Genomic DNA, 57,671 nt, shown 5'->3' on the forward strand with positions numbered 1-57,671 from the left:
ATACAAGGTATTTCCTATCGCTATTGCAGATTAATTACACACTCGGATGGTTATTCCTACAGTTGGAAAAGCTGTCCAATTCCTCCTCGGGTTGAAACCCGAGGTATCCTTGGAGAAGTTAGATGAAAATTCTTAATCCTACTCATTACTGTTCGTGGCATATGTTCCAAGGACCAGTGATGGAGTGCTCTGACCTCCTTATCCATGGGCATCCGTTTTACCGCTTAAAGATTCAAATCACAGACGGTGATGAAGACCTTGATTTATTTGCCTATGCAAGCCACAAGGAATGTGGTGACTACGTTCCACAAGTCGGCGATGACATCTGCGGAGAATTGTGGCTAATCGGGTATAAGGAGATCCCGGATTATTTGAGACTAAAACCATAACTTATTCTCAATGTCTTAAGTTCGTCTAGGCCTCTATTGAGGTCTAGTCGTTTTCTCATCGCAATTTCCTAAAGCATCGACACGTCTTCACTCTCTTAGAATAGCCAAAAAGTTTGTTCAGAAATAGTAAAAAAAGAGGCAGAAGACTCAATCCTCTACCTCATTAATCAGACGTTACTTCCTTCGGCGAAGTTCTCTTACAGTTACTCCTCCAATGCCATAACTATCCATAACGCAGAGGTTGTGGTTGTTTTTGTGTAGAACCTCACCAATTACGTTAGTTATTTTGGAGATTAGCTGTTTTTTTGATTCAGCACTTGGAGATTCTTCATCTCCGGTAATTTTTATAGTGACGATAGGCATGCACTAACCTTTGTTCTTGCCAAAGTACAAGTGCTTATTACGAGATTTTCCGGAAATCTTTGTCGGAGTAACCTCCCAAACAGCAATGCCCTTTCCGCCCTTATCGAAATATGCTTCAGCAGCCTTTGCACCGGCCTCCGGAGCATGGATCTTACAAATTTCCAATTGAATTTTTCTGAGTTCTTGTGGATCAGTGATCTCCTTGGCCGTGCCGGCAACAACCACAGAAGCGAAATCAACGGCGAATTCCTTTTGATCGATATCATCTTTACCGATGAAGCACAAAGAAACTTTTTCATTTTGTCGCAGGTTGTCAACCTTTCTTCCGCCCGCTTTAGAGCAATGGAAATAGAGTTTGCCATTCAAAAGGATGGGTGTGACAGGAACGCCGTATGGAGTTCCTGAGTTGTCTGTTGTGGAAAGCACGGCATGAGAGGTGTGACGGATAAGATAAAAGCATTCTTCTTCCGTTAATTGCCGATCCTTGCGACGCATGTCTCTTTCCGTACTTGCGCCAGAGGCAAATGCGAAAGGTGCAACAGTAGCAGCAAAGCTAGATACGAGGATTGAACGACGTGAGAGGTTCATTTTTTCTCCTTTAGAGTTAAGCCATCAAAACCAAGCCTTTCGTTTTCAGCTTGTGAGCTCACTCTATTGGAATTTAGAAACATCAGCCTTCTGAGGTTGATATTTCCGGCACTGCATTTAGCACATCAGGAAGTCTTTTTGCTTTCCACTCTGTGGCACTCACACCAAAATGACTTTTGAAAGAACGACAAAAATTTTCAAAACTTCCAAATCCGCACAGCTCTGAAATCTCCCGGACTGAACGTTTTTGGTAGCGGTGTTCGCGGAGTTTTTTTGCCGCCTCAGAAAGCCTTAGCTCCTTCAAACGAGCCATTACTGTAGTTCCGCTCGGACTATAAATATTGTTTAATTGTCGGCTAGAAATGGAAAAGACTGAGGCGACCTCCGTGGCCGTCAGTTCCTTATTATTAAGATTTTCTTTGAGATAGCTCTCAACCTTTTGCCTCAATATTTCTCGTTTTGTCAGCGTTCCGTCTAATCCTTTGGCTTGACGACGGAATTGAGCAATAAGCGGCATAAATATGTAGAGAAAGCCGATACACATACTTTCGAGCTCAAGGGGATGCGCCTTCTTTAACATCCGGCGAACGGCCCTCAGTGTATCTAAGCTTGTTTTTCCTAGGTTGTTTTGGAGAGAAATACGGACTCCTAACAGTTGGGACGGCCGATATACCATGTGGCTCGACCACACAGACGATGAGATCAGCAAAAGACAAAAATTACTGTCTTCCACAAAATTGAGACAAAAGTCTTCACTAGGATCTACAAAAAACACCGACTGGCTGGGAACCTCTCTTTGATTACCTTTCTGCTCGATAAAAAAATGTCCCTGCTGCAAAAAGATAAGTGCCAACTGGTAGCTGTCATCCTTTTGAAAAACGCAAGAACCCTTTACATCCTGGGTATAAAACAGAAGAAAATTGTCGGACTGCGACATTTCTGACTGAGGTAAGTTAAGCAAACCCATTGAACTATCCGAAGCATCCCTTACTTCATCGGGAAATTTCTCATTCATGTCCCCTTCCCTATGCATATCATTGAATTGATTATTTCAGAGATCTATTTGATAAAAAAGGAATATTGGTACAAACGACAATTAGACATCTGAAACCTCAGCCGTAGAAGTAGGCGCAAGAAAAATTCCGACTTTAGATCATACTTTCTTCCTCGGGCTTTTCACTTCTTCATCCAACAGAACACTTCTCTATCTACTTCCTTTGACTTCTCAACTTCATACTTCCTAAGAATTCTTTTTCTTATCCTAAGCACGACTCTTGCGTGATGGAATCGCCAGAATCTGCTAAGGCAATCCATCGAGCCTTCTGTTGTGCTTGCAATCTTTCACCAATAGCTTTTCTCGGAAAAATGTGTAAAACTTTTTCAAATGAACACGGCATTTCTCAAACAGAAGTTACTTCTTCTTTGCTTTCTACTCCTTGCTTCTATCACACAAGCAAAAGAAGAAATCACTATTGGCCTCATTGATACCTTTGATCCCGATTTTTATCTCGAGACTTTTGTACCTACTGTCGAGCATTTGCAAAAAGAGCTGCCTAACTACAAACTAAAAATCATTGAGATATCGCCGAAAAACATCATTGAAGAGACTGAGAAACTTAAACCTCAATTCCTTATAGCGTCAGCGGGCGACTTCTCTACCTTAATGAGCTTAAAAGGCGCCCAGCAGATAGCAACAGTAAAACGTCCTCAAGCCATCAACGCTGAAAAAGCCGTTTTTGCAGCTTTTGTCGTCAAAAATGATCGGAAAGACCTTCAAACTCTCCGAGATCTAGAAAATAAAACCGCAGCTGCGGCCACCGAAACTGACTTTGAAGGTTGGCTCGTTCCTCTCGGCGAAATTGCCGATGCCGGGTTCAATCCCGAAAAATTCTTCAAAAATGTTAAGTTCACGGAACATCAGTTCCCGGATGTTCTAACTCATCTAAAAGTCGGAAATGTCGACGTAGGAATTTTTGGACCATGCCAACTAGAACGGCTGGTAGAAAACGGAGAAATTAATAAATCAGATTTTCGAGTGATAGGACTTAAAGATCCGAAAGAGTTATGTGCACGGTCCACGAAGATGTATCCGGACGTCGTGTTTTGTTCGATGGACGGCGCACCCTCTCAAGCAGTGAAAGCCATTACGCTTTCCCTGCTCTCTTTTCCTCCTCAGCAAAATAATTTTGAGTGGATTCCAGCAAGCAGTTTTTATCAAGTTTTTGAATTACTGAAATCTTTAAAGCTCGGCCCGTACCGGCATTTAAGAGAAACTACCGTTAAAGACTTTCTTGCTGCTCACAAACTGGAAATCGGGCTCTTTTTTGCGCTGGTAATTGCCGTGCTGATTCACATCGTCCGCGTCAATATGCTGGTTCGCCTTCGGACGGAAGAACTTAAAGCTTCTATTGCCGAACAGCATTTAATCGAGTCACGAGCATTGGAAAATCGCGAACGGCTCGAGATGTTGGAAAAAAGCCGCGTAATCTCTCAGCTAAGCTCCATGTTTGCTCATGAAGTCAAACAGCCAATTACCAATATCCTTTATTACACCAGCGGCTTGAAAGTTCTTCTTGAAAAACTAAAAATAAAAGATGATCAAATAGAAATGGTGTTGGATAAGCTCAGAGAACAAGCTCTGCGAACGGCCGATATTGTTGACCACGTAAGAAGCTACGCCAAACACAGACCGTCTAAAGAAGTTGAGTTCGATTTAATCCCAACCGTCCTGCGTGCTTTGAAAAGTATTAAAGAGCAAGAAAGAAAAGGCGTAGAAGTAAGAACCGTTTTTCCTAGCGAAAGCATTTCAGCTAAAGGAGACCCTTTTGAGATTGAATTGGTAGTCCTTAACCTTCTCAAGAATGCCCTTAGTGCTGTCAAGGACGTTCCATCCCCTGAAGTCACTATAACTATTGCAGAAAACGAAGATAAGATCCGCGTTCATATTGCCGACAACGGCCCTGCTCTTTCAGAGGAACAGTTTGAAAAACTAGGAAAACCCGTCCAAAGTAAGAAATCCGACGGGTTAGGTATCGGCCTCTCAATTGCTCTTAGCATTATCGAAAGCCACGGAGGTCACTTGACCTTTTCCAGAAACCAACCTAACGGCTTGATCGTAAGCTTCTCTGTAGAATACGCTGCGAATAAGGAGAACCACAATGGCTAACCTAACACCTCTCGTCCGTATCGTTGATGATGATCCCACTATTTGTGACTCTCAGTCTTTCTTCTTGCAGTTAGCCGGCTGGCAAACCGTAACTTATCAGGATCCCGTAACTTTTTTGGAAAGAGACGATTGGGATCGGCCGGGATGCATTATCTTGGATGTGAGAATGCCCTCTCTCTCCGGATTGGAAGTGCAGCAGGAATTGAATAAACGCGGCGTTGACCTACCAATCATTTTCCTCTCGGCCCACGGTGACATTGAGATGGCGATGAATTGCGTGGAACAAGGAGCTTTCAATTTTCTAGTTAAACCCCCTATCCCGGAGAAACTTAAGGATTTAGTTGAGAAAGCCATCAAGCTGAACAAGTCTCAAAGAAAAATAAAAAAAGAAACCGAAGAGCTGCAGAAGCTATTCAATCAGCTTACTTCTACCGAACAAATGGTCGCGCGCCAGGTAGCCAAAGGCTTAACCAACAAGATGATCGGCGAAGTATTGGATATGTCGGAAAGGACCGTTCAATCACATCGAAGCAAAGTTTTTGCAAAGCTGGACGTGGGAAATGCGGTAGAGCTTTTCCAATTCCTAACCGATATGGAGAATTCCTCGAGCCTTTAACCGAGATAACGATGAAACGCCGTGCACTAAACTCTTTACTTGCCTTCTTCAGCTTAGGTATCGGTTTTGTCCCTTCCATAGCCAAAGCCGCTGTTACTTCCTGCGATGTGCTTGTAGTTGGCTCAGGCGCTGCCGGTCTTTCGGCTGCTTTGGAAGCCGCTGACGCCGGATGCAAAGTTATCCTTTTAGAAAAAGAAGCTTTCGTCGGCGGAGATACGCTGCGTTCAGGCGGGTTTTACAATGCTCCCGATCCAAAAATCCAAGAACTCATTCATGTGACCGACAGTCCGGAATTCTTCTACCAACAACTTGAAGAATCAGCCAATGGAAAGGGCGATCCTGCCTTACGCAAAATACTTGCCTATAACTCAGTTGATACCTTAGAGTGGCTGAAGAAACAAGGTGTGGTCTTTGAAGAAAGAGTATTTCAAATTTACGGTTCCAAACACCCGAGAAGCCACAAACCAAGCCTCATCAGCGGCACTTCATATATCCAAAAATTGTCTGAAGCCTGCCTCCAGCGCGGGGTTAAGATAATGACCGGGTCCTATTTCTCAGACTTTATTGTCGAAGGTTCAAATGTTATCGGTGCTTTTGTGGAACACAAAGGTATGCGTCAGCAGATTTACGCCAAAACTATTGTGTTGGCAGCGGGCGGATTCGGGAATAATCCGGAAATGGTCAAACGGTATGTTCCAAGCCTTAAATTCGTATTTTCTGATTCCCGCGGGCACGGGAGCGTCCTGCAGAAAGCCATTGATCTCGGCTTAAAGGCAGAAAATATGGATATCGTGGAGTGCGTCCCGGAAGGATCATTTCTCGACCAGTTCTCGGCCCGTATTTATGTTTTTGTGAAAAACACGCTTTTCGTTAACGAAAACGGCGAGAGATTCGTCGATGAAGCCGCTCAGCGCAACGTCATCAGCAAAGCGCTTATCGCACAAGGCAACAAAAGATGCTACACAATCGTAGGATCGGAAAACATTTCGAAGATGGGTAAAGACTTGAGAAAAAATCTTTACCGAGCCTATTTCGCCGGACAAGTTTGGAAGGCCAACACGCTGGAAGAATTATGCGAAATCATTGAAATTCCGTTTGCACCAATCAAAGCCTATGTTGAACAGGGAGACAGCTCAAAAACTCCATCAGAGGCTCCTTTCTGGGCTGTGCGTATGTATCCCTGGATTCACTATACTTTAGGCGGCCTCTCTATCAATACGGACGCCAACTGTCTTACAACATCCGGTCAACCGGTTCCCAATTTATTTGCTGCCGGTCAGATAACCGGGAACGTTCACGGAGAAAATAGGCTTGGCGGATGCGGACTGACCGATGCTTTTGTTTTTGGAAGAATCGCAGGACAAAACGCTGCTAAATTTGCAAAATCTCTAGCACACTAAAAATAAAAAATCAATAGATCTTCAACGGACGACTTGGGAAACGTAAAAAATTAACATTTCTCCATACTTTCGATAAGTAGATTGAAACAAGGAGAAAAAATGAACACTTCCAGACGTTCTCTTTTGAAAGGCGGAATCATTGCCTCAATGGCAACCGGCTTTGCAGCCATGCCGGCTATGGCTTCTGCTGCAGAAGAAACAAAGTTTCCTCAACATACTTATGATCTCGTTATCGCCGGTTTAGGCATCGGCGGTATCGTCACAGCTATCCGTGCCGCAGAAAACGGTTTGAAGCCAGTTGTTTTGGAAAAGATGGGTTCTGCTGCCGGCAATACTGTTTACTCCGCAGGTTTCATGCTTGGCGTCAACACAAAGATGCAGCAAGAAAAAGGTTTGAAGACCGGCGACACCACTGAAAAATTCTACGAAGACATGATGAAGGTCTCTCAAGGCAGAGGCGATCCAGCTCTTACCCGTCTTGTCGCAGAAAATGCAGATGACACATTGAACTGGCTTCACGACTACGTCGGCGTTAAATACGGTGTTGGTGCCAAATTGGTTTGGCCGATGCTGCAGAGAGCTCACTTGACAATCGGCGAAGAAAAGCCGGGCGGAAAACAGTTGATGAGCTATCTCTTGAAAAAAGCAAAAGAGCTGAATATTCCTATCATCTACAACGCCAAAGTTGTTGAGCTCCTGGACAATCCAAAGAACGGTGCCGTTACCGGCGTCAAGGTTAAGACTGCCAAAGGTTTTGAAGAATACATCGGCAAACTCGGTGTTGTCATGGCAACCGGCGGTTATTCTGCCAACAAGATGATGCTGACAATGATGGCAGGTGTTCCGGCAGCCAACATGCCGGTCCGCGGTTCCAACACCGTTACCGGCGAAAGCATTTTGCTGACAGCTCCTTACTTCCCGCGCGTTGTCAACGTTGATCAATACCACTGCGGTCCTATCCACGGCCCAACAGGTGCAAATCCGCTGAACATCGTCAATACCGGTATTGCGGTTTCTAAGGAAACCAAGAGATATACCAACGAAGGCCACACCTACGTTGAAATGTCCCGCGACACAGCTGCTAAGACAAAAGACAACTGGGGCTTCATGATTGTCGACGAAGATACTCACAATCTTCCGATGCTCAAGAACGACTGGTTCTCTTATGCATCTAAGAAAGCTCCTGTTTATAAGGCTGACACTATCGAAGGTCTTGCAAAAGAAGCCGGCTTAAATCCTGAAGAATTAAAGAAGATTGTTGATGAATACAACACAGCTTTGAAGGAAGGCAAGCTTGATCAGCTCACTCCTCCGAACACACACAAGAATCCGCGTCCAATTCTTAAGGCACCTTTCTATGCCGTTCCGTTCCAAGGCGGTATGACAGCTACATTCGGCGGTCCGCTTATTAATACTAAGGGGCAAGTCCTGGATACAGAAGGCAAACCGATCAAAGGTTTGTATGCAGTCGGCAACGCCGCAGGCGGTCTTTTCTACGACAACTATGTCGGCGGTGCTCAGCTGACTTCTGCTTCCGTTATCGGCAGAGCTATTGCTGATCACATGAAAGCCTTAATGCAATAGGAGTTCATTGAATGAATGTCAGAATTTTTCAGGCTCTGTGCGTATCCGGCTTGCTGATGTTTTCCTGGAGTGCATCAGCGCAGGTACAGCTCCATGGCAAACATGCACAGATGAATATGCAGTGTGACACTTGTCACGGTCAAACCAGACCTAGAGAAGTTCCCGATGAATCTGTTTGTCTTACATGTCATGTCAGCAGGGATGCCGTCAAGCAAAAGACTTCCGCACTCAAGCCTAATCCGCACTACGGCCACAGCGAGTCTCAGCCCTGCGGCGACTGCCACAAACAGCATGAACCATCGGTTTTGACATGCGATCAATGCCACAAGTTCGGTTATAAGACTCCTTAGTATCTTTTAGGAGGGGGCCGACGCTTTCGCCGGCCTTCTCCCCTCAGCGAGATCCTCCTTGCCGCCATAATGGCGGTTCTTTTTTTCTTTGTTGTTTTAAGCTTTTAATTAAGCTTTTTCTCCTGCATTAAGCTCTATCTTCACCATAAGATTCTTCAACAAAATATCCGTACATTTACTATCTACGATGAAAATAGTACCTTTCTTTTTGTTTTAATTAAGATTTCGAGGCTAATCTTAGAGTCTTCAAATTTTTTCAACAGGTAATCAAACCGATAGGCAACTATTGTCCGCTTACGAAACTATTTGTCCTTACCGGGACCTCGAGGCTTGCCTCTGAATTTGGAATTTTGACAATGATTGAACTACAGCACATAACACAAGAATATGACACTGCTGACGGAAAGGATAAATTTTTCGCCTGCAAAGATGTCAACGTCAGCATCAAGCCCGGAGAAATCTTCGGGATTATCGGCCGAAGCGGTGCTGGAAAAAGCACTTTGGTCAGGTGCATCAACCTTCTGAACAGACCTACTTCCGGGACAGTCATTGTTGACGGAAAAGATCTGACAAAAATGTCTGATGAAGAACTGCGCAAAGAAAGAAGACAGATTGGAATGATTTTCCAACACTTCAACCTTCTCTCTTCCCGTACGGTTTTCGACAACGTTGCGTTGCCTTTGGAGCTTGCCGGCGTCAGTAAAGCAGATATCCGCAAGAAAGTTGAACCTTTGCTGGAGCTTGTCGGTTTAACCGAACATGCGAACAAATATCCTTCGCAGCTCTCCGGCGGTCAGAAACAAAGAGTCGGTATTGCCCGTGCCCTTTCCTCTGACCCGAAGATTCTTCTTAGCGACGAAGCGACCTCCGCGCTCGACCCGGAGACCACTCAGGCTACTTTGCAGCTTCTCAAAAAGATTAATCAAGAACTCGGCCTAACCATCGTCATGATTACTCATGAAATGGATGTCGTAAAGCAAATTTGCCATCGAGTCGTTGTGATGAATAAAGGTCAAGTAGTTGAGGAAGGAAGCGTTCTGGACGTTTTCCGCGATCCTCAGCATGAAGTTACGCAAGCTATGCTCGGTACCGCCTTAGCAGCACGAACCATCCCTGCTTCTATGAAAGAAAAGATTCAGAAGCTCATGCGAGGTACAGACTCTAAAGGCAGACCGATGCACCTGCTGCGCTTAACCTTTGTCGGTTCCAATACGACGGAACCGGTTCTTTCCGCGGCTTGCCACAAATACGATCTTGACTTCAACATTCTTCTCGGCCAAGTCGACGAAGTCCAAGGCGAAAGCTACGGTACGCTCACTCTGGTAATGATGGGAGAAAAAGCCGATTACCAAGCCGCCGTTGAATTCATCAAAGCCAATAACGTCAAAGTCGAGGAGTTAAGCGATGTCATCTAATATTATTCAACTGCTGTGGGACTCCTTTCTTGAGACCATATTGATGGTCGGTATTTCCGGAGGTCTCGGAGCCGCCATCGGCATTCCTTTGGGTGTATTTCTTTTCATCACCTCTCCTAAAGGAATCATGCCGAAACCTTTAGCCAACAGAATTATCGGCACTCTTGTGAACGCCGTTCGTTCCACCCCGTTCATCATTCTCTTGGTTGCCATCATTCCGTTTACCCGTTTGATTGTGGGCTCTTCCATCGGTACCGTTGCCGCTATCGTTCCTTTAACTATCGCAGCGGCCCCTTTGATTGCTCGTTTAGTTGAAACCAGTCTTCGCGAAGTGGACAAAGGTCTCATTGAGGCGGCACAATCCATGGGTGCCTCAAATCAGCAGATCATCATGAAAGTTTTGCTTCCGGAAGCTATGCCGGGCATTCTTGCAGGATTAACCATTGCTTTCGTGGCTCTTGTCGGCAGTTCTGCCATGGCCGGTGCCGTTGGCGGCGGCGGTCTGGGCGATATGGGCATCCGTTACGGTTATCAACGCTTCATGCCTGATGTCATGGCAGCTGTTGTGGTTATCCTTATCATTTTCGTTCAAAGCCTTCAAAGCTTTGGAGATTGGGCCGTTCGGCGGGTTTCCCACAAATAAAAAATATGGAAGAAGAATTCGAATTTGATGTAGAATTCTTTCTTCCGCGGGTGTAGCTCAATGGTAGAGCAGAAGCTTCCCAAGCTTACGACGAGGGTTCGATTCCCTTCACCCGCTCCACTTCTTCTCTCCAGCGCTCAGGTTCCTTTCGAACAACGATACAAAATCCTTCCGGTTCATTGCCGTTAAATAATTTAGAATTTCTGCAAATTATTTACTTGCATTGAAAAATGTCACAAGAACTGACTCCGGAAAAACTTGAAGAACTCAAACATAGCCATATACGCAGTTTTAGTACTCGTAAAGGCAGAATCAGCCATGCTCAAGAAAGAGCTTTAACCGAGCTTTTCCCAAAATACGAACTCAAATACGACAAAGAGAACAAAGTTAACGCCAAAGAAATCTTCGGCAACGATAATCCTGTTGTTCTTGAAATCGGCTGCGGTATGGGAGAAACCACCGCTGCAATTGCAGAGGCCCATCCCGAGGTTAATTTCATCGGCTGTGAAATCTTCCCTTCCGGAGTGGGTGCGCTGTCTCTTCTCTTAGAAGAAAAGCAGTTAAAAAACGTTCGTCTCTTTAAACACGATGCTGTTGAAGTCGTTAGAGACATGATTGCCGACGGTTCTTTAGACGGAGTGCACATTTACTTCCCCGATCCGTGGAGAAAAGCAAGACATCACAAGAGACGCCTAATCTCTCCCTTCTTTGTTGAGCTCCTCTCTCCCAAACTCAAAACCGGTGCTTATCTGCACTGCGCAACAGACTGGGAAAACTATGCGGAACAAATGATGGAAGTTCTTTCTGCCGCACCATTGCTAAAAAATAAGTACGAAGGATTCTCTCCGGTTGCAGAAAATCCAATCACTAAACGTCCGGTCACTAAATTCAATGAAAGAGGAAATCGTCTCGGACATGGATGCTGGGATTTGGTTTTCTTGAAGAAGTAACAGTTAAGTTTTTTGAATACGCCTCGGGCTCCCAATTAGGAGCCCGAATTATTGGAATATTTAATCCTTTAACGCGTCGCTTACCACTTCACAAGTCCCGTCATCCAGGTGACTAAAATAACACCGCCAAAGAAAATTCGATACCAGCCGAAAGCTGAGAAATCGTGTCTGGCAACGTAATGTAAGAGCCAGCGTACAACGACCAAAGCAGAAAAGAAAGAAACAACAAAACCGATGCTGATAACCGGAAGGCTATCGGCCGACAAGATGTCCCTAGACTGCCAAAGTTCATAAACCGTTGCGCCGAAAATGGTTGGAATAGCTAGGAAGAAAGAAAACTCGGTTGCTGCCGTTCTTGATAAACCGATAACGAGACCGCCGATGATAGTTGCTCCGGAACGGCTGGTTCCGGGAATCATCGCAAGACATTGAAGGAAACCAACCTTCAACGCATCTTTCCAAGACATATCGTCCATAGTGGCGACTCTCGGTGTATAGCTCTTCTTGTCTTGATATCTTTCGACGATGAGAATGATAATACCGCCGATAACCAAAGCCGCAGCCACAGATACCGGATTAAACAGCCACTCTTTAATATACTTGGCAACCAGCACACCAATAACCGCGGCCGGAAGAAAGGCAATAATCGTATTCCAAGCGAGTTTCTGCTGAGTCGGTTCAGTAAAGAGTCCTTTGCAAATTTTGAGAATACGCTCGCGGTAATACCAGCAGACCGCGACAATTGCACCGGCCTGAATAGCGATGTAAAACGTGTCAGCTTCTTGGCCCGTGTAGTCCAACAAGCTTCCGAAAACAATTAAATGGCCGGTAGAAGAAACCGGTAAAAATTCCGTCAGTCCTTCGACAATTCCTAAAATTACGGCTTTTAAATAAAGAATCCAATCCATGTCTGTTTTTATTCCGGCATAAAGAATTTTTTAAATACTGGCACCAAAGCTTTCTGCTGATCAGAAGTGAGCTGTTTAAAAACCTCATCTGTCTTAGCATTGCAATAAGATTTTTCGCGGTTAGAGAGAATACCGCATCGGTAGAACTCAAAAAGCAATTCAGAATTAATAAGTTTGTGAGCTTCGCCAAGTTCTTTCTGTACGCTTTGATTAAAGGCCACAAAAGTCTGTTTATCTTTTTCAATGGCCGCGGCCTCTTTTTCTGCGTCAGCCTGAAATTTGATAAAAGATCCGGCGGCAACCACAACAACAAATGCCGCGACCACCCAAGGCCCGCGGTTTCTGGAAAAAATAAGCATCTAAGTTCTACCTAAAAATCTTGCAGGATTTACCGCATCCAGCAGATCTTTTTCTATCGGATAGGGCTCACCTGTTACTTGGGCCGCAATTATACGTGCTCCCAAATCGCTGAAAATTAGGCCCCGAGATCCCATACCCGTATTTAGGAATAAAGTGTCATTGACGGAGTCTTTTTCTGATACAAAGCCTTCCGTTAAAAATCCGGAAGGAACATTTCCAATCAGAGGAAGCCTATCAGAGGGAGCAGAGCGAATACCTTCGTAAAAGCCTATAGCAGTGCCGAATCCTACATTGGGAAGCATCTTATAAAGCTTTTCGGCATTTTGCTTATGAGCCTCTCTTTCGTCCATGGGTGAGCCCTCTCGCTCGTAAGTTGCACCTACGCCAACCCAATTGTCCCCATCATTGATGATATAACCCGGACCGGTCACAGCTCCTTTTAATTTCGGCAGCTCTTCTCCGCTTAAAAGGCTTAATCTTCCATGCCAGTTAGTAACCGGGATATTGTCCGAGGCTATTTTCAAGAGAGAGCTTCCGGGGCACAGAATGCAAACGGATGCTCTGGCAAGCTCCTCCCCGGCAGCCCCATGAGCGACCCACTTTCCTTCTTCTCGTTTTAAACCGGAAACTCGAGAATTGAATAAGCACGATGCTCCGGAGGCAAAAAGTCTATCTCTTACAAAACGACCGGCTTCAACTAACCCAGCCGTAGGATGAAGCAAAGCGCCATTCGAGGCCTCATAGCCGATTAAGGCTGAGACTTCTTCCCTGCTTAACAATCTCAAAAAATTGTCCGGGAACCGGAAGGGCTTGTTATTTTGAAACCACTTCTCCCACTTCCTATATTCCGTCTCATCTCTGGCGATCTGCGGCAATCCATTAAGGTGAAAATATTCCGGAAAGTCACGGCTGATTTCTCTGAGCACGTCAAAACCGACTCGAGAAAGTCTAAAAAGGAAATTTTCGTCGCCGGCCGGTTGGAAATGTGCGATGGCGTAACGAATGGCTGATGCTGCAGATGCGGCTACCCTTCCTTCGTCAATAACCGTTACTTTCCAGCCTCTTCGTGCGAATTCACAAGCACAGGCCGTCCCGGCCATTCCGGCACCAATGACTAGAAGCGTGGAATCTGGAAACTTTTCGGTATAAGGAACTTTTTGAGAGCGTCTGTGAGAAAACTTCGGACGATAGACGCCCACTGTCATCTGCGATTTCTTGCCAAAGCCTTGAACTTTTTGAACTTCAAAACCCGCGTTATGGAGATCCTCACGAACGTGCGAAGATACGCACCAAGTTGCTACGGTAGCTTCAGGTTTTGCGAACTTCGATAGAGATGTCAGTACACTGCGTTTCCACATTGCATCGTTCTTCGCAGGAGAAAAGCCGTCAAGATATAGAGCATCGTATCTCAAAGCCAGCTTTTTCGATGCATAGGCGGCATCCATAAAATATAAAGTTAAAACGACACGGCCGTCATTGAAATAAAGGCGATGCGCCCCGGGAACACAGTCAGGCCATTGTTCAGCCAGTTCGGCGGCTTCCTCTGCAACCTCCGGATCGGCAAAGCGGAGCAAATCTTCTTTGGATGCAGGAAACTTTTCAATAGAAACGAAATGGAGAGAATCCGAGCGATTCGGATCTTCTCTCCATGTTTTTAAAGTCGTTAGAAAATTCGTCGCGAGCCCGAAACCATTTTCCAGAATGACAAAACTCGGACGGCCCTCCCAGGCCTGAGGCAGATTGTTCCCCTTAATAAAAACGTGCAAAGCTTGGCCGACTGCTCCTTGACGGGAGGCATAAATATCTCCGAACTCTGCACTGTAAGGGTGCCCGTCCTGATCAGTGATTTGAGCAGGACGAATTTCCTCCTTCTCTGACATTAATCTTTGAGAGGTTTGAATCTAAGGCGATGCGGTGTGGCACCTTCACCAAGACGACGCTTCTTATCTGCTTCATACTCGGTGTAGTTGCCTGCAAAGAATTCAACCTTGGAGTCGCCTTCAAAAGAAAGGATATGGGTTGCGATTCTGTCCAAGAACCAACGATCATGGGAAATAACCATGGCGCAGCCGGCAAACTCCAACAGGGCTTCTTCCAAAGCACGAAGAGTTTCAACGTCCAAGTCATTGGAAGGTTCGTCAAGAAGAAGAACATTGCCGCCGTTCAAGAGGGTCTTAGCCATATGAAGACGTCCGCGTTCACCGCCGGACAAATTACCGACGATCTTCTGCTGATCGCCGCCTTTGAAGTTGAATCTGCCGATATACGCACGGCTCGGCATTTCGAACTTGCCGACCTTGAGAATATCAAGACCGTTGGAAACAGCTTCCCAAACAGTCTTATCGTTCGGAAGAGACTCTCTTGTCTGAGTAACAGAACTAATCTTAACTGTAGAACCAATGTCAATTTCGCCGGAATCAGGCTTCTGGTCACCGGTAATCAACTTGAATAATGTGGACTTACCTGCACCGTTCGGGCCGATAACACCGACGATTGCTCCGGGTGGAATCGTAAAGCTCAGGTTATCGAACAAAAGCTTATCGCCGAAGGCCTTAGAGACATTCTTGAACTCAATGACTTTATCACCGAGACGGTCAGCGACAGGAATAAAGATTTCGTTGGTTTCGTTACGTTTCTGGTATTCGTAAGAACTCATCTCTTCGAAACGCTGCAAACGTGCCTTGCTCTTAGCTTGTCTGCCTTTTGCATTCTGGCGAACCCATTCAAGTTCGTGCTTCATGGCCTTGATTCGAGCGTCTTCTTTCTTCTGTTCCATCAACAGACGCTGTTCTTTTTGATCGAGCCAGGAAGAATAGTTTCCTTTCCAAGGAATACCGTGACCGCGGTCCAATTCCAGAATCCACTCAGCAGCATTGTCCAAGAAGTATCTGTCGTGAGTTACGGCAACAACGGTTCCCGGGAATCTCTGGAGGAATTGTTCGAGCCAGTCAACGCTTTCCGCATCCAAGTGGTTGGTCGGTTCGTCAAGAAGGAGCATATCCGGTCTTGAAAGCAACAGACGGCAAAGTGCCACACGGCGTTTTTCTCCTCCGGAAAGATTACCGATACGTGCATCCCATGGAGGCAGGCGCAATGCGTCAGCAGCAATTTCCATTTGAGTCTCGGCATTGGTACCGCTAGTCGCGATAATGGCCTCCAATCTAGCTTGCTCAGCAGCCAATGCATCAAAATCAGCGTCCGGATCAGCGTAGGCTTCGTAAATTTTGTTCAGCTTATCCTGGGCGGAAAAAACTTCACCTAACCCTTCAGCGACTGTTTCTTTAACTGTTTTTTCAGGATCAAGGACAGGCTCCTGCGGCAAATAACCGATGTTTAAGCCGGGCATTGGAATGGCTTCGCCTTCAATCTCTTTATCGATGCCTGCCATGATTTTCAGGAGTGTGGATTTACCTGCACCATTCAAACCCAAAACACCAATTTTTGCGCCGGGGAAGAAAGACAAAGAAATGTCTTTCAGAATTTGTCTCTTTGGTGGAACGATTTTTCCAACTCGGTTCATCGTATAAACGAATTGAGCCATACCATATCCTTTAAAAAAATGCCCGCAATTTCTATGCGGGAGTAATGTAATTGAATTTTATTGGTTCGGTGTTCGAATTGTTATTTCTTCTTTGGATGGAATAACCAAATTTTACGTATTTTTTCAAAGCGTTCCGCTGCTTTTTTCCTCTTTTCTCCCATTTCATTGGGATGGAAGGCAATCCATTTTTTATATACGCCTCGCAGATCCATCGCCTTTAAGAAAGCGACTAGCCTAGAAGGCAGGCCCTTTGTTTTCATCGCTGTCTGGAAATCAATCAGTGCCGGTCTATTATCGGGCTTAACAATCCAATTTCCCATCGCACCGGTATCTAGATGAACCAATCCTTTCTTGTGAATATCTCGCAGAATTCTCTCACACTCAGTTAAGAACTCCGGGGTAATTTTGTCCGCAGGATAGTCCCTCAAAGAGTCCCCTTCAACGTATTCAAATGCCAAGCAGCAAGAGTCAACAAAGAAAGGATTCTGCGGGACGCCCTCAATACCGTCAAGCATTGAAATTGCGTTAAGTTCACGCTTGAGGAGCATCTTGGCATAAGAATTTCTGACGAACCAATTACAATCGGAATAGTCTTTTACGGTCCACTTCTTGTTGCCAAAAGTGAGAGTTCCAACTTCCGGATGCCACTGCGACGATCTTCTGAGACGAGCATAATCGTGCTGGTGACTCAGAAGATAAATTCGATCAAAAGGTTTTTGAAATTCCAATGTTATTCTTCCTCATCTTCATCCAAATTTTTAGCCGTTCCGAAAATGGAACAAAGCCAAATTCCAACTTGGTAGAGAATTACCAAAGGCAAAGCCAGGAGAAGTTGAGAGAGGACGTCAGGGGGAGTAAAGATCGCAGCAATCACGAAGGCGCCTACGACCATGTAAGGGCGTGCTTTTTTTAGTTTTTCTACGGTTGTGATGCCGAGTCTGTTGAGAACTACCACAACGATAGGAACTTCGAACGTCACACCGAACGCAATAAAGAGGGCCAAGACGAAGCCGAAATAGGAATCGATATCCGGTGCAAAGTTAACGGAATCCGGTGAGAATCCTGCAATGAACTGGAAGACCATCCTAAATACGATGAAATAGCAATAAGCCATTCCAAGGAAAAACATAACCAAAGACGAAATGATAATTGGTAATGCGAGTCTCTTCTCTTTTCTATATAAACCGGGGGCAATAAATCCCCACATCTGCCAAAGTACGTATGGCAGAGCAATAATAAAGGCCACGAAAAGCGTTACCTTCAAAGGCACCATGAATGGTGCGATAACGCCTGTTGCCAGCAGCTTTGCGCCTTGAGGCAGAGCGACCATCAACGGTTGGCTGAGGTAGTCGAAGATCTGCTTCATAAACGGGGAAAGGCAGGCGAATACCAACAAAATCGCCGCAGCCATGCGAACGATTCTGGAGCGAAGCTCAACTAGGTGAGCGACAAGGGTCTGTTCCTTGTCATCTTCCGGCCCTTCTAACTCTAAGTCTTTATCGCTCATGAGATTATGAATATCTACTTCTAGTCTTGTGAATTCTATTGAGTTTAGCTGCAACAGCCAACTTATTTACGTGACCGCGCTTAGCAAAACGAGTCTGTTTTTTAGAGCCCAAAGTATTGGACTGAATCATCGCCTTCAGCTCTTCAACTTCTTTACTCAATGCAGCAATTTTTTCCGATTCCGTAATTGAATTAAAGTCCACTCCGCTGGAAGTACCGATTAAGGAATCTTCTTCGGTCAATGCCGGAGGAACAGGAACCGGAATAGAGGTCTGACCGGACTCTGTATCGTTCCAAGCAAATGCCCCCTCTAAGTTAGAGGTATCGACTTTATCCGGAGTGATTTCCCAAGCAGTTTGCTTCTCAGCAGCGGGAGCCTCCACCATGTTTTCGATAGAAGCTTCGGATTGTGCTGCAGCCTTAGGAGCCGTATCAGAAAGCCATTGATTCTTGACTTCGTTTTTTACTTCGTTGATTTGAGCCGCAGTGTCCTTGGCTTGGTCTTCCATACTTTTGCCAATGGAATTGACTGCGGAATTCAGATCGGATACTTCTTTCTCAATCTGATTTTGTGTGTTGCGCAAGTTATCCTGAAGATCGCTAGCCATTTTCTTAGCGTCTTCTTGAATCTTCTTCAGTTCGGATAACTGAATTTCTTTGTCAATATCAGTCTTGACCTGAGTAACAAAACGCTGCGCTTTCCCCATTAAGGAACCCGCAGTCTTAGCAACCTGAGGGAGTTTGTCAGGCCCTAGCACCACAAGAGCAACTGCAGCGATAAGGCCGATCTCTCCCATGCTGAAATCTAGCATAGGACAATACTTCTAAATTAAGCTTCTTTCTTTTCAGTTGCTTTAACGTCAACAACGTCTTCAGCTTTCTTTTCAGCAACCTGAGGGGCAGGCTTTGTTTCAGCTTTAGCTTCGGCCTCAGCTTCTTTCATGCCTTCTTTGAAGCCTTTAACGGCGCCGCCGAGATCTTTACCCATGTTCTTGAGTTTGCTGGTACCGAAAATCAAGACAACGATAACAAGTACGACAAGCCAATGCCAAATAGAAAATGAACCCATTATTTACTCCTAGAGTTTTGTCCAAGGACGGGGACCGCCTAAGACATGAATATGAATATGATTAACTTCTTGGCCGCCGTCGTGACCGGTGTTGATGACCACACGGAAACCATTATTTGCACCTGCTTCTTTGGCAAGGACAGGAGCTAAAGCCAGCATTTTACCTAAAAGCGGCTCTTCGTTCTTTCCCATTACAGCCAGGGAATCGTAGTGCTGTTTTGGAATAATCAACAAATGGACGGGTGCTGCAGGATTGATATCTTTGAAAGCAATAACTTCTTCGTCCTCGTAGACTTTCTTAGAAGGAATCTCTCCTTTCGCAATCTTACAGAACAGGCAATCGTCCTTTTGCATAATCTTCTCCAATCTAACATTTAATATTTTTCAATAAATGCTCTCAGTACTCAATATGAATTACCCTAAGATTTACATTTATTGAAGTTTTTATTTATTTCTAATCCTTGCGGGAGGCTTTCTCTACCAGGCCTGAAGTCCCTTCTCTTCTCTGCAGTTCCATTAGGACTTGTTCGGGTCTCAGACCGGCCTGTGATAATACCACCATTGAATGAAACCAAAGGTCGGCAACTTCATAGATGAGGTGATCAGGGTCGTTATCCTTTCCGGCCATGACAACTTCGGTTGCCTCTTCGCCGACTTTCTTTAATGCAGCATCCGGTCCTTTTGAGAACAGTTTTGCTACATAAGAAGTGTGAGGATCAGCTCCTTTGCGGCTATCGATAACATCGGCGATCTCACTGATTACAGGAATTCTTTCCATTTGTTCCTCTTATTTATGGTTTGCGTACATTACGTCCGGAGACTTAAGTACATCTGAATTCTCTTTCCAAGCATTGCCTTTCAAGGTTTTATAGAAACAGCTTCTATGCCCGGTATGACATGCAATACCTCCGATTTGCTCAACCTTATAAATGACAGCATCGCCGTCGCAATCGAGAAGAATTTCGGAGACTTTTTGAATATTGCCGCTCTCTTCGCCCTTTCTCCACAACTTCGAACGAGAACGGGAAAAGTATGTTCCGCGACCGGTTTTAACCGTTTCTTCGAGTGCTTCCTTATTGGCCCAAGCCAACATCAAAATCGTGCCGTCCTTGGCGTCTTGCGCTATCACCGGGACGAGACCTTTAGAGTCAAAGTGAATTTCGTCAATAAACATCTTAGTCCAACCTCACCGGAATACCGTGATCCCGCATGTATTGCTTAGCTTGCCCGACGGTATATTCTCCGAAGTGGAAGATAGAAGCCGCAAGCACAGCGTCAGCCTGCCCGATCTTAATGCCGTCGACCAAATGCTGAAGGTTACCGACGCCGCCGGAAGCAATAATCGGAATATCCACGGCGTTGCTGACGGCGGCCGTCAGTTCAAGGTCAAATCCTTTTTTAGTCCCGTCGCCGTCCATACTGGTAAGCAAAATCTCGCCGGCCCCGAGAGACTGAACTTTCTTGGCCCATTCCACGGCATCAATGCCGGTATTGACACGTCCGCCGTGAGTATAGACTTCCCACTTATTTTCGCCTGCTCTCTTAGCATCGATAGCCACGACGATGCACTGAGAACCGTAGATAGCTGCGGAATTTCCAATGAGATCCGGATTTTTAACGCCGGCAGAGTTGATGGAAACCTTATCGGCTCCGGAATTCAACAGACGGCGAATATCTCCGACTTCTCTGACACCGCCTCCGACAGTGAGCGGAATAAATACCTGTGCGGCTACATCTTCAATTACCTTAAGAATTAAGCCTCTATTGTCAGACGTGGCGGTAATATCCAAGAACGTAATTTCGTCGGCACCTTGTTCATCGTAACGGCGAGCAACTTCAACGGGATCACCGGCTTCACGGAGTTCTACGAAGTTAACGCCTTTAACGACTTTACCGTCAGTGACGTCTAAGCAAGGAATAATTCTTTTGGCGAGCATTAGAAACTCCAGTTGGGTTTGTGATTTTTAACTAATTCCAAAGCTTCTTTGAAGTCCAAGGTGTGCTCATACAAAGAACGTCCGAGGACAGCCATGGTGACGCCGTCGTATTCGACATCGAGAAGCTTGCGGATATCGTCTAAGTCGCGGATACCACCGGAAGCAATGACCGGAATATCGATGGCTCTGGCTAAGTCAGCAGTAGCTTCAACATTGCAACCGGTAAGCATGCCGTCACGGGAAATGTCGGTATAAAGAATGGCGTCAACACCGTAATCTTGGAATTTCTTAGCTAAATCGATTGCGGTACGGCCGGAAGACTTAGTCCAACCGTCCGTCATGACGATACCGTCTTTGGCGTCCAAGCCAACAATCACGCTGCCGCCGTACTGGCTGCAGACATCATGCAGAAAACCGGGGGCTTTGACGGCAGCAGTACCGATCACCACGAAATCAACACCGGCATCCAGAGTTTTTTCGACTCTTTCAAGAGTTCTCATGCCGCCGCCGACTTCGATTTCGACGTCTTCACCGAACTCTTCGGAAATTTTACGAATGATTGGAAGGTTTACCGGCTTGCCGGTTCTGGCACCGTCCAAATCAACAATATGAATTCTTTCTGCTCCCATCTCAACCCATTGTCTGGCCTGTGCTACAGGATCTTCGTTAAAAACGGAGATATTGGATGTCAAATCACCTTGGCGCAGACGGACACACTTGCCGTCCTTAATGTCAATAGCGGGAATTAAAAGCATGGTAGTACTTCTTTTTATAAAAACTTAAGATTAAGGTTTCCAAGTTAGGAAATTGCTGTAGAGCTTCAAGCCCATATCAGCACTTTTTTCAGGATGGAATTGGGTGGCAAAAATGTAGTCTTTGGCCACTGCCACGGTAACTTTTCTACCGTAGTCAGTTGTTCCTGCAATCAAATTCAAATCAGCAGGCACAACGTAGTAACTATGGACAAAATAGAACCAAGAATTATCCGGAATTCCTTCCCAGATGTAATGGTCCATCGCTTTACGCACCCTGTTCCAACCCATTTGCGGAACTTTCAAACGAGAGCCATCCTCACCGTACTGGTTGGCCGGAAAGCGGACGACTCGTCCCGGAAATATACCGAGGGCAGGCACATCGCCTTCTTCGCTGAAGTCAAACAGCATTTGTTCGCCGACGCAAACCGCAAAAAAAGGCTTTTTCTTGAGAGAGTCCCTTACCGCCTCTTCCAGTCCGGCTTTGCGCAGATTTGCCATGCAGTCAGGCATTGCGCCCTGGCCCGGGAAAATGACCCTGTCGGCTTCTTTTACTTTATTCGGATCTTCAGTTACCCAAACATCTGAGTTCAAAGGAGCAACTTTCCTTATTGCCTGATAAACGGAACGCAGATTTCCTGAGCCGTAGTCAACTACTGCAATTTTCATAAAGTCCCTTTGGTGGAAGGAATGACATTTTTGGAGCGTTCATCGATGGCTGCTGCCATGCGGAGCGCCCTTCCGAAAGATTTAAAAACGGATTCACACTGATGGTGAGCGTTGATGCCCTTCAAATTATCAATATGCAAGGTCATCTTGGCATTCGTGCTCAGTGCTAAGAAGAATTCCCGCGGCAGCTGAGAGTCCAAGGCACCGATCATCGGAGCAGTGAAATCAACACTCCAAGACAGATAAGGACGGCCGGAAAAGTCGATAACGGTTCTGGAAAGAGCTTCGTCCAACGGCACATAGCTGAAACCATAGCGTACGATGCCTTTCTTATCGCCAAGAGCTTGACCAATGGCCTGCCCCAAAGCTATACCAACATCCTCGACGGAGTGGTGGCCGTCGACTTCTAAATCTCCTTCGCACTGCACGGTCAAATCAATCAGACCGTGACGAGCGATTTGATCAAGCATATGGTCGAAGAATCCAATTCCCGTCGAGATAGATGCCTTACCCGTTCCGTCCAAATCGACCTTCACGAAGATTTTGGTCTCTTTGGTTTCTCTGCGAATCTCAGCCTGCCTGCTCATTATTTATCCTTGCTGTCTAAGTCCTTGACACGGTACATTGCGCTGCCGGAGTGAGCGTACAAGAACTCACCGCGGGCCAGAACATCAGCAATCTTGCCGAGCTCATAAGCACCTTGTTTAGAAACCTTGAGAATGCTGGTACGCTTTTGGAAATCCCAAACGCCCAATGGAGAAGAGTAACGGGCTGTTCTGGAAGTCGGCAATACGTGGTTAGGGCCTGCGCAGTAGTCACCCAAGGCTTCGCAGGTATAAGCGCCTAAGAACATAGCCCCGGCGTGATGAATCAAATCAACATATTTTTCCGGATCTTCAACGGACAATTCCAAGTGTTCCGGAGCAATCTTGTCGGCAATGCGGCAAGCTTCTTCGACGGATTCGGTAACGATAATTGCACCGCGGTTCTTCAAGCTGGCTGCAATGATGTCTTTGCGAGGCATTTCGGGAAGCTGTTTTTCGATAGAAGCTTTAACGGCTTCTGCAAATTCTGCATCAGGAGTCAGCAAAATAGCCTGGGCCAACTCGTCATGCTCAGCTTGGCTGAATAAGTCCATCGCAATCCAGTCAGGATTTGTCTTGCCGTCGCAGATAACGAGAATTTCAGACGGACCGGCAATCATATCGATGCCAACGGTACCGAACACATATCTCTTAGCGGCGGCAACATAAGCATTGCCGGGGCCGACGATTTTATCGACTGCAGGAATTGTTTTTGTACCGTAAGCCAAAGCAGCAACTGCCTGAGCTCCGCCGATAGTAAAGCAGGTGGACACACCGGCTAAGCAAGCTGCAGCCAGCACGAGCTGGTTAGGAGTACCGCCCGGAGTCGGAACAACCATAACGATATTTTTAACGCCGGCAACGTGAGCAGGCATCGCGTTCATCAGAACGGAAGACGGATAAGCGGCCTTTCCGCCGGGAACATAAAGACCGACGGAATCCAAGGCGGTGTAGCGAATACCAAGCTTTGTACCGTCTTTTTCAGTGATAGACCAGCTTTGTCCGAGCTCATGTTCGTGGAAGGAGCGAATTCGTTCGGCAGCTACTGTTAAAGCATGCTTTTGGTCTTCCGGCAAAGTCTCCAGGGCGTTTTTCAACTGTTCCTGAGTGATGCGGAATTCTTCCATGCTCTTGGCGTTCATGCGGTCGAAACGGTTGGTATATTCCAAAACAGCTTCGTCTCCGCGTTTATGAACGTCTTCGACGATTGCTTCAGCTCGTTTTGTAATTTCCGGATCAACGGAACTGTCAACAGCTACTAATGCGGAGAAATTCTTTTCGAAGTCTTTATCCTTCGTATTTAAAAATCTAATCGTCATATTTAACAGTCTTTTCAAAAGTATCAATTATCGGAAGAAGTTCACTGGTTTTGAGCTTCATGGCTGCCTGTCCCACAATCAGGCGTGAAGAGATGGTATCGATCTGCTCGACTTCAACCAAATTGTTTGCCCTCAAAGTGGCGCCGGAACTGACTAAGTCCACGATGGCATCGGACAAACCTGCAATCGGAGCAAGCTCCATTGAGCCGTAGAGCTTAATCAGATCCACGTGGACGCCAATCTTGGCGAAATAGTTGCGGGAGTACTTCATGAACTTGGTTGCGATTCTCAGGCGTGCTCCTCTTCTGACTTTGGCGTGGTAGTCAAAATCACGAGGACATGCAACGCACATTCTGCATTTAGCAATGTTCAAATCCAAAGGAACATAAAGTCCGGCCCCACCGTGTTCGTACAGTGAGTCTTTGCCCGCTACTCCCATATCTGCTGCGCCGTATTGGACATAAGTCGGAACGTCGCTGGCACGCACCACCACGATACGAATATCCGGATGGTTTGTGCCGATAAGCAGTTTTCTTGAAGTCTCAGGATCTTCTAGCGGGACCACACCGGCAGCTGCCAAGAACGGCAGTGTTTCGGTAAAAATGCGGCCCTTTGAAAGTGCGATAGTAATCATGCTTTAACCCTTTCTATCTGAGCACCCAAGGTCTTTAATTTTTCTTCCATTCTTTCGTATCCGCGATCCAAGTGGTAGATGCGGTCTACGGTAGACTCTCCGTCCGCAACCAAAGCAGCAATAACAAGAGCTGCGCTGGCTCTTAAATCCGTAGCCATCAAGGGAGCGCCGGAAAGTTTTTCTACACCTCTGACAGTCGCAGTATGGCCGTCAATGTTGATGTCAGCGCCGAGTCTTTGCAGCTCCGGAACGTGCATGAAACGGTTTTCAAAAATCGTTTCAGTAATATGAGAGGCACCGTCGGAAATCGTATCCAAAGCCATAAACTGTGCCTGCATATCGGTTGGAAAACCGGGATACGGAACGGTTCTAATATCAACGGCTTTGGTGCGGCCTTTAGATTTGGCACGAACCCAAGTGTCTCCGGTAATAACCTCAGCACCGGCTTCTAATAATTTTTCGATAACGGCGCCGAGATACTCGGGCTGGCAGTCAGTAACGGTGACATCACCGCCGGTTGCTACGCCGGCCACCAAGAAGCTTCCCGCTTCAATACGGTCTGCCATGACTTTGTAATTGGTTCCGTGGAGTTTCTTCACTCCCTTTACAACAATTCTGACGGTACCTTCGCCGGTAATATCGGCTCCCATGGACTTCAAGCAGCGTGCCAAATCAACGACTTCCGGCTCGCGGGCTGCGTTTTCAAGAACTGTTTCACCCTCGGCCAGCACAGCGGCCATCAGGAGATTTTCGGTTCCGGTTACGGTCACCATATCGGTTAGAACACGGGCACCGACAAGTTTGTCAGCAGAGGCGTTGACGTATCCGTGTTCCAAATTGATTTCAGCACCTAGGGCCTTCATGCCCTTAATATGCTGATCGACGGGGCGCGCCCCGATAGAACATCCTCCGGGCAATGAGACGGTTGCTTTGCCGAAACGGGCAAGCAAGGGACCAAGCACCAGGATGGAGGCCCGCATTGTCTTGACTAAGTCATAATTAGCCACGGTGGAGCGAACTTGAGAAGCATCGATTTTCACACGATGGTCATTTCTCTCAATCTTGCATCCTAAATCCTCGAGAAGACGAATCATCGTATTGACGTCAGCCAACTCGGGTACGTTTTCAAAAACAACCGGTTCGTCCGTCAACAAGGCAGATGCTAATAAAGGAAGCGCCGCATTCTTAGCGCCGGAGACTGAGATTTCTCCATGCAGAGGGACACCACCTTTAATGACTAACTTTTGCACTACATGCTCCAATAAAAAAGAAGGAGTTGGGGTCTTTCGAGCCCCAACATTTGAGTTTATATCTTGTTTCGGTTTAATACATTGATTTGAAGATTATTTTTCAAGGCGAAGTTATTTTGCGTATTCGCGCCATTCACCCTTATCCATCTTCACATAATCTTTGTTCTGATAGTGAATCACCTTCGCATTAGCGTTTTCTGAAACGGCTTCCGTCTGCGGAAGGTCTTTAACTAGGTCGTTAAGCGGGACGGTACCATGCTCTACGCTGAAATAGTTGCTTTGCAGAACTCTGCCGATCAAGCTGCTGATTGCCAGATAGCTAGTCGGTTCCTTGACTTGAACTTGTTCGTCTCCGTCACCGATGCCGATGAATTTAACCATGGCCGGAACCTTGGTAATAGACGGGCTCGGGATGTCGCGCAAGTGAGCTACTTGGACCTTATCTCCGCGTTCGGCAGCACCGTGTTCCGGAACCACTATCAGCATGACCTTCTTGCCCGATGCTTCAATATCTTTGATCAATGACTGCAGGTCGTCGAGCATAGCCTTAGCTCTCGGCTTAAACGGCGCCAGTCTTCTCTTATTGGCATATCTGTTGCCGTCATGAAGAGCGATCAAGTTAAAGAAAGTCGCGCTGCGCTTATCTTTGTTGGAAGCAAGAATTTTTTCCCACTCTTTAAAGACGGCGCGAGCATCTCCAATCGGCTCTTCATCGAAAGAATCGTAGCGTTTCGGATAGTTCATTGCGCCGAGCTGCGGGCTAAGACCTGCTAAATGTCTCAAGCTCTGATAGAAGTTATCGTATTTACCGCTGTGGTCCATGAATACGTGCTGGTTATAGCCGAGATGGCCCAAACGGTTCATCAATTCGCAATCCGGATTTCTGCCTTCATACAGATCTTCATGGGAAGGCTGACCGCAGACGGACTTCAGCAGACGCAGCGCTGCAGGACCGGAGTAGGAAGTCGCGGAGTTAAAGTTATCGAAGACGACATTAAACTCTTTGAGAACTTCGTGGTTGGTCAAACCCGCAGTTTGCAGGTCATCGTTGGATAAAGAGCAAATATTGATGAGCAGAATATCGAATGGCGTATCGTCTTTGCCTAAACGCTCGGGGAATACGGCCCTACGGGCTTTTTCCTTGCTGTGGAACTCATAAAGCCACTTATCCAGATTTTCATTGGTCGGACGATCCTTCTGCGGAAGCAGATCGGATCGAACCTCTTCCGTTTTCTCTCCTGGTTTAGCAACTTCGGTTTGAGCCACAACAACCTGTTCGACAGGCTTTTCAAACCATGGCTGCCAAATCGGAGCGCAGATAAGAAGGAACAGGTACAGCAAGGTAAATGTGGAGATGCGAACGTAGTCCTTCAAACCGTAGTAGGCGATGATCAGCAGAATACCGACGCCGATCATTTCAAAATTCAGGAAGTTATAGGCGGACTCAAGCAGATAGCTTGTGCCCATTGCTTCTAAATTATGGAAATTTCCTTTGATGCTTTCGAGTCCGGGAAGCCAGCTTTCCGCATAGACCATTGCTGCTGCAGCAGCAATAGCCAGCAGTGTTCTGACGACGCGAAGGAAACGATTTTGAATTGGAAAAATGACGAAAGCCGCAAGCAGGCAGTTCTGCACAAGATTAAGGTGCAAATAGCCGAAACCCGCCAGTAAAAACTCTCCGACAAAGAAAACGTTCCAAAGCCCCAGCCCGCTCCAGCTTGCTGTTCGAGCACCGCTAACTCTCATGTGGTGTTTTTTCCTTTTTCTTATGGTTTATTTTGAGGCTGATTTACTCTGACCGTCATATTATCTTTCGGGATATACAAGCGGCCCTTCGCATCAAAGGCGTAGTTTTTGTAATCGAAGCCCAAGCCAAATATCGTCAATACATTCCGATAGTAGTTGTCTCCCTGCATTTTAGTATTTGTCAGCAAGGTTCGAATAACAGCGCCGCTCTTATCGTTAGAGACATAGGGTAAAAAGCAAGCCCCGAACGCATTCACTTCTCTCGGACCAAAGCTCATGCTGCCTAGATTAACCTCTTCCGGAGGTACATTTAAGGTCTTAACGGCATTGATCATCGGTGCATAGTGGCGAGCCAACTTGGCGTACAACGGATCTTTCGGAGAAGTAATAGCCGCCCACAAATAAGTGCGGATAGCGTTGTAGCTGCCGACCATCTTCTCGGGCTCAAGCAATTTTCCGGTTGAGTCGAATTTTGCCCAGTCAGGAGCCGCTCCGCCCGGAGAACAGCGGATCATGGCGTTAATCAAGCCCTCAAGGATAGGGAGCCACGACGGATCGTACTCGGCAAAACGTCTGAGAATAAACGGCGGATAATAGCTCGGGTTGATAGTTACTACGCCCTTTTCTTCAAAGCCCACGCGGGCAGGCAGAATAACTTTTCCAACGGTCGGAACGTCTCTGACCAATTCTTTGAGCTTAGCCATATAGGCTTTAGCTTTTGTTTCATAGGCCGGTTCATTCCAGATGCGGGCTGCTTCCAAAAGACAGTAAGCAATCCACATATCCGAGTCTGTAGCGTTGTTGGTGTCCAGGATTTTTCCCTGTCCGTCTTTCTTGCCGTCAGGAATGCCCCACCACCAAGCAGGTTGATCGGGCCCCAAATTCTTTTCAGACCAAGCAAAAATCTTATCGAAAGATTCTTTGTCGTTAGCCACGAGGGCGAAGAACATTCCGTATGACTGTCCTTCGGAAGTCGTAATCAGTTTAGCGTCGCTGTAATCGACCACACGGCCTTCCGGAGTGACATTAACCGCTTTGAACTCGTCCCAAAGATCCCATGCATGTGCCGGAAGGTGTACAGCCAAACTCATCAGCAAAGCGGCAACCAGTTTCTTTTTCATCTAATTCTCCTTATTTATGACGACGGCTGCGGTATCTGATCAAAGAGTGCATCAGGTAGTAAATACCACCGGCAAACAGCAATGCGCAGACGAGAGTAAAGAGAACCAGCAACACGGGCTGATCGAGCATGGAGTACCAAATTCTCTGGTGCCACGGCAAGGAACCCGTGTAGTAAGTAGGTCCGATGTTATAACTTGTAGGGGTTGCGTTTGTCTTAAAGACAGCGACGCTGCCGTCAATCAGCTTCAAGTCGCCCGGGATCATCAATCGTTTGTTGATGAGAAAACTTCCGTCCTGACCGTCGCCGAGCACAGCAACGACAGATCTGTCATCGCTGAAAGGAGACTGGTATTGAACAATGGCGGCTATTCCGGCATCTTCAGCTACTACTGACTCCATATTCTTGTCATCGGAGGCTGTCTTAGTCAGAGACTTTTCAATTCCCTGTTTAATTTTATCGATAGCTACGCCGGCATCTTCTTTATCGATACCGTCCAGAATCCGGCTGTTTTCACCGAATACCAGGATGTCTTTATCTTTCAGGGCACCCTTATCGATAGTTTCAACAACGGTCAGCTTTGTTGCAGGATAGCCTGTTTGGGCAGCAAGACGGGCCATCGTATTGAGGTAAGTCGTCAAAACGGCTGCCGGAGCATCCTTTGCCAGTACGACGCCGGTCTCAGACAAGTCGGCATACTTTGTAAACGGGAAACCGCTTACCGTGAACAAGTTTAAGTTCGGGAGCTTAGCAAAGTGATAAAAACCGGAGAAATCGATTGTGGAAGTCGGATCGATTTCAACTTGGCTCGGAATCAGTGCAACGGACTTGCAGTTTTCAACTGATCCTCCGGGAACAGCCAACCCATACTGGAAGTCAAACTGCATTAAGTTATCTGCTCCAAGCAACCCGGTAGGAACGGATGTATCGTTCCACATATTGGCCAAACCGTTGAGCAGGGAGAATCTGGAAGTGAAAGAACTGCTGTTTTTCTTCGGATCCAATTCGAAGGACTCAACGAGCTGCTCATTGAGCAAGAAGCGCATTTGAGCAGCTTCACCGCTTGTCGGTTTGGTGTAGCGATAACGTAGATCTAAATCGACATTGCTCTTGTTGACCATGTAGAGGTCAGGCGGAAGTCTGACTTCCAAAGAGATAGGAGCAGGATGAAGTCCGGAGCTTCTTAACTGACCGCGGTACTTGGCGATTTTTTCAAAAGTAACTTTATCGTTGGTCGGAATCCAATTCGGAGCGTCATAAGCTTCGCGGTTAGGCAGCGGCTTAAAGTCTTTTACTTCAGCGGAACTGCCGGTAAGAACCTGTGAATTAACGGCGAGCCATTCAGCTGCAGTCAACACTTCAGCTTCGTCTTTACCGCCGATAACGAGCACTTTAGCGTAGAGACTGTTAGGAGCATCAACGACGGTTACGAAGGGTCCGGTAAAGGCCGGCAAGTTCTTCAGAAATTCCGGTCTGCTGTCATTGGTAGCAAAGACCACGAAATTCTGAGCCTGCGGCACTTCTTTGATATAAACGGGAAATTCCGCGCCTCTCCATTCCGTTTTAGTGCCGATCCACGAAGCAAAAATACCGGAGGCTTTCTTTAAGGCCGGAGAAGGATTCTCGTTAAAAACAACCGGCAGAGTCGTTGCATTCGGGCTCAAATTGTTAGCAAAAGGTGCCGGCATCAGGCTCAGGTCGTTGGCCAAACGCAGTTTCTGCGTATTAAACGACATATAGCTTGAGTCATCGATGGTCAGCCACAAAGAAGGGTTTGCGATATTGCCGCAGTTGTTGGTATACACACCGACGAACTCAATCGTCATGCGATTGCTTTCTTCGATATTTTTAGTATTGAGTTCAACGGTCTGCGTTACCGCATTGCCAAGCTGTTCTTTAGTGATCGGCAGACTCTTTTGGATCTGGCCGTTAAGGAAGATATTGAGCTGGCTTTGCTGAGGAATCAACGAAGGCGACGTAGTGTACTTTAACGTGACCGTCACCTTGGAGATGATTTCATCTTTCGGGCTGTAAAACCTGAAGCTTCTTTCCGGATAGATTCCGGTTAGCTTTATCTGTTCTGTCTTACCTTCAGGGATAAAATCAAACAAAGCCGCATCCGAACGGATAACAGGAATTTCATCTGTTCTGTAATTCGGAACAACATCTTTGATAAAAGTCGATGCCTCTTGAGGGGCGGGCGCGGAGACAGCCGGCGTCAAAAAAAGAGCCGAAATAATAGCAGCCGTTGCTATTTTCTGAAAAAAGCACAGAGGCCCGGAGCCTCGAGTTCCTATCATTTCTTTATTAATCGACATAAACGTAACTTCTGAGGGTTAGATTCCGGCCTTCCTATAGGCAAGGAAGGCCAGCATGTTTCATGTTTTATTAGCGATTACCATTATATTTAATGAGAGCCCTCCTGGAGCCAAATTTCATAAATTAGGCACAAAGGACGCATGCTAATTAAGAGGCAAATACGGTTTGTTTAGACTGACTCCTAAGCTTTGGCACTCTAGGGATAAAGCTAATTATCCATTTCAAAGATCCAACGGTTATATAAAACAGCCAGCTCGATGACGGCGGGGTATAGTGGACGAAAGCCTCCACGCCTTGACGAGCCATCCTCAAAAGAGCCATGAAGCCGTCAAGCATTCCGAATCCTTTGATTTTGGCCTGTTTATTAATCCACAGTTCGGGGACACCGAATGTGCATGCCGTGTACTCTTTTTCTTTCTGCAATGTTTCTTGATGAACGTCAAGATCAATAACCCCGGCAGAGAAAATAGCGGAGACCGTGCAGTTAAATTCGTGTACGGTCTTCCCTTCGCCGAATATTAACTTGACGCTTTCACCAAGCTTGAAGTTAGGGATGGCTGACGGAATCTTGAATACCAACTGACAATCTTTTTGAGAGAATGCCGCGAGCACGGCCTTGACTTTATGACCATCAGAAAGTTCAACAGTAACCTTCTGCATGGCAGCAACACGCGGGAATTTTCTTTGCTGAACGCTTTCAACGCAGACGGCGATTGAGGCAAAAAGAATGATGAGGTTATAAAGAATCCACCCGATATTAATTGCCAACATCAGTACCTGGTACTGAGAGGCACCGATCATCTTATATAAACCGAAACAAAGGCCTGCCAAGTTCAGAATCAGCAAATACAGATATGGCTTTGCAACCGACCAGTCTACGTAGGCTTTATCGATAACTCCGCCTTTAGCCGTCACGTTGAATTTACCTTTATGCGGAGCAAAGATAGCCACTAAGGTCGGAACAAAGATGTACCAAGAAAGAATTGTTTCGTAAATCGCACTGACGAACGGGAAGCGATAGCCTTTATGGATCACGTAAGTCGTCATTGTCGAGTGAACCATATGAGGGACGAGGTACACGAAGATAGCGATGGCACTTGCGTAGATCACATAAATGTTGGCGAACAAGAACGGCAACGGGGCAAGCAAGAAGATAATTCTGGGCAAGCCGTGCAAGAAGTGAATCATCGCATTTAAGAAACACAAGCGCTGAGGGATAGTCAGTCCTTTACCGAATAACGGATTATCCAATCGGAAGATCTGAATCATGCCGCGGGCCCAACGGATTCTCTGGCCGATGTGAGCGGCCAATGTTTCCGTACTAAGGCCGGCTGAAAGAGGCGTACTTAAAAATGCGGAGGACCAACCTTTGCGGTTGAGCTTCAAGGAAGTATGAGCGTCCTCAGTCACGGTTTCAACGGCAATACCTCCGACCTCTTCCAGAGCTTTTCTGCGCATAATGGCGCAAGAGCCGCAGAACATTGTGGCATTCCAAGTGTCATTTCCCTTCTGGATAAAGTCATGGAAAAGAGAGTTTTCATTCGGTACGTGTTCAGAGAGGTGAAGATTCTTTTCGAACGGATCCTGCGAATAAAAATGGTGCGGCGTCTGAATCAAAGCGATGTTCTTATCTTTAAAAAACCATCCCATGGTCTTTTTTAAGAAACTTCTGACAGGAACGTGGTCGCAGTCAAAGATAGTGATGAATTCGCCGGAAGTTTTAGTTAAAGCGTGATTGATATTGCCCGCTTTTGCGTGGTTATGTTTTTCGCGTTTGATATATCCCGCACCGACGGAATTAGAAAATTCTTCAAACTCAGGGCGGCTGCCGTCGTCAAGAACATGGACATGAAGTTTTTCTTTCGGCCAATCCATCGTTAAACAAGCGTAGACGGTCGGTTTAACCACATCCAAGGGTTCGTTATAAGTCGGAATAAAGATATCGACGTGAGGCCATAAGGAAGGATCTTTGGGCATCGACGTCGGTTTTCTATCCAAGGCCCAGCAAACCTGGAAATAACCTAACAACATCACGATGAAAGCATAAGTTTCGGCAAGGATGAGCATCCAAGAGAAAATCACGCTCATGAAACTATTCGGGTTAATCGTCTCCGTGTAGCGCCACCAGATATAGCGGCTGGAGACAATCACGCTGATGACGATCAGCATGAGCAACGTCAATCGTGTCTGAGCCTGGAAAAGAAGTAAAGCGCTCACCCACAGAATCGACAAAAAGATGATTTGCTCTTCCAAGCTGAAAGGCTGAGTGATACAAAGGAAATAAAGGACCAAGCCAACGGTAAGCAGGATGCCAATCACGGTTTTTCTTACCCACCCCATTTTATGAGGGGGAGGTTCTTCGGCAGAATTTTTACCTTTTTCTGCGGCAGATGAAGAGTCTGAAAGCAGCAATTTAGAAAGAGTCTCGGAGAGATTGCGGATTTCTCGGCCGATATTGACTCGAACGTATCTGACGAACTGAGACAGGGTTCCGGGCTGTCCTTTTGCTTTTCGCTGAGAGAATTTATCTTTTGTGATTACAAACAAGCAAAGGAAGCCAAGCTGAATGAGTATGCGAAAAGCATCAAGCGGGTGGAGAGAGTGAAAGTTAATCTGCGGGAAATAGAAAGCACGGTTACGGAAGATTTTTTTATATAGTTTGTTTTCCAATGGAAAAACCGCCCATGCGATCAAGAAAAAGAAAGCATTACAAACGTAGCTCCATGAAGAACAGCAATGGCTTTTCAACATAACCAAATCTGTCTTTAGACTCAGATCAAAACTTCTGAATAACTGGGTCAAAAGCATATTGAGTAGTCCTCCAAAGGCATCAATTTTTAGTATAGAAAAATTATAGGCAGTGTAATTTTAAGAAATAAATAATTTCCTAAGGGACTCTTGCGCTCATTACGGAAAACTACTGTTACGGGTTTTCAGCCCACTTTGCTCTCGTCAAACCTCACCCCGTTCATCTATAAGCGGCCGTGCTATATCATTAGATCTTATTACTTATGAGAACAACTTGGAGAATGGAAATGGTTTCACTTAAACACGCTGCTCTTGCTGCTTCCGTTGCTGCATTACTTGCAGGCTGTCAAGCAAACGGCGACATTTATCGCTCTGACGTTTACTCTGCAGGACAGGTTAACCAAGCCCAGCAAGTTCAAACCGTTCAGATCATTGCTATTCAGCCGGCAAGAGTCGCTGTCAACAATTCTTCTGACAGAGGCACCAATCAGCTGTTAGGAACTGTAATCGGCGGAATTTTAGGCGGTGTTATCGGCCATTCCATTGACAGCGGGACAGGCACAACAGTCGGTGCGATTGCCGGCGGTGCACTTGGCGCTGCAGGAGCAAGCTATGCTTCTCCGCAAGACGCTCTGGTTAACGGCGTACAAATTACTTTCAAGATGAACGGCAGAATTTTCAATTCCGCCCAAGTCGGCCAGCTATGCGAGTTCAAACTTGGTCCGGCCATCATGACATCGACAAGTCCGACAAGCACAAGAATTCAGCCGAACAATCCTTACGGATGCCAAAAATAATTTGGAGGCATGATCCATGAATCTTAAATTTACTGTAATTGCTTTAGCCGCAGCTTTATCCGGAAGCGTATATGCCCAACAAATCGTTGAGCAGACTTACCCGCTTGTGCCGGTAAGCCCGACGGATCAACAAATTATGGCTGTTCAGCAGGCAGAAAGACAGATTCAAGCCAATGAACAAGCCATTGCTCTGGAAAAAGCCAGAGCCGCTCAAAGACAAGCCAAGGCAAATGCAGCCGCAGCTGCAAAACGCAGAGCCGCCCAAGCCAAGGTTAATGAGAAGAAAGCCGCCGAAGCCGCTCAAAAGAAGGCCTACGACGACGAAATGAGGCAGATTGACCTTGAGATGAAGAAGCTTGATCTTGAGCTCAAACGTTCTAATGTCAAAACTAGAATTGATATGAACGATATAGCTCAGCGAAAAGCCGAGTTAGAACTGCAGAAAGAAATGCAGGCCCCGGGAGCAGCTGCACCCGTGCCGGCTCCTAAAGCGCCATAGTCCAATCTAAAATTTGCGACCAAAGCAAAAGGCAGAGCATTCGATTATTCTGCCTTTACTTTTATTGCGGCCTCTCCGAATCCGGCTTCCGCCGGACTCAAATTACTTCTGTTCTTTCTTCGGGACAAAAAGAGCCGAAAGACCTTTATCGTCCATTTCTTTTACGCCCTCAAAGATCATCTGTTTATAGAATCTGCGGACGAACTCAGTATGGAAGTCCATGTTGTTGAAATAGGAGAAAGTAAATCTCTTCGGCTCAAGACCGACTTTTCTCTTTTCTGAATCTTCATGGCCGATCCACATATGATCGGTTACCGGAGCAGCCGTAAAGGCCTTTCCTTGAAGAAGGTTCAGACTCATCTTCATCGTCATATCGTACTCGTAGACGATTTTTTCAGGATGACTTTGCGGGTCAGCTTCTTTAGCAGCGATAGCTTTTTTCGTTTCTTCGTCCATCCAACGAGAAAGATCGACGGTCATGACGCCTTGCTTTTCTTCGTTGTCTTCATCGACGATGACAAACTGACCTGTCTGCTGAAGATAACGTTTAGTGGCTTCCCATAATCCATACTGTTCTCTCCAATCGGCCGGTCTGTCTTCAAACGGTTCTTGAACGATCGGTCTGCCTTCCCATGTGTAGTTGACGACTAAGACAACTTTTAAAGGATTTTCGGCTTTCTGGAACTGTTCAGCCTCAATCAACTGACTGCCGGTTTTAAACCAGCTTTCTCTAGGATAGTCTTTGTGGTTGTAAGAAGAGCAAGCTCCAAGAGTCAGAGCAAGAGCAGCAACCGCAGCTAATTTCAATATATTTTTTTGTGTTTTCATGATTAGAAATTCCGTCAAATGCAGGTTTTGCAAGCCGGAGAGGCGAAGCTCTCCGGTTCTTCTTGCTCATCAGAACATGTATCTCAAGCCGATTTGAGCCGTCTCGTTGTGATAGCCGGATTTACCAGCCTGCACACCGACAGTTGCCCAACCAAGCGTATTGCGACTTAAATGTCCTTCGAGACCCATACGGAACTCACCGACATTGCGTCCGCCGCTGCGATAGATATCGCCGTTGGTCATCCTCACGCCGGGGTTCTTAGTATTATGGATCCAGTTTCCTTCGATAAAGCCTAAGCCTTTATTCATGTAGTTGGCATGAAGTCTGGCGCCGACTCTGATGGAAACGTTATCTTTGCCCAGCTGGGTGTACTTGGTTCCCGTATTGTCAACCACACTGCTGGCTCGTACGCCGTCCCAAACCACCTGAACTTCCGGCTGGAATGTCCAAATCAGCTTGTTGTAGTCTTTTGTTCCGGACTCTGAGAGCGGGATCGTATAGCCGCTTTCAACGGACCAGACCCAACCGCGGGACTTGTATTTGAAGCCTGGGTTTTCATCGCCCCAAACCTTATTGTCGTAACGGCCGAACAGCAGCCAAGAATCTACATAGAAGCCATCGTCCGGACTATTGCCAGTATAGATAGTTCCGTAGATACCCAATGAGTATCCGTCAGAACGAGATTTAGCGCTATCCCAAGAACGAGTATTTGCGCGGTTGTATAAGCCACCGGCAAACACGCCGCCAACGTACTTCCAATCCTCATTAGCTTCATTTCTGATCAAATCAGCACCGACCTGAGTGATTGCTGTTCTAGCGTGTGTCTTGCTTGAACCGGCTTTGAAGTGGGAATGTGTTCCGACTTGGCGAACCCATCCGGAAGCCTTCTTTTCTTCACCGTCGAACGGATCGATGTAATAAGCCTGCCCGAAACGATCATGCAGACGCATATGCATCTTAGCCCAAGCTTCCGAGTTAGCGATATAGGCACCGCTTTCCGGTCTCAACACAGGGACATTCGGCAGATCAGGATCCACTGACGGAGAAGGCGGAATGATTGGAGTAGGTTCATCATCCGGGGTATTGCTGTTGTACAGTACCCATTCTCTTGAACCATCCTTCTTTTCGTTATAGCCGAGACCATATATCCATTTATAAGCTTCGTTGTCTTTTGCCTTGACTCCGAACTCTTGCATTGTCAAAGTGAGATCGTTTGCATCATGCGTTGGGTTTTGGACAATGAAAACCGGAATACCGTTCTCTTTAAGAGTCTTTTCACCCTTAGACTGAGCAAAGACACCCACCGGAGGAAGATCCTTATGATTACCAAAGCTTATCTCTGAAGTTCCCGTTGCGGTCTGAGAGCGAACAACATCTACTTGAGAGTTGTTTGGTCCCTGAACCAAGCCACGATAATGGATTACAGAGCCTGCACTACCTTCGTAGGCATTTTTAACATTCACAACATTCAGAGTATCAAGTTTCTGGTCTAAATCTGCATTAGAAAGGTAAACGTGACCGCTATTTGTAATAGCACGAATGGTTGCCGTTGTGTTGCCTACAGCTTTGGTAATTGCCGGCGCAGCAGATGTCAAGAAATACAAAGATGAATCTTTGTCAACGTTGGCAGCAGCCGCTTCAAGTGCGTTTTGATTATTTAATAGTCCGCTTGCACCCTTGAGATAAACAGTTCCCAAGAAGTCCGGGTTGGCAGAGGAAATGTCAAGAGTATACCCCTCGACATTAATAATTGATTTTGCTTCCCCCTTGATGTTTCCAGCGACTAAACCGCCTTTTCGTATTGTAAGTTCACCATCAGTTGACCCTCGATTGGCTGTGTAAGCTTTTCCGTCTTTAGACTTGACCTGAATAGGCGCATCTTCTGTCAAAGAGAGAAGTGCATTCTCTTTGACGGTGAGACTGCCTATCACCTGCTGATGGCCTTGCAAATAAAATGCAGTCTTTCCAGTTTTACCCTCAACTAACTGGAGCGCAGAAGTATAAGAACTGTCAGATCCTAGAGCTCCATCAATTCCAGCGGCTAGAAGAGCGTCTGACTCAAGAAGTGTCACTCCGGTATAAGAATTCGGTAATGCAGGATTGAATTCGACTTCAGCATCGTCAGCGTAGTTTTGGACTTTGATGTTATAGATAGTTTTAGGAGTACCTAAAACTACAATATTATTTTCTGGAATAAGCACACCTCCGCTACCGGTTAATTCGGCAGATAGGGTGTATCTTTCCTGAGGATCAATATTAACCGTAGAACCGATATCTTCAGGTGCCGTATCTGGGGTAACACCATTCAAAGTCAACATCTTGTTATCCAAGATATTTACTGACTTAAGCCAATACTTGATACCAATACCTCCACTTTCTCCAAAGTTTGTAACCTTTCCTGTATATGTAAGTGGATTACCATTTTGATCTTTATCGGAGATTTTTCCGTCTTCCCCATCGAAGTGGAGATACTTATATATTCCGTACGTAGCCTCTGCAACAACTTGCCTATTTTGATAGATGTCAAATCCCGGACGACCATTTTCCTTTATTGGATCAAAGGTCATTAATTTTGCGTCTACAGTCTTCAGTCCATCCGAAGTTGAGTCTAAGAAAAACGGATGTGGGTTTCCTTCTAAGAACACACCGACAAAGGTGTTTCCGAATGCGTTTACACCTTCTCCATTTCTGAATTTTTCTATTTCCTCAAAAGAAATCTCGACGGCGTGTATATCATTCCCAGCTGAGTCGACACCCGGATTTACCCCCACATACAACACCAATCCGTCATAGTGATATCTAAACTGGTGCATCAATGATGGTCGGTGGGTTGCATTCTGATCATGCGCTCCCCCTGCAACAGTGGTCGGTTTAAAGTTATATACCATACCATCATCATGAACTAACAATGATAGATTTTTGTCTGCCGAAGTCGCGCCGTCACCATAGTTATGATTGACCGTATAAGTCTTTTTATCGTCAAAAAGATCTCGTGAATCTTTATTGAATAACTTTCCATCACCATCGACCTTACTTACAAGATTCACATAAGCTCCGACCCAGAAATTATGCATGCCATTAGTAACATTGGAAACATTGGCACTGTCATGAGAAGTAAGGGAAGAGTGGAAACCTGTCTTGTTAACCACATAGCTCTTGGCGACAAGATCTCCAAGCTGCATAGCATACTGACTTGCTTCTGAGTTGGAAGTAACTCGCTTCAACGCTGGCGAGTCTTTAACTACATAGGTCGGATCAGTTAGGACTTTGTCATAGTTTGATGAGGAAGGATAATAATCCCGAACAATCTCTCTATTGACATTTGGATTGTCTTCTAGGACGGAATTATCAACATATTGGCCAAAATGAACATACCGTGCGTAAACTGCATCAACTTCATTTTCTCCGGTCAGATATACTATACCTCGTCTTCTATTAACGGCTTTTAAAGAAGATTGATCAAGAACAGTCACGCCATCTTCTTCTTTGAATTTTCCTTCTGAGGTAGCAGTACCATAAACAGCTGAGCCATTCTCAAATTTAGCATTAAACAATGAGACTAAATTGGCGTTCAATGGTCTTAAGTCCGAACCACTAGCAGATAAACGATCTTGAAGCTCTAAACCACCATAAACATTTCCGTTAATTACAGAGTCTTTAATAGAGACTATGTTATTTGCAGCAATTCCAGTAGACCATCCCCCGTAAATAGCATAAGAAAAATCAGCCAGAGTTGAACCGGTATTCCAATCGTTTGCTGTCTTATAGCCAATATAGGAATTGTTAATCGTTACGATATTGTTATTGGCAATAGACGAATGTTCAGCTAACTTCTCGTTATCCCAAACGAGTGAATTATTAATTCTTGTACCTAAATCTACCTGGTTAATTCTCCAGAAGTACATACCACGCCCGCCAACTAATCCTAATTTTCTAGCGCCACTGTAACCAGCCACGAGTAACGTATCGTTAATCGACACTAAATTTCCACTGGATTCATAGCCCTCTCCACCAAAGATTCCTTTTGAAATGAACAAAGAAGAATCTCCTGGTTTGCCAACTTCAATAGCATTAGCATTCTTTTCCGCCTTTGGCCCAGAAATAGTTCCTTGGATAAATACCTTGTTGTTATTTGTTTTGAAACCTTTATGGACGGCGGTAGTAGTAACATCACCTTTATCAGTTTTTACAGTAACCGTGGATCCCAAAATAGAATCCAGTTGTGCAGACCTTCCTCCGTAAGTAATTTTCGAGTAAAGACGAGATTTCTCCGCAAGGTCAAACCTCACAGTATTGTTGTTTGTCTCTCCTAAGGTTGCAAGACTAGATTCTATGGAAGCACTTGTGCCGCCACCTAAATCATTTCTCGCACCAAAAAATTTTCCCATAAACGAAACATCTTTCTCCAAGGTCACGGAGAGCACATTCCCGTTAGGGGTCCGAGATCCAATACCTGTGTCCGGAATACTTGTAGCGGCGGCCACCCCTTGTTTACTCGCTTTACTTCCATCAGAAAACAACGAAACGAGTCCTCCCGCAAGCCACATAGTTGCATTTGTATCGTCTACAAATTTTCCATCTGGCTTACCAGTTGAAGTATTCCATCCCTGTGTTTGGGAGAGAACCACACTAATGGAACTTGGGGCAGGAGAATCGGAATCGGAGTAGGACCACAACCAAGCGTAACTGTTATCGTATGGATCTTTGGTACTTAGAAGAGAGTAAACTGGTTTCTCATTTATACCTCCCGTTGTAACTTGAAAGCCACTATCTGTACCCAGTGTCCAGACACCATTTTGTTCTGTAAATTGGTTTGTGGCTGGAAAAGCACTAACTTGCCCTGAAACTCCCAAAGCTCCAATAGCAACAGAAACTGCCCCACTCAGCAATTTCATAGCAAAAGTCGTTCTCTTTGTATTAGTGTGACGCTTGGATGAAGCAAAACATCCCTTGGGGTAGGCGTTAATATCCATTTTTTACCTCAGCTTTTCTATTTAATAGTTATTATCAAATTATATTAATTTTTTACTACTGTCCTACCAAAGCCCTCTTTCTTTCAACAAAAAAAAAGGTTATACCAATCTCTACCCCCCCCCCGTATTTTCCCTAGAAAGTTTTACGTGGATGTATTTGTTTATTTTGAGATTTTTTACATTGGCGAAATACCTGCTGGGACTAATGGGTTCTTTTATTACACCTATTTTTAAGTCAGAAAATAGACTCCCATGAACATGGGATTAAAAATAAAGTATGAAAGCAATAGATTTATTCTATTAAGTCAATAAATGACGTCTATATGAAACAACACCCACCGGCTTAGGGAAAAAAATTAAATAAAGCAAGGAGGACTTCCAAAAATTTCCAGCGAGAGAAGCTCCACACCTCTGCCCGTACTTAACCTTCTCTTTAATGCTACTTAGTCTTGAAGCATACGTCTTGAATCTTCAAGCAAAGCCTCTATGGACACAGTAAGTTGGAAGAGCTAATGGGAAAGTGGAAACCGTCCCCCTTTTGCTACACGACAGAGGAGTGTTTCACGTGGCTCTAATCCGGCATGCGAAGCTTTGACTGCTCAGTCTTCTTCTGCACTTCTCTTAAGCGTTTGCAAGCATCGTTGTAATATTTTTGAGACCACAACCCGGGAACAGGGATACAGACCTTCCCATATTGCTGAAGGAGAAGTTCCGTTTCAGGACTTTTTTGTTCTTCTCGAAGAGATGCCGCTTTATAACAACCATAGCGATAACCAAGCGTGCAAGCCTTATCAAATGCCTCCTGAATCTGAGCCTTTGTGCTCTTCGGATCTTTCTCTAAGGCTTCGGCATAATCCAAACAAAAATTACTGCCAAGCGTAGAGTCACTTTCGCTGTATTCACAGGCTTTGCTTAAGTTCTCAATTCGATCTTGATAATTGGCAAGAAAAAAACATCCGACAGCAGATTTTCTTTCGCAGCCAAGCTTCCAATTCTTGACCTTGTTTTTCGTATCATCCGCAGGAAGATTGTAGGCGTACAGACTGCAACCCTCTCCGCTTCCTTTTTCACAGCTCTCCTTGGCTAAAGCTTGGGAATATTTCAGTCCTTCTTGGTAGGTGATGCCGAGTTCTTTCCAGCGAGTGACATAAATCTTTGCCGCAATAAACATAGCGTCCGGGTTTCCGGACTTAGCTCCCTTATGTGCATAGCTTAAAGCCAGAAAAACCCGGTTGGCTTTCAACAAGGTTCGACTTAATTTGATACAGGCAAGGCTATTAGCAGAGGTTGCGGGACCGTTACAAGCGGTCTTTAAGTCTTCTAAGGGCAGAGCCGTTGCGCTCGCCGTCATGGATACCGCAAACAAGAAAATACCCAAAGTTATTTTTTTTGTGTTTTTCATCAACTTCCCTCAGCTTTAAGACAGACGCAAAGTGTTCCAACGCACTACATTTATCTAAAAGGTCAGAAAGGAAAAACCTACAGAGCCACTTCTTGCAAATCTGTTCAAATTAATTATGGTTTTAGCATTCGGGACTGATTTTACAAATTACGCAAACCCCTGATAATTGGGGTTTATACAATTTGATTGCTTAGAAAGCCCGAACTTACGGGCTTTCCCGGGAATAAGTTGAGTAAAAATTACTCACTTTTTAATCTTATCTTCGTAGTTTCACCGAGAAAAAATTGCCTCACTTACGCCTATGTGCTTATGCATCCTCACGCCATCCATTGGCTCGGACATGTCAAAGGATTTTTCTTCCCCGTTGAATAAACACAAACACCGTCCCCGCTTCTTTCAGAAGACTGTAATAGAAAAATCTGCTCCACGTGGCTATACGCCTCACTAGCGCAGATTTCTCTTCTTTCTTACTTAGCCGCAGAAGCAGCAGCCGGGTTTGCAGCCGGGGCCGTGGTAGGTTTCTTGCACAGCTTGCCATGGAGGTAATCGATAACAGTCCCAGTTGGAATTGCATGCGGTTGATCGTTGACTCGGCCTTTGGAAATTTCTTTGCCTTTTCCCATTGGCTCGGAGTACATTGCCCCTGCAAGTATCGTGAACTGCCGGGTAGTGCAATTTAATTTGTACTGGATCTTTGCGGACTTGCTGTCCTTGTTCTCTTTATTGTTAAGCATCCAGAAACTGACTTCGTCGTCTTTTCTTCTGATACCGGTTTTGACAAGGTAGGATGTCTCAGTTAGCTTTTCGAGATTGTTCATACCCAGAATCGGCGGGATAAACAATGGAATGGGTACGGGAGCAGTACCTTGCGCTTGATTCTGATTCAATCTTCTTACGGCCGGATTGGGACGATAAACTCGTGCGGGAGGAGTGTAGGTTCTAGGGGCAGAGCTTCTGGGACGAATCGTCGCTCTTCCTCCAAGTCTAGCTGCGTATGTTTCAGAGGCGAAAGCCGTTACTAAAAGACAGGCAACGGATAAAAGGAAAAACTTTTTCATTTTTTTGCATCCAAACTAATAGAAACTTCCACTTCATTATGAATCTTCAGTTGGTTGCTTTCCATACTTCTAGGCGCTTCTACGGGAAAGCCTGCTCCTCACGAAAACCCTGATTGTCAAGGGCCTGTTCTCTGTTCCATAAACAATTTAGCCAGAACTTTTGTCCTGGCCAATTGTTTACATTTTTTCTTAAATAGCTCTTTTTCTTGAGGAATGCCTATTGCTTGGATGATGACATCAATAGCGAAGAGACATTGTAGAGATCACTAAGCTTTATAAGATTTTCAGAGGCATGGATAAATTTAAGATCGCCTCCGAGTTTTTGTGCTTCTTGCTTCCATTTCAAAGCAATGGCAATAGCAGAACTGTCAATGCGCTCTACTCCGGACAAATCCACGATGAAGTCGCCCTGTCTCAGAGCCTTTAATCCTTCATCCAGAACTTCCATAGCATTTGCATTGGTTATCTGCGGCTGGCTAATCTTCATGTTATTTATTAGCTTTCTTTCTAAGTTCAGCAATCAACCCGTTAATGCCGCCGTTAGAAATAACAGAGGCGAATTGGCTGCGGTAGTTTTCAACGAGCCAAACACCGCCGACATTTACATCAAATACCTTCCATTCATTATCTTTTGTCTTCAGGAGGCGATAATCAAGCTGGATCGGTTCTCTTTGTGAAGCAGTCAGTTTAGTTCTCACCAACACAACCTTTTCATTCGGATTGATGTTGTTTCTGCCAAGCTGCATAGAGTACTCGGAAGCTTCCTTCAAAGCACCGGAGTAAACGGCAATCAACAGCTTTCTAAATAAAGTCTGAATCTCTTCCTTTTGCTCCGGAGTGGCATTTCTCCATTGAGGACCCACTGCCATACGCGTCATGCGAGGGAAATCAGAATAAGGAAGAATGTGCTGATCTACCAAATTATTAATCGCAGAAGGATCTTCTTTCTGAAGTTCAGGATGATTTCTAATCTGCGTTAAAACTTCGTCTGTAACTTCAGTAATCACTTGCTCCGGAGGATTGGTCAAGTTAACAGATGCGAAAGAAACTGCTGTACACAGCGTCAAAACAAAAGTAACTAATAACTTTCCGAGATTTCTCATTTTTTACCGTCCTTCTTAGGCTCAGCTTTGGTATCCGGCTCATCATCCTCTGCAAACGGATCAAGCATGGAAGAAGCCGGAATAACCGCAGGTTCATCTCCGTCCTGAATGGCTGACTGGCGAGACTGCAAATAAGCGTTTCTCATTGCAATGTAAGGATCGACCGCACTGTCAAGCATGTCAGTCACAGGAAGAAGTCTTTCTCTTGCGCTAACATATTTTGCTCCCCACCAAGACCATTTGGTGGCCGGATGACCGATATAGGTATTGGGGTCTAAGAAAACTTCAGGGACGAGTGCAATGCCGTCACGCACAGTAGACGGTCCGATAATTGGAATAACCAAGAAAGGACCGCTGGAAATGCCCCATACAGCCAGAGTCTGACCAACATCTTCTTCCTTACGTTCAATTCCAACTTCCTGGGCTACGTCAAAAATCCCTGCAACCCCGACAGTAGAGTTAATCATTAAACGGAATAAAGAAAGGATTCCATCTTCGACTTTGCCTTGCATTACGTTGTTGACTGCGTTAGCCGGCTCCATCGTATTCTTGAATACGCGTGTTACGCTTTCTCTAACCGGTTTCGGTGTAATGAACTGATAACCTTTTGCCAAAGGTCTTGAAATCACCGTATCAAATCCTTGGTTAAATGCAAAGGTTTGGCGGTTCATTGCCTCCCATGGGTCTTTAGGATTTGAGCCGGCACCATCCGGAACAGAAGCACATCCGCTTAAAAGCATGGTGCCCGTCAACACAGCGGCTGCCAATAATTTATTATTTTTCATAAAATCTCCTACTTGCCTCCGTTGTTTTCCTCAGCCTTGTTAAAGAGGAACTGACTAATCAAATTCTCAAGAACAACTGCGCTCTGGGTGTATAAGATTTGAGAGCCGTTCTTCAGATTCTCTTCTTCAGAACCGGGCTGCAAGCCAATATATTGTTCTCCAATTAACCCACTAGTCAAAATTTTAGCCGAAGTATCTTCGGGAAATTGGTACTTACTTTCTATACCAAGCACTAACTTGGCTTCGAATTTATTGTTGTCATAAGAAATGCTTTTGACTCTTCCGACGGTAACACCGGCACTTCTGACAGGGGCCCGGACCTTTAATCCTCCGATATTGTCGAAATAAGCAGTCACTTCGTAAGTTTTACCTGAGGTAAAGGATGTGAGGTTTGATGCCTGCAAGGCTAGAAAAAGCAGACCTACTGCAGCGAATAATACGAACAGGCCTACAAAAAAGTTAACTTTAGTATTGTTTTGCATATGGAAGCCAACCTTAAGAACTAGTAAACATGAGAGCGGTCAACATGAAGTCCAGCCCCAGTACAACCAGTGAAGAAATAACAACAGTCTTGGTTGTCGCTCGAGATACACCCTCCGGTGTAGGACGAGCCGTATAACCCTCGTACAGAGAAATTAAACCTACAGCAAGACCAAAGAAGAAAGATTTAAGAATTCCGTTGCCAATGTCTTCCCACAGAGCGACACCGGCTTGCATTTGTGACCAGAATGCTCCGCTGTCCAAGCCAATCATTGGAACGGCAACAATCCAGCCGCCAATAATGCCCACGGCAGAAAACAGAATTGCCAACAGCGGCATTGAAATTACAACAGCCAAGAAACGAGGTTCAAGAACCTGCTTGACGGGATCGACGCCCATCATTTCCATAGCAGAAAGCTGTTCGCCCGCATTCATCAAACCAATTTCTGCCGTCAGAGAAGTTCCGGCTCGTCCTGCAAACAGCAATGCGGTGACCACCGGACCAAGCTCTCTAAGCAAAGAAAGTGCAACTAAGACGCCAAGAGCCTGTTCGCTTCCGTAGGTCGAAAGAACATAATCTCCCTGAAGACCAAGAACAAAGCCTACGAACAAGCCGCTGACGAGAATAATTACGAGTGAGTAATTACCAACAAAGAAGATTTGGCGGATAGTGGACTGAAAATTAACAAAGGCGGAGCCTAAATTTTTAAAAAGACGAAAACTGAAGACTCCGAACTTTCCGAGTTCTTGTATCTTCTCCAGACTCCACCCTCCCAGGCTAGCTATTTTGTTATAAATGTTCATGCTTCGAGTCCTAAATCTTTTGCAAATGGCGGTGCAGGATATTGGAATTTAACAGGACCGTCAGGCAGCCCGTTGATAAATTGGACCACAAAAGGATCTTGGCTATGACGAAGTTCCTCCGGAGTACCTTGGGCTGCAATTTTCCCGCTTGAAATCATGTAAACGTAGTCAGCAATTTCGAAGGTCTCGGCCACGTCATGAGTAACAATAATGCTGGTTGAGCCTAATGCATCATTGAGCTTTCTTATCAATTGGGATGTGACGCCCATGGAAATCGGGTCCAAGCCTGCAAACGGTTCGTCATACATAATCAGCAGTGGATCCAAAGCGATTGTTCTTGCCAATGCCACTCTTCGGCTCATTCCGCCGGAAATTTCTGCGGGATAAAGCGACGCGGCTCCTCTCAGCCCAACCGCATCCAGCTTCATCAACACAAGAGAGCGGATAAGTTCTTCGGAAAGATTGGTTTGTTCTCTAAGAGGGAAAGCAACGTTATCAAAGACCGTCATGTCAGTAAATAACGCACCGAATTGAAAAAGCATTCCCATGCTTCTTCTAATTTTGTAGAGAGCTGCAGAATCGGAAGTATCGACCTTCTGACCAGCAAATGTCACCGCCCCCTTCTGCGGCGTTAAAAGGCCTCCGATGAGTTTTAGCAGGGTTGTTTTACCCATACCGGATCCGCCCATGATTGCCACGACGGAACCCAACTTAAAAGAGAGGTCCACGTCATCAAGAATGATGCGTTCTCCATAAGAAAAACTCATATTCTTAATATCTAATAAAGTGTCTCCCTTTTTCATAACAAGCCAGTAAAGTACTAAAAAATAAAAGACTGAATGCACGTTCAGTCTTGGGCTGATTATGCCACAATGAAAACGGTTCAGGAGTCTAAATAGGAAATAGATTCAACAAGTTTCTTTTCAAAGCCTAAAGTGTTTCTGAATGGATCTACCACTCATATTTGCCGGTTTTGTTTTGATGTATACAAAAAGTTTTTCGTCTGGATGAAACACAACAAATAGATTTCTTTTCAATTGCAATGTTTCTTGCCAATCAGAGGAGCTGACAAGATTTTCCGTCAGCAAGTTTTTTCAAAATCCTCCAGTGACTTCCATTTTACAAACTCTCTTTTCTCGAGACTAAATACCAAGGCGAGGCGGATAATTTCTTCGTCACGTCTTTGAAGACCATAATTCTTCTCATTCAGCTGAGAAACAGCTTCTTCCAGCTTCCTTGAGACATTCTCTGCTCTTTCCGCACATTTAAATTCCATAACCCAATATCTGCTACCAGCCTTAACTTCCAGATCACTGCGCCCTAGGTGGTTGTGAACTTCCGCTCGTGCTTCAAGACCTGCGCCCGCAAAAAACACTTGAACAAAAGCACGGAGGCTGTATTCATCCTTCACCGGATATTTCTGATAGTCAATGGAGCGAAATAAACAGTTCAGAAGATGAACAATAGATTCCGGATTTTCCGTCGCTAAGCGATATGCAAGATTTTCCGCTCCAACCTGTTCAACCGTTTTAGAGGAAAGCAACTGTCCTGTGTACAACAAGGCCATGGCCTTCTCCACCTCAACATTCGGATATCCGACATAAGCAGTTGAGCCGACAATTTTATTCAACGTTAAGTACCCTGCTTGTGTTAAGAGTGCAACGTCAGACAATCTCTCAGCATTGGACAGGTCTTTCAATTCAGCCAAAGGAACTAATTTTTCTTTATCGAATTGGCATGGATCTGTTAACTTCTCGGACCTAAAGTGCTCACTGAGTGCTTGCGGTTTTCCTCCGCTTTCAAACCAATAGTCGAGGAAACCATTTTCCGGAGCGGACAAAAATCTCAAGACCGACCAAGGTGCAAGAACTTGAGTTGAGGTCGAATTGTCGAAACAAAATCCTCCGTAATACTGGATGAGTTCTTGAAGGAGCTGCTCAGACGACAGACCATGCAGCTCGGCCGCATTATCTAAATAGGCTCCAAAATAATCCCGAATCTCTTCCGGAGTAAAACCAAGAAGCGTTCCATATCTGGAATTCAAAGAAATATCCAATAAGAAATTATCCGCTTCAAAAAGGCAGGCTTTGCCGAAGTTCACGATACCGGTTACAAACAGAAATCGAATTTTTTCATTATTTGACCTAAGCGCCGAATAAAACTGGACCAAACGATTGACAACATGATCAAAGAGCTTGTGGTCATTTAGACAAGAAGTTAATGGGGAGTCATACTCATCCACCAAAATAACAAAAGAATTATTCGGCTGCAGCCCAAACCACTCGGAGAATTGTCCGACAACTGTCTGGTCCGAATTCGGCTCAAAAACAAAGCCAAACTCTCGAAATCGCCGATATAAGAAAGAATCCAATTTTGCAGAAAAATCTTCGGCCGATTGAAAATTTTTAACCTCTAAGAAATCCAGACGAACCACCTTGAATTCGCCTTCGTCTTTCCACAGCTTTTCGATTTCCAAACCACGAAAATCTCTCAGTCCAAACTTAAACAAGGACTCAAAGGTTGAGATGAGAAGCGATTTTCCAAATCTTCTCGGACGAGTTAAAAGGAAGTTCTCCTTTTTTGAAGCCAAATCAAAAATCAAACGAGTTTTATCAACATAGATTTGGCCTGCAACCTTAATTCTTGAGAAAGAAGAGTTGCCTAGCGGAAGAGGTCTTGGAAGGCTCATGAGCTTAGGTTGATTTACGTTTTAACCGAATGCTGTACTTGAAGAGTTCTATAGTAAATCATTCAGGCAATCCTGACAGATTTTTGCTGTTTCTCGGCTCATCTACTTTCTGGACTTCTCCAGCCATTCCGAAAGTTGGACAATAAAAAACCGCTTCTGCCAATCCACGTGGGACCTCAGAAGCGGTTTCTAATCAGAGAACAAAAATTACTTCATTGCTTCAACAGCATTCTTAGCGGCATGACGGCCGGAATAAGAAGCAAATCCGAAAGCATGGCCGGAGAAGAAGTCCGGATATGTTGGTCCAACCATGTTGGAAACTTCCAAGCCGGCAGCATAAAGACCCGGAATCGGCTTGCTGTCTTTTGTTAAAACTTGGTGGTCTCTGTTAGTAATCAAGCCGCCATAGGCACTGAAGAAATAGGATTTAAGCTTCAACGCATAGAGTTTCTTGCCGGTAAGCGGTCTGAGATAACGGCGGTCCTTCAAGAACATCGGATCATGCTGGAGTTCGCATGTCTTGTTGTACTCAGCCACTGTCTTTTCGAGAGTTTCTGCCGGAACGTTAATAGCCTTAGCCAAAGCGGCTACAGAATCAGCTTCTTTGAAGCCGTCGCTGTCAGCTGCCAATGCTTCTTTGATGTCGTTCTTCAGATTGGTGTACTTCGTTCCGATTGGAACCAATACGCCAATACCGGAATCAGCACCTTTGTTCATCAAATAATCGACGGTGTTTTCATCAAAGATAGCCCAGCCATAGTGACCCGGTTGTACATAAATTGCGTTTGCAGCTTCACTGAAAGCGTTGCAGGTAGATTCGTCAGTAAAGCGCTGACCCAATCTGTTAACCCACAAATTCCCCGGCTGCCAAGAAACACCGTACAAGTTGCTTAAGAACTTAATGCCTTTGCCTTCGGTTCCCAAGTGGCCGATGAAGCTGACAGGACCTCTTTCAGCACCGGCCTTCATGGCCATCACAATGCCGTCTCCGGTCTTATTAACGGGAACGGAAGACTTCCAGCCTTCAGGATCTCTGTGGCCCCAATCTTTTACTTTCTGAGGATCATCACCGAAGCTTCCGGAAGCAAGAATCACTGCCTTAGAGTTGATGGTGTAAGTGTCGCCTTTGGCATCCTTGGCAACAACGCCTACAACCTTGCCGTCTTTGGTGATTAAATCAACGGCCGGAGTAGCAAGTTTTGTATCTACGCCAAGCTTGTCGGCGGCTTCTTTCAAGCCTTTAATCAGGCCTGCACCATGGTCTGTGCCTTTGAAGTTCTTAATAATATGCCAAGTATTATCTTTCAATGGAGTTTCGCGTCTGACTTCAAACTCGATGCCATGGGATGCCAGCCACTCAATATTTTCAGCAGAACCTTCTACGAAGTCTTTATTTTTGTATGGATCAACCATATGGTTTTGCTTTTGAATAAAGGCTTCATAAGCCTGCTGGCGTGTCAAAGGATCACCGCGCAAACGGTTCCATTCGGAATCGACGGCAAACAAGCCTTCGGCATGCTGAGAATTGCCGCCTACAAACGGATTCTTTTCAAGAAGAACAACCTTCTTGCCTAATTCCGCACCTTGAACAGCTGCACTCAAGCCAGCGGAACCGGCTCCCACAACGACCAAGTCTGTGTTGACCTTGTGGTCAGCCGCATAAGAGATTGTTCCCAAACTGATAGCAAGAGCAGCAGCTAATGCTGTTACGACGGGTTTATTCATTGATCTTCTCCTTGTTCTTGAGATATGAGAGAAGATTAACAAAGTCACTTTTCCGACTATGTAAAACAGCTAACACTTTGAAAAGCGACCAGAAAAAAGACCTGGAAAACCTCAATGGCAACCAGGTCCTTCTTACAAAAAGGCGTTAAATTGCGGCTTTGAACAAAATCGTTTTTATTCCGAGCTCTTTCAGCTCTTTGTCGCTGCTGGGAACACAAAAGAAAGAAGAAGAAACCTCTTCCGGAATACTTTGGCCGCGCCCCGTCTCGATATCGATAAAAGCCCACTGGGTGGCCCCAAGCATGCATACCTTCTTATCCCTCATGAGATAAAAGCGGCGTAAGCTCGTCTTATCCTGCATGTTTTCCACCCAGGTGTACATCGTCAGTCTGTCGCCTAAGAAAGTCGGACGCAGATATTCGATCCAGTGCGCCTTGGCCACAAATGCCTGTCCGATTTTGAAATATCTCTCGGTGTCCCAACCGAGGAGCGAAGAGTGTGCGGTAGCGGCTTCTTCCATCCATCTGAGATATTCCTTGTTGTTGGTGTGCTTCATCACATCAATAGACTCCGGTCCGACAACAATTGGATAGGCAAATACTCTGTTCATTCCGTTCCTTTTTCACTAAGCGTTTAAATAACGGTCCACCGCTTCGGCACAACGGCGTCCTTCCGCAAGTGCCCAAACCACTAAGCTCTGCCCTCTTCGGCAGTCCCCTGCCGCAAAGACCTTAGGCACATTTGTAGAGAACGAGTTTACTCCTTCATACTGTGCGCGGGCATTGCCTCGAGGATCCGTCTCAACGCCGAAGGCTTCCAAAACCTCTTGATTCGGATGGAGAAAGCCCATAGCCAAGATAGCTAAGTCGACATCGATTTCAAACTCAGAACCCGGAATTTCTTCAAACTTCGGTCTCTTAGTAACCGGATCGGTTGACCAATTCAGACGTACCGCCTTGATGCCCTTGAGGTCGCCCTTTTTATCGCGGATAAACTCTTTGGTCATAATGGCCCAGTCTCGTTCACCGCCTTCTTCATGAGAAGTGGAGGTTCTGAGAATACGAGGCCAAAGCGGCCACACTTTCATCTTGTCGTATTCTGCGCTCGGACGAGGACCTAAGTCGATCTGAAGAATTTCAGCCGCACCTTGACGAACGGCTGTTCCCAAACAGTCGCTGCCGGTATCTCCGCCGCCGATAATCAGCACTTTCTTGTTCTTAGCGTTGATTTCTTCTTTGACCGGGACTTCATCATTGATCTTATTCTGGCGAGGCAAATACTCCATAGCGAAGTGAACACCTGCACCTTTTCTGCCTTTTACCGGCAAATCGCGCGGCTCTTCAGAACCAATAGCAAGAACAACTGCGTCAAAATCACGAAGAAGTTCGGCAGGATCCACATGTTTTTCTGCGTCAGACCAGATGCCCTTAGGGGCTGCCCCGGTGCCAATATAGGTGTTGTATCTGAATTGCACACCTTCGGCTTCCATCTGATTGATTCTGCGCTCAATGACGGTCTTATCCAGCTTGAAGTCAGGAATACCGAAGCGAAGCAATCCGCCGGCTTTGCTGTTCTTCTCAAAAACTGTCACGGAGTAGCCTTTTCTGGCAAGCTGCTGTGCACAAGCCAAGCCGGAAGGACCGCTGCCGATAACGGCAACGGACTTGCCGTTAAGCTGAGCAGGTATTTGCGGTTTGACCCAACCCTGGTTCCAAGCGTGAGTAATAATTGCACGCTCCACCGACTTTACGCCCATCGGCTTGCTGGTGTAGTTAAGAACACAGCCGTTTTCGCAAAGAGCAGGACAGACACGAGAGGTAAATTCCGGAAAACTATTCGTTGAGGAAAGAACCTCATAGGCGGCCTCCCAGTCTTCCTTATAGACCAGGTCGTTAAAATCCGGCGCAATGTTGTGCAAAGGACAGCTGAACGTACAGAACGGCGTTCCGCAATCCATGCAGCGAGCCGCCTGCTGCTTGGCTTCCTTCTGATTGAGCGGCGTAATGAATTCACGGAAATGTGTTTTTCTCTGTGCTGCCGGCTCGTGCTCTTGTTCGAGGCGTTCAAATTCTAAAAATCCTGTTGTTTTACCCATGATTAAACTCCTGCGGGGCGAGCGAGTCCCTTGATAAGGGCTTGTTTGTATTCTTTCGGGAAGACCTTGATAAATTTCTGACGGGCACTGTTCCAATCATCCAAAATTTCTCTTGCTCTCTGGCTTCCGGTGTACTTGAAGTGTTTCTCAATCTGATCGAGAAGAATTTCTTCGTCAGTCTTGCCCAGATGCCATGTGGACGGTTCGCCGGAAACAAGCTGCTCCTTAGAACTCATGACGGATTCCAACTCAACGCTTTCCATGTTGCAGTTAGAAGCAAATGTACCTTCCTTGTCGTACACGTAGGCCACACCGCCGGACATACCGGCTGCGAAGTTTCTGCCGACTTCACCGAGCACAACCACGGTTCCGCCCGTCATGTACTCACATCCGTGATTGCCGACGCCTTCTGCTACTGCGGAAGCTCCCGACAATCTGACCGCAAAGCGTTCGCCGGTAATACCGTTGAAGAAAGCTTCGCCGCTGGTTGCACCGTAGAGAACGGTATTGCCGGCAATGATGTTTTCCTCGCCCTTTCCGCGGAAATCCGTCGGACATCTGACGATAACGCGTCCGCCGGACAAGCCTTTACCGACATAGTCATTGCCTTCACCGACCAGATCCAAAGTAACGCCTTTGACTAAGAAAGCTCCCAAGGACTGTCCGGCGGTGCCGGTAAGCTGGATGTGAATAGTATCGTCCGGAAGAGCTTCATCGCCGTAACGTCTAACAACTTCAGAAGAAATCTTTGTTCCGACGCAGCGGTGAATATTCTTAACCGGAGAAATGAAACTGACTTTCTGGCCCTTTTCTAAAGCTGGCTTGCAGGCATCAAGCAATTGGAAATCCAATTCTTTTTCAAGCCCGTGAGGAATGTCGATGCTATGACGCTTTTTCTTAGGATCGGATTCTTCAGGAACATACAGGATGCGGGAAAGATCGACCTTACCGCATTTAGCAAGGTCCATTTCTTTCTGTTTCAAGAGTTCTACGCGCCCGACTAAATCTTCGAACTTTCTCACTCCCAAGCTGGCCATGAGTTCTCTGACCTCTTCTGCAACGAAGAAGAAATAGTTGATGACATGCTCAGGCTGGCCTTTGAATCTCTTGCGCAGAACCGGGTCTTGTGTAGCAATACCAACGGGACAAGTATTGAGATGGCACTTTCTCATCATGAGACAGCCTTCGACAACCAACGGTGCCGTTGCAAAACCAAACTCATCGGCCCCGAGAAGAGCACCGACAACAACGTCACGGCCTGTCTTGATCTGACCGTCAACTTGGACGCGGACTCGATCTCTCAAACCATTAAGAACCAAAGTCTGCTGAGTTTCTGCCAAACCCAACTCCCACGGAGTCCCGGCAAACTTGATGGAAGAAAGCGGAGAGGCTCCGGTTCCGCCGTCATGCCCGGCAATAACAATGTGATCTGCTTTAGCTTTTGCTACACCGGCAGCCACGGTACCAACGCCCTGTTCGCTCACGAGCTTGACGCTGATGGAGGCTCTATCGTTAGCCATCTTCAAATCGCGAATGAGCTGAGCCAAGTCTTCGATAGAGTAAATATCATGGTGTGGCGGTGGAGAAATCAAACCAACGCCCGGCACGGAGTAACGCAGCTGAGCAATGTATTCAGAAACTTTATGGCCCGGAAGCTGACCGTCTTCGCCCGGTTTTGCACCCTGGCTCATCTTGATCTGAATCTGATCGGCACTGTTGAGGTACTGAGCGGTGACACCGAAACGGCCGCTGGCAACCTGCTTAATTCTTGAACGCAGGGAATCGCCTTTCTTAAGCGGAATATCCACCACAATACGATCCTCTCCAAGAATCTTCTTCAAGCTGTCGCCGTCTTCAATGATCGGCTTGCCGGCTTTCATCTCCGCTGCGTAACGCTTCGGATCTTCGCCGCCTTCACCGGTGTTGCTCTTGCCCCCGATGCGGTTCATCGCAATAGCCAAGCAAGCGTGAGCTTCAGCGGAAATGGAGCCTAAAGACATTGCGCCGGTGGCAAAGCGCTTAACGATTTCAGAAGCAGGTTCCACTTCATCTACCGGAATGGCTTTGCTCGGATTCACTTCAAATTCCATCAATCCTCTGAGCGTCATCTGACGCTGACTCTGATCATTGATGATTTCGGCGTATTCCTTGTATGTCTGATAAGAGTTAGAACGTGCGGCATGCTGGAGCTTATAAATTGCTTCCGGCGTCCACATGTGTTCCTCTCCGCGGGAGCGCCAGTTGTATTCGCCGGATTCGGGAAGAAGTTTGCCCTTGGTCGGGATCTTGAAAGCATTTTCGTGATCGTTGACGGCTTCCTGCATCACATCAAAAATTCCCAAACCGCCGACTTTGCAGCTGGTTCCAGGGAAATAACGATCAACGAAAGCTTTTTCCAAGCCCAAGGCTTCAAAAATCTGAGCGCCGCGGTAACTCATATAAGTTGAGATACCCATCTTACTCATGATCTTCTTAAAGGCTTTCCCGATAGCCTTGATGTAGTTTTGAATGGCAGCTTCCGGATCAATTTCCGTGTTGCCCTTGTAGTGCTTCTTGAGTGTCTCCAGAGCCAAGTACGGATGGATGGCTTCCGCACCGAAAGCGGCTAATAAAGCCATGTGATGGGTTTGCACTGCGCTGCCGGTTTCAACGATGATACCGGTCTCCATGCGCAAACCGTTTTTAATCAAATGCTGATGCAAGGCGCTGATAGCTAAAGGAGCCGGGATTGCAACACGATCTTTGTCGACTCTGCGGTCAGTCACGATAATAATGTTGTTGCCGTTTTGGATGGCATCCACGGCTCTGGCGCAGATGGAAGCCAATCGTGCTTCTACGCCTTCCGCACCCCATTCTGCCGGATAAGTGATATCCAACTCATAGGACTTGAACTTGCCGTTGGTGTACTTCTCGATTTGACGCATCTTGGCAATTTCATTAAAGCCGAGAATCGGCTGAGAAAGTTCCAAACGAAGAGGCGGATTAACGTTGTTGATATCGAGAAGATTCGGTCTCGGGCCTACGAAAGAAATCAAAGACATCACCAATTGTTCGCGAATAGGGTCAATCGGCGGATTTGTGACCTGCGCAAACAGTTGACGGAAATATTGATAAAGCGGCTTAGACTTCTTAGAAAGCATGGCCAGCGGCGTATCGTTGCCCATAGAACCGAGAGGTTCCTGGCCTTTTTCTGCCATCGGAAAGAGGACGAACTTCAAATCATCTTCCGTGTAACCGAAAGCCTTTTGTCTTTGCTGCAGGGGAACCGGATTGTGCTCGGGGATTGGATCCGGAGCCACAATGTCGGAGAGATGGATGTTAAGGCGCTTGGTCCACTCTTTATACGGATTAGCTAAAGCGAACTGACGTTTAATTTCTTCGTCCTCGACGATTCTTCCTTGTTCCGTATCGACAAGGAACATCTTGCCCGGCTGCAGACGCCATTTTTTCTTGATCTTGCTTTCCGGGATCGGGAGTGTTCCGGCCTCAGAAGCCAAGATAACAACATCGTCGGTGGTCAGCAAATATCTTGCCGGACGCAGACCGTTTCTGTCTAAGGTGGCACCGATTCTTACACCGTCGGTAAAACAGATAGCGGCCGGACCGTCCCAAGGCTCCAGCATGGCGGCATAGTATTCATAGAAGTCTTTCTGGCCCGGCTTCATTTGGGTAGCTTGTTCCCAAGCTTCCGGGATAGTCATCATCACGGCTTGGGCGAGCGGATACCCGCTCATGACAAGAAGTTCAAGCATGTTGTCCAAGCATGCCGTATCACTTTGACCTTCGTAAATAATCGGAAGAAGTTTCTTGACGTCATCCCCTAATACATTAGAAGCAACGGTTCTCTCGCGGGCACGCAGCCAATTGAAATTGCCTTTGACGGTATTGATTTCACCGTTGTGGGCTACCATTCTGTAGGGATGAGCCAACTCCCAGCTCGGGAAGGTGTTAGTGGAGAAGCGTTGGTGAACCAAAGCGATCGCAGAGGTCAGTCTGGCATCCATCAAATCGTTGTAGTAGAGGCCCACTTGATGAGCAAGGAGCAGCCCTTTGTACACGATAGTTCTGGTAGACATGGAAGGAACATAGAATTCCTTGCCGTGCTTCAAGTTTAAGGCTTGGATTTTATGACCGGCGAGCTTACGGATAACGTAAAGTTTTCTTTCGAGAGCATTCGGCACCATGACATCTGCGCCGCGGCCGATAAAGATTTGTCGGATAACAGGAGCCGCTTTGCGGACGGTTTCGGAGAGTTCGATATTTTCATTAACCGGAACATCTCTCCATCCGAGAAGGACTTGACCTTCGGCTTTAACGGTTCTTTCGATTTCCTGTTCACAGGCTCTGCGGGAAGCATGTTCTCGCGGAAGGAAAATCATACCCACGCCGTAATCGCCGGGCTGAGGAAGCAGAATATTCTGCTTGGCCATTTCGGTGCGGAAGAATTGGTCAGGAATCTGAATCAAGATGCCTGCGCCGTCGCCAAGCAGCGGGTCGGCACCGACC

General features: G+C 46.0%; 51 protein-coding genes and 1 tRNA gene (1 of these 52 running past the window's edge). 12 read left to right on the top strand and 40 right to left on the bottom strand.

Annotated elements, in window-relative coordinates:
• Positions 1 to 122: 122 nt before the first annotated feature.
• A complete protein-coding gene (locus ACYQ4O_RS08585; RefSeq protein WP_460175336.1) occupies positions 123 to 389 on the top strand; it encodes a hypothetical protein in 267 nt (88 codons plus the stop codon).
• Between the two features lie 174 nt (positions 390 to 563).
• Here the strand turns inward: ACYQ4O_RS08585 and ACYQ4O_RS08590 are convergent, their stop codons facing one another.
• From ACYQ4O_RS08590 to ACYQ4O_RS08600, 3 genes are all read right to left on the bottom strand, one after another.
• Positions 564 to 752 (bottom strand): tautomerase family protein, encoded by a 189-nt coding sequence (locus ACYQ4O_RS08590; protein WP_460175337.1) that lies wholly within the window; start codon positions 750 to 752, stop codon positions 564 to 566.
• A 3-nt stretch (positions 753 to 755) separates the two neighbouring features.
• Positions 756 to 1,340: a pyridoxamine 5'-phosphate oxidase family protein gene (locus ACYQ4O_RS08595; protein WP_460175338.1), complete on the bottom strand. Its 585-nt coding sequence runs from the start codon at positions 1,338 to 1,340 to the stop codon at positions 756 to 758.
• Positions 1,341 to 1,422: 82 nt separating this feature from the next.
• Positions 1,423 to 2,355, bottom strand: a complete 933-nt coding sequence (locus tag ACYQ4O_RS08600) for a helix-turn-helix transcriptional regulator (RefSeq protein WP_460175339.1) — start codon at positions 2,353 to 2,355, stop codon at positions 1,423 to 1,425.
• Positions 2,356 to 2,724: 369 nt separating this feature from the next.
• Between ACYQ4O_RS08600 and ACYQ4O_RS08605 the strand changes: the two genes are divergently transcribed.
• From ACYQ4O_RS08605 to trmB, 9 genes are all read left to right on the top strand, one after another.
• Positions 2,725 to 4,506, top strand: coding sequence for a sensor histidine kinase (locus tag ACYQ4O_RS08605; RefSeq protein WP_460175340.1), 1,782 nt, complete (start codon positions 2,725 to 2,727; stop codon positions 4,504 to 4,506).
• Positions 4,499 to 5,122: a response regulator transcription factor gene (locus tag ACYQ4O_RS08610; protein ID WP_460175341.1), complete on the top strand. Its 624-nt coding sequence runs from the start codon at positions 4,499 to 4,501 to the stop codon at positions 5,120 to 5,122. The genes ACYQ4O_RS08605 and ACYQ4O_RS08610 overlap by 8 nt, the downstream gene beginning before the upstream one ends.
• 11 nt (positions 5,123 to 5,133) lie before the next feature.
• The gene (locus ACYQ4O_RS08615; protein ID WP_460175342.1) at positions 5,134 to 6,522 is read left to right on the top strand and encodes an FAD-dependent oxidoreductase; all 1,389 of its coding nucleotides are present in this window, start codon (positions 5,134 to 5,136) and stop codon (positions 6,520 to 6,522) included.
• 99 nt (positions 6,523 to 6,621) lie between these two features.
• Complete coding sequence (locus ACYQ4O_RS08620; RefSeq protein WP_277041942.1) at positions 6,622 to 8,106, top strand: FAD-dependent oxidoreductase; 1,485 nt, start codon at positions 6,622 to 6,624, stop codon at positions 8,104 to 8,106.
• Positions 8,107 to 8,117: 11 nt separating this feature from the next.
• On the top strand, positions 8,118 to 8,456 hold the full coding sequence (locus tag ACYQ4O_RS08625; protein ID WP_460175343.1) for a cytochrome c3 family protein: 339 nt from the start codon (positions 8,118 to 8,120) through the stop codon (positions 8,454 to 8,456).
• 356 nt (positions 8,457 to 8,812) lie between these two features.
• Complete coding sequence (locus ACYQ4O_RS08630) at positions 8,813 to 9,871, top strand: methionine ABC transporter ATP-binding protein (protein ID WP_460175344.1); 1,059 nt, start codon at positions 8,813 to 8,815, stop codon at positions 9,869 to 9,871.
• Positions 9,861 to 10,514 carry a methionine ABC transporter permease gene (locus tag ACYQ4O_RS08635; RefSeq protein WP_066595330.1) on the top strand — a complete coding sequence of 218 codons (654 nt, stop codon included), beginning with the start codon at positions 9,861 to 9,863 and terminating at the stop codon, positions 10,512 to 10,514. Before ACYQ4O_RS08630 ends, ACYQ4O_RS08635 begins: the two co-directional genes overlap by 11 nt.
• Positions 10,515 to 10,560: 46 nt before the next feature.
• Positions 10,561 to 10,634, top strand: a tRNA-Gly gene (locus tag ACYQ4O_RS08640).
• A 110-nt stretch (positions 10,635 to 10,744) separates the two neighbouring features.
• The gene (trmB, locus tag ACYQ4O_RS08645; RefSeq protein WP_460175345.1) at positions 10,745 to 11,464 is read left to right on the top strand and encodes a tRNA (guanosine(46)-N7)-methyltransferase TrmB; all 720 of its coding nucleotides are present in this window, start codon (positions 10,745 to 10,747) and stop codon (positions 11,462 to 11,464) included.
• An 80-nt stretch (positions 11,465 to 11,544) separates the two neighbouring features.
• Here the strand turns inward: trmB and ACYQ4O_RS08650 are convergent, their stop codons facing one another.
• The 22 genes from ACYQ4O_RS08650 to bcsA all read right to left on the bottom strand — a co-directional run bounded on the left by ACYQ4O_RS08650 (position 11,545) and on the right by bcsA (position 33,929).
• Entirely contained in the window at positions 11,545 to 12,372 is an 828-nt protein-coding gene (locus ACYQ4O_RS08650; RefSeq protein ID WP_460175346.1) for an undecaprenyl-diphosphate phosphatase, read from the bottom strand.
• A gap of 8 nt (positions 12,373 to 12,380) precedes the next feature.
• A complete protein-coding gene (locus ACYQ4O_RS08655; protein WP_460175347.1) occupies positions 12,381 to 12,731 on the bottom strand; it encodes a hypothetical protein in 351 nt (116 codons plus the stop codon).
• Positions 12,732 to 14,612: an FAD-dependent 5-carboxymethylaminomethyl-2-thiouridine(34) oxidoreductase MnmC gene (gene mnmC / locus ACYQ4O_RS08660; RefSeq protein WP_460175348.1), complete on the bottom strand. Its 1,881-nt coding sequence runs from the start codon at positions 14,610 to 14,612 to the stop codon at positions 12,732 to 12,734.
• Positions 14,612 to 16,273: an energy-dependent translational throttle protein EttA gene (gene ettA, locus ACYQ4O_RS08665; protein WP_460175349.1), complete on the bottom strand. Its 1,662-nt coding sequence runs from the start codon at positions 16,271 to 16,273 to the stop codon at positions 14,612 to 14,614. The genes mnmC and ettA overlap by 1 nt, the downstream gene beginning before the upstream one ends.
• A gap of 80 nt (positions 16,274 to 16,353) precedes the next feature.
• Positions 16,354 to 17,001: a protein kinase family protein gene (locus ACYQ4O_RS08670; protein WP_460175350.1), complete on the bottom strand. Its 648-nt coding sequence runs from the start codon at positions 16,999 to 17,001 to the stop codon at positions 16,354 to 16,356.
• Positions 17,002 to 17,003: 2 nt separating this feature from the next.
• Positions 17,004 to 17,780 (bottom strand): twin-arginine translocase subunit TatC, encoded by a 777-nt coding sequence (gene tatC, locus ACYQ4O_RS08675; protein WP_308513796.1) that lies wholly within the window; start codon positions 17,778 to 17,780, stop codon positions 17,004 to 17,006.
• Positions 17,781 to 17,784: 4 nt separating this feature from the next.
• On the bottom strand, positions 17,785 to 18,591 hold the full coding sequence (locus tag ACYQ4O_RS08680; RefSeq protein WP_460175351.1) for a twin-arginine translocase TatA/TatE family subunit: 807 nt from the start codon (positions 18,589 to 18,591) through the stop codon (positions 17,785 to 17,787).
• Positions 18,592 to 18,608: 17 nt separating this feature from the next.
• On the bottom strand, positions 18,609 to 18,848 hold the full coding sequence (tatA, locus tag ACYQ4O_RS08685; RefSeq protein ID WP_308513798.1) for a Sec-independent protein translocase subunit TatA: 240 nt from the start codon (positions 18,846 to 18,848) through the stop codon (positions 18,609 to 18,611).
• Positions 18,849 to 18,857: 9 nt separating this feature from the next.
• Positions 18,858 to 19,202 carry a histidine triad nucleotide-binding protein gene (locus ACYQ4O_RS08690; RefSeq protein ID WP_308513799.1) on the bottom strand — a complete coding sequence of 115 codons (345 nt, stop codon included), beginning with the start codon at positions 19,200 to 19,202 and terminating at the stop codon, positions 18,858 to 18,860.
• 100 nt (positions 19,203 to 19,302) lie between these two features.
• Complete coding sequence (locus ACYQ4O_RS08695; protein ID WP_308513800.1) at positions 19,303 to 19,626, bottom strand: phosphoribosyl-ATP diphosphatase; 324 nt, start codon at positions 19,624 to 19,626, stop codon at positions 19,303 to 19,305.
• A gap of 9 nt (positions 19,627 to 19,635) precedes the next feature.
• Positions 19,636 to 20,022, bottom strand: a complete 387-nt coding sequence (gene hisI / locus ACYQ4O_RS08700) for a phosphoribosyl-AMP cyclohydrolase (protein ID WP_308513801.1) — start codon at positions 20,020 to 20,022, stop codon at positions 19,636 to 19,638.
• A gap of 1 nt (position 20,023) precedes the next feature.
• Positions 20,024 to 20,785, bottom strand: a complete 762-nt coding sequence (hisF, locus tag ACYQ4O_RS08705; protein WP_308513802.1) for an imidazole glycerol phosphate synthase subunit HisF — start codon at positions 20,783 to 20,785, stop codon at positions 20,024 to 20,026.
• Positions 20,785 to 21,540 (bottom strand): 1-(5-phosphoribosyl)-5-[(5-phosphoribosylamino)methylideneamino]imidazole-4-carboxamide isomerase, encoded by a 756-nt coding sequence (gene hisA, locus ACYQ4O_RS08710; RefSeq protein ID WP_308513803.1) that lies wholly within the window; start codon positions 21,538 to 21,540, stop codon positions 20,785 to 20,787. Before hisA ends, hisF begins: the two co-directional genes overlap by 1 nt.
• 30 nt (positions 21,541 to 21,570) lie before the next feature.
• Complete coding sequence (gene hisH, locus ACYQ4O_RS08715; RefSeq protein WP_460175352.1) at positions 21,571 to 22,206, bottom strand: imidazole glycerol phosphate synthase subunit HisH; 636 nt, start codon at positions 22,204 to 22,206, stop codon at positions 21,571 to 21,573.
• Positions 22,203 to 22,793: an imidazoleglycerol-phosphate dehydratase HisB gene (gene hisB / locus ACYQ4O_RS08720; protein ID WP_308513805.1), complete on the bottom strand. Its 591-nt coding sequence runs from the start codon at positions 22,791 to 22,793 to the stop codon at positions 22,203 to 22,205. The genes hisH and hisB overlap by 4 nt, the downstream gene beginning before the upstream one ends.
• Complete coding sequence (hisD, locus tag ACYQ4O_RS08725; protein ID WP_460175353.1) at positions 22,793 to 24,109, bottom strand: histidinol dehydrogenase; 1,317 nt, start codon at positions 24,107 to 24,109, stop codon at positions 22,793 to 22,795. The genes hisB and hisD overlap by 1 nt, the downstream gene beginning before the upstream one ends.
• A complete protein-coding gene (hisG, locus tag ACYQ4O_RS08730) occupies positions 24,099 to 24,743 on the bottom strand; it encodes an ATP phosphoribosyltransferase (RefSeq protein ID WP_066595367.1) in 645 nt (214 codons plus the stop codon). The genes hisD and hisG overlap by 11 nt, the downstream gene beginning before the upstream one ends.
• Positions 24,740 to 25,993 carry a UDP-N-acetylglucosamine 1-carboxyvinyltransferase gene (murA, locus tag ACYQ4O_RS08735; RefSeq protein WP_460175354.1) on the bottom strand — a complete coding sequence of 418 codons (1,254 nt, stop codon included), beginning with the start codon at positions 25,991 to 25,993 and terminating at the stop codon, positions 24,740 to 24,742. The genes hisG and murA overlap by 4 nt, the downstream gene beginning before the upstream one ends.
• 111 nt (positions 25,994 to 26,104) lie before the next feature.
• Positions 26,105 to 27,739: a cellulose biosynthesis protein BcsG gene (gene bcsG, locus ACYQ4O_RS08740; RefSeq protein WP_460175355.1), complete on the bottom strand. Its 1,635-nt coding sequence runs from the start codon at positions 27,737 to 27,739 to the stop codon at positions 26,105 to 26,107.
• A gap of 20 nt (positions 27,740 to 27,759) precedes the next feature.
• The gene (gene bcsZ / locus ACYQ4O_RS08745; protein WP_460175356.1) at positions 27,760 to 28,860 is read right to left on the bottom strand and encodes a cellulose synthase complex periplasmic endoglucanase BcsZ; all 1,101 of its coding nucleotides are present in this window, start codon (positions 28,858 to 28,860) and stop codon (positions 27,760 to 27,762) included.
• 10 nt (positions 28,861 to 28,870) lie between these two features.
• Positions 28,871 to 31,177: a cellulose biosynthesis cyclic di-GMP-binding regulatory protein BcsB gene (bcsB, locus tag ACYQ4O_RS08750; protein ID WP_460175357.1), complete on the bottom strand. Its 2,307-nt coding sequence runs from the start codon at positions 31,175 to 31,177 to the stop codon at positions 28,871 to 28,873.
• Positions 31,178 to 31,325: 148 nt separating this feature from the next.
• Positions 31,326 to 33,929 (bottom strand): UDP-forming cellulose synthase catalytic subunit, encoded by a 2,604-nt coding sequence (bcsA, locus tag ACYQ4O_RS08755; RefSeq protein ID WP_460175358.1) that lies wholly within the window; start codon positions 33,927 to 33,929, stop codon positions 31,326 to 31,328.
• Between the two features lie 284 nt (positions 33,930 to 34,213).
• On the opposite strand from bcsA, the gene ACYQ4O_RS08760 reads away from it, so the two are divergent.
• Together ACYQ4O_RS08760 and ACYQ4O_RS08765 are read left to right on the top strand one after the other, a co-directional pair.
• Positions 34,214 to 34,723 carry a glycine zipper 2TM domain-containing protein gene (locus ACYQ4O_RS08760; protein WP_460175359.1) on the top strand — a complete coding sequence of 170 codons (510 nt, stop codon included), beginning with the start codon at positions 34,214 to 34,216 and terminating at the stop codon, positions 34,721 to 34,723.
• Between the two features lie 16 nt (positions 34,724 to 34,739).
• The gene (locus ACYQ4O_RS08765; protein WP_460175360.1) at positions 34,740 to 35,222 is read left to right on the top strand and encodes a hypothetical protein; all 483 of its coding nucleotides are present in this window, start codon (positions 34,740 to 34,742) and stop codon (positions 35,220 to 35,222) included.
• Positions 35,223 to 35,324: 102 nt separating this feature from the next.
• Here the strand turns inward: ACYQ4O_RS08765 and ACYQ4O_RS08770 are convergent, their stop codons facing one another.
• The 15 genes from ACYQ4O_RS08770 to ACYQ4O_RS08840 form a co-directional block, all read right to left on the bottom strand.
• Positions 35,325 to 36,050: a hypothetical protein gene (locus ACYQ4O_RS08770; RefSeq protein ID WP_460175361.1), complete on the bottom strand. Its 726-nt coding sequence runs from the start codon at positions 36,048 to 36,050 to the stop codon at positions 35,325 to 35,327.
• A gap of 69 nt (positions 36,051 to 36,119) precedes the next feature.
• Complete coding sequence (locus ACYQ4O_RS08775; RefSeq protein ID WP_460175362.1) at positions 36,120 to 41,024, bottom strand: autotransporter family protein; 4,905 nt, start codon at positions 41,022 to 41,024, stop codon at positions 36,120 to 36,122.
• Positions 41,025 to 41,595: 571 nt separating this feature from the next.
• Positions 41,596 to 42,426, bottom strand: coding sequence for a hypothetical protein (locus ACYQ4O_RS08780; protein WP_460175363.1), 831 nt, complete (start codon positions 42,424 to 42,426; stop codon positions 41,596 to 41,598).
• 467 nt (positions 42,427 to 42,893) lie between these two features.
• Positions 42,894 to 43,484, bottom strand: coding sequence for a surface-adhesin E family protein (locus ACYQ4O_RS08785; RefSeq protein WP_460175364.1), 591 nt, complete (start codon positions 43,482 to 43,484; stop codon positions 42,894 to 42,896).
• A gap of 217 nt (positions 43,485 to 43,701) precedes the next feature.
• The gene (locus tag ACYQ4O_RS08790) at positions 43,702 to 43,971 is read right to left on the bottom strand and encodes an STAS domain-containing protein (RefSeq protein WP_460175365.1); all 270 of its coding nucleotides are present in this window, start codon (positions 43,969 to 43,971) and stop codon (positions 43,702 to 43,704) included.
• Position 43,972: 1 nt separating this feature from the next.
• Positions 43,973 to 44,587, bottom strand: a complete 615-nt coding sequence (locus ACYQ4O_RS08795; protein WP_460175366.1) for an MlaC/ttg2D family ABC transporter substrate-binding protein — start codon at positions 44,585 to 44,587, stop codon at positions 43,973 to 43,975.
• A complete protein-coding gene (locus tag ACYQ4O_RS08800) occupies positions 44,584 to 45,372 on the bottom strand; it encodes an MlaA family lipoprotein (protein ID WP_460175367.1) in 789 nt (262 codons plus the stop codon). Before ACYQ4O_RS08800 ends, ACYQ4O_RS08795 begins: the two co-directional genes overlap by 4 nt.
• An 8-nt stretch (positions 45,373 to 45,380) precedes the next feature.
• A complete protein-coding gene (gene mlaD, locus ACYQ4O_RS08805) occupies positions 45,381 to 45,854 on the bottom strand; it encodes an outer membrane lipid asymmetry maintenance protein MlaD (protein WP_066595395.1) in 474 nt (157 codons plus the stop codon).
• A gap of 13 nt (positions 45,855 to 45,867) precedes the next feature.
• Complete coding sequence (gene mlaE / locus ACYQ4O_RS08810) at positions 45,868 to 46,656, bottom strand: lipid asymmetry maintenance ABC transporter permease subunit MlaE (protein WP_066595396.1); 789 nt, start codon at positions 46,654 to 46,656, stop codon at positions 45,868 to 45,870.
• Positions 46,653 to 47,459 (bottom strand): ABC transporter ATP-binding protein, encoded by an 807-nt coding sequence (locus ACYQ4O_RS08815; RefSeq protein WP_460175368.1) that lies wholly within the window; start codon positions 47,457 to 47,459, stop codon positions 46,653 to 46,655. Before ACYQ4O_RS08815 ends, mlaE begins: the two co-directional genes overlap by 4 nt.
• Positions 47,460 to 47,737: 278 nt before the next feature.
• Complete coding sequence (locus ACYQ4O_RS08820) at positions 47,738 to 49,345, bottom strand: AAA family ATPase (RefSeq protein WP_460175369.1); 1,608 nt, start codon at positions 49,343 to 49,345, stop codon at positions 47,738 to 47,740.
• A 207-nt stretch (positions 49,346 to 49,552) separates the two neighbouring features.
• A complete protein-coding gene (locus tag ACYQ4O_RS08825) occupies positions 49,553 to 51,070 on the bottom strand; it encodes an FAD-dependent oxidoreductase (protein WP_460175370.1) in 1,518 nt (505 codons plus the stop codon).
• Between the two features lie 145 nt (positions 51,071 to 51,215).
• Complete coding sequence (locus ACYQ4O_RS08830) at positions 51,216 to 51,680, bottom strand: acyl-CoA thioesterase (RefSeq protein ID WP_308513824.1); 465 nt, start codon at positions 51,678 to 51,680, stop codon at positions 51,216 to 51,218.
• A 15-nt stretch (positions 51,681 to 51,695) separates the two neighbouring features.
• Positions 51,696 to 53,165 (bottom strand): glutamate synthase subunit beta, encoded by a 1,470-nt coding sequence (locus ACYQ4O_RS08835; protein WP_460175371.1) that lies wholly within the window; start codon positions 53,163 to 53,165, stop codon positions 51,696 to 51,698.
• Positions 53,166 to 53,167: 2 nt separating this feature from the next.
• Positions 53,168 to 57,671 carry the 3' portion of a glutamate synthase-related protein gene (locus ACYQ4O_RS08840; RefSeq protein WP_460175372.1) on the bottom strand. 173 nt of this gene lie beyond the right edge of the window, so only the last 4,504 of its 4,677 coding nucleotides appear in the window; its start codon lies off the right edge, out of view; its stop codon occupies positions 53,168 to 53,170.

Source organism: Turicimonas sp. TL08 (assembly GCF_054660695.1).

Excerpts from the sequence above, each read along its gene's own strand:
- hisG (WP_066595367.1), bottom strand. The coding sequence starts at position 24,743 with ATGATTACTATCGCACTTTCAAAGGGCCGCATTTTTACCGAAACACTG.
- ACYQ4O_RS08775 (WP_460175362.1), bottom strand. The coding sequence starts at position 41,024 with ATGGATATTAACGCCTACCCCAAGGGATGTTTTGCTTCATCCAAGCGT.
- ACYQ4O_RS08650 (WP_460175346.1), bottom strand. The coding sequence starts at position 12,372 with ATGGATTGGATTCTTTATTTAAAAGCCGTAATTTTAGGAATTGTCGAA.
- mnmC (WP_460175348.1), bottom strand. The coding sequence starts at position 14,612 with ATGTCAGAGAAGGAGGAAATTCGTCCTGCTCAAATCACTGATCAGGAC.
- hisA (WP_308513803.1), bottom strand. The coding sequence starts at position 21,540 with ATGCTTTTAATTCCCGCTATTGACATTAAGGACGGCAAGTGTGTCCGT.
- hisB (WP_308513805.1), bottom strand. The coding sequence starts at position 22,793 with ATGAGCAGGCAGGCTGAGATTCGCAGAGAAACCAAAGAGACCAAAATC.
- ACYQ4O_RS08610 (WP_460175341.1), top strand. The coding sequence starts at position 4,499 with ATGGCTAACCTAACACCTCTCGTCCGTATCGTTGATGATGATCCCACT.
- ACYQ4O_RS08690 (WP_308513799.1), bottom strand. The coding sequence starts at position 19,202 with ATGCAAAAGGACGATTGCCTGTTCTGTAAGATTGCGAAAGGAGAGATT.
- ACYQ4O_RS08625 (WP_460175343.1), top strand. The coding sequence starts at position 8,118 with ATGAATGTCAGAATTTTTCAGGCTCTGTGCGTATCCGGCTTGCTGATG.
- ACYQ4O_RS08680 (WP_460175351.1), bottom strand. The coding sequence starts at position 18,591 with ATGCTAGATTTCAGCATGGGAGAGATCGGCCTTATCGCTGCAGTTGCT.
- ACYQ4O_RS08605 (WP_460175340.1), top strand. The coding sequence starts at position 2,725 with ATGAACACGGCATTTCTCAAACAGAAGTTACTTCTTCTTTGCTTTCTA.
- ACYQ4O_RS08800 (WP_460175367.1), bottom strand. The coding sequence starts at position 45,372 with ATGAAAAATAATAAATTATTGGCAGCCGCTGTGTTGACGGGCACCATG.
- ACYQ4O_RS08825 (WP_460175370.1), bottom strand. The coding sequence starts at position 51,070 with ATGAATAAACCCGTCGTAACAGCATTAGCTGCTGCTCTTGCTATCAGT.
- bcsG (WP_460175355.1), bottom strand. The coding sequence starts at position 27,739 with ATGAGAGTTAGCGGTGCTCGAACAGCAAGCTGGAGCGGGCTGGGGCTT.
- ACYQ4O_RS08790 (WP_460175365.1), bottom strand. The coding sequence starts at position 43,971 with ATGAAGATTAGCCAGCCGCAGATAACCAATGCAAATGCTATGGAAGTT.
- ACYQ4O_RS08595 (WP_460175338.1), bottom strand. The coding sequence starts at position 1,340 with ATGAACCTCTCACGTCGTTCAATCCTCGTATCTAGCTTTGCTGCTACT.
- ACYQ4O_RS08770 (WP_460175361.1), bottom strand. The coding sequence starts at position 36,050 with ATGAAAACACAAAAAAATATATTGAAATTAGCTGCGGTTGCTGCTCTT.
- ACYQ4O_RS08585 (WP_460175336.1), top strand. The coding sequence starts at position 123 with ATGAAAATTCTTAATCCTACTCATTACTGTTCGTGGCATATGTTCCAA.
- tatC (WP_308513796.1), bottom strand. The coding sequence starts at position 17,780 with ATGAGCGATAAAGACTTAGAGTTAGAAGGGCCGGAAGATGACAAGGAA.
- mlaE (WP_066595396.1), bottom strand. The coding sequence starts at position 46,656 with ATGAACATTTATAACAAAATAGCTAGCCTGGGAGGGTGGAGTCTGGAG.
- ACYQ4O_RS08655 (WP_460175347.1), bottom strand. The coding sequence starts at position 12,731 with ATGCTTATTTTTTCCAGAAACCGCGGGCCTTGGGTGGTCGCGGCATTT.
- ACYQ4O_RS08760 (WP_460175359.1), top strand. The coding sequence starts at position 34,214 with ATGGTTTCACTTAAACACGCTGCTCTTGCTGCTTCCGTTGCTGCATTA.
- ACYQ4O_RS08695 (WP_308513800.1), bottom strand. The coding sequence starts at position 19,626 with ATGGAAAGAATTCCTGTAATCAGTGAGATCGCCGATGTTATCGATAGC.
- tatA (WP_308513798.1), bottom strand. The coding sequence starts at position 18,848 with ATGGGTTCATTTTCTATTTGGCATTGGCTTGTCGTACTTGTTATCGTT.
- bcsA (WP_460175358.1), bottom strand. The coding sequence starts at position 33,929 with ATGTTGAAAAGCCATTGCTGTTCTTCATGGAGCTACGTTTGTAATGCT.
- ACYQ4O_RS08620 (WP_277041942.1), top strand. The coding sequence starts at position 6,622 with ATGAACACTTCCAGACGTTCTCTTTTGAAAGGCGGAATCATTGCCTCA.
- ACYQ4O_RS08835 (WP_460175371.1), bottom strand. The coding sequence starts at position 53,165 with ATGGGTAAAACAACAGGATTTTTAGAATTTGAACGCCTCGAACAAGAG.
- ACYQ4O_RS08765 (WP_460175360.1), top strand. The coding sequence starts at position 34,740 with ATGAATCTTAAATTTACTGTAATTGCTTTAGCCGCAGCTTTATCCGGA.
- ACYQ4O_RS08780 (WP_460175363.1), bottom strand. The coding sequence starts at position 42,426 with ATGAAAAACACAAAAAAAATAACTTTGGGTATTTTCTTGTTTGCGGTA.
- hisH (WP_460175352.1), bottom strand. The coding sequence starts at position 22,206 with ATGAAAATTGCAGTAGTTGACTACGGCTCAGGAAATCTGCGTTCCGTT.
- ACYQ4O_RS08795 (WP_460175366.1), bottom strand. The coding sequence starts at position 44,587 with ATGAGAAATCTCGGAAAGTTATTAGTTACTTTTGTTTTGACGCTGTGT.
- bcsB (WP_460175357.1), bottom strand. The coding sequence starts at position 31,177 with ATGTCGATTAATAAAGAAATGATAGGAACTCGAGGCTCCGGGCCTCTG.
- ACYQ4O_RS08815 (WP_460175368.1), bottom strand. The coding sequence starts at position 47,459 with ATGAAAAAGGGAGACACTTTATTAGATATTAAGAATATGAGTTTTTCT.
- ACYQ4O_RS08600 (WP_460175339.1), bottom strand. The coding sequence starts at position 2,355 with ATGAATGAGAAATTTCCCGATGAAGTAAGGGATGCTTCGGATAGTTCA.
- mlaD (WP_066595395.1), bottom strand. The coding sequence starts at position 45,854 with ATGCAAAACAATACTAAAGTTAACTTTTTTGTAGGCCTGTTCGTATTA.
- ACYQ4O_RS08635 (WP_066595330.1), top strand. The coding sequence starts at position 9,861 with ATGTCATCTAATATTATTCAACTGCTGTGGGACTCCTTTCTTGAGACC.
- hisD (WP_460175353.1), bottom strand. The coding sequence starts at position 24,109 with ATGACGATTAGATTTTTAAATACGAAGGATAAAGACTTCGAAAAGAAT.
- bcsZ (WP_460175356.1), bottom strand. The coding sequence starts at position 28,860 with ATGAAAAAGAAACTGGTTGCCGCTTTGCTGATGAGTTTGGCTGTACAC.
- ettA (WP_460175349.1), bottom strand. The coding sequence starts at position 16,273 with ATGGCTCAATTCGTTTATACGATGAACCGAGTTGGAAAAATCGTTCCA.
- ACYQ4O_RS08630 (WP_460175344.1), top strand. The coding sequence starts at position 8,813 with ATGATTGAACTACAGCACATAACACAAGAATATGACACTGCTGACGGA.
- ACYQ4O_RS08590 (WP_460175337.1), bottom strand. The coding sequence starts at position 752 with ATGCCTATCGTCACTATAAAAATTACCGGAGATGAAGAATCTCCAAGT.
- hisF (WP_308513802.1), bottom strand. The coding sequence starts at position 20,785 with ATGCTCGCCAAAAGAATTATTCCTTGCTTAGACGTCACTGACGGTAAA.
- ACYQ4O_RS08830 (WP_308513824.1), bottom strand. The coding sequence starts at position 51,680 with ATGAACAGAGTATTTGCCTATCCAATTGTTGTCGGACCGGAGTCTATT.
- ACYQ4O_RS08615 (WP_460175342.1), top strand. The coding sequence starts at position 5,134 with ATGAAACGCCGTGCACTAAACTCTTTACTTGCCTTCTTCAGCTTAGGT.
- hisI (WP_308513801.1), bottom strand. The coding sequence starts at position 20,022 with ATGTTTATTGACGAAATTCACTTTGACTCTAAAGGTCTCGTCCCGGTG.
- trmB (WP_460175345.1), top strand. The coding sequence starts at position 10,745 with ATGTCACAAGAACTGACTCCGGAAAAACTTGAAGAACTCAAACATAGC.
- ACYQ4O_RS08820 (WP_460175369.1), bottom strand. The coding sequence starts at position 49,345 with ATGAGCCTTCCAAGACCTCTTCCGCTAGGCAACTCTTCTTTCTCAAGA.
- ACYQ4O_RS08785 (WP_460175364.1), bottom strand. The coding sequence starts at position 43,484 with ATGAAAAAGTTTTTCCTTTTATCCGTTGCCTGTCTTTTAGTAACGGCT.